The organism is Streptomyces sp. NPDC050439 (assembly GCF_040655335.1).
Lineage (GTDB): Bacteria > Actinomycetota > Actinomycetes > Streptomycetales > Streptomycetaceae > Streptomyces.
In genome coordinates this window covers 524,485-582,155 of the sequence record NZ_JBFAJT010000005.1, presented here as the reverse complement: position 1 = coordinate 582,155, position 57,671 = coordinate 524,485, and the positions used below count along the sequence as shown (strand labels likewise).

The following is a 57,671-nucleotide window of genomic DNA, read 5'->3' as shown; positions in this document are numbered from 1 at the left end:
AGCCCGAGCAGCAGGCTCTCTTCGGGTGGGCGGACGCCTCCGCGGCGCCGCCCGCCGCGCACGGGGCGTTCCGGGACAGTCCGCAGGCCCGGCGGATGCTCGACGTGCGGGAGGTCTACGCGGAGCGGGCGGCGCTCGAATCGCCGCGCGGCCAGCAGATCATGGCCCGGTTGCCGGACGTACGCGTCACGGAGGTGGCCGGGCACTGGCGCATCCCCGAACTCCACGGCAACGACGGCAACATCGGCCGGTGGGTCCGCATCAAGACCGAGACGCTCGTCCTCGGGGTCAAGCAGACACTCACCACGCGCTTCAACGGCAGGTCGGCCGACTGGATCGCGCCGGGCCCCTCCAACGGCTGCGCGATGGCCTGCGCCTACTGCTACGTCCCGCGCCGCAAGGGCTTCGCCAACCCCATCACGCTGTTCACCAACATCGAGGCGATCGTCGCCCACGTCCGGCGCCACGTGCGGGCCCAGGGGCCCAAGACGGAACCCAACCAGTGTGATCCGCGGGCCTGGGTCTACGACATCGGGGAGAACGGCGACTGCTCCGTCGACGCCCTGGTCTGCGACAACACCGCGGATCTCGTCGCCGCCTTCCGTGGCCTGCCGACGGCGAAGGCGTCCTTCGCGACGAAGTTCGTCAACCCCGACCTGCTCGCGTACGACCCGCAGGGGCGCACCCGGGTGCGCTTCTCCCTCATGCCCGCCGCCGACGCCCGTCTCCTGGACATCCGCACCAGCCCGATCGCCGAGCGGATCGCCGCCGCTGCCGACTTCCTCGACGCCGGTTACGAGGTGCACTTCAACCTCTCGCCGGTCGTGCTGCGTCCGGGCTGGCAGCGGGACTGGGCCGAGCTGCTCGACCACCTCGACGACGTCCTGCCCGCCCGCGTGAAGGAGCAGGCGGCGGCCGAGGTCATCATGCTGACGCACAATCAGGCGCTGCACGAGGTCAACCTGGGCTGGCACCCCCGCGCCGAGGACGTGCTGTGGCAGCCGGAGGCCCAGGAGACGAAACGCTCCCAGAACGGGGCCGTCAACGTCCGCTACAACCAGGAGATCAAGCGGAACTCCCTGGTGCGCATCCAGGAACTGCTGACCGAGCACGCTCCGTGGCTGCGGGTCAGGTACGCGTTCTGAGCGTGCGGCCCGCTTCGGGTCTCAGGCCGCGGTTGGTGCCAGGCCGACCAGCCTCGCGCTGTCCTCCCACAGGGCCCGCGCCACCTCGTCCTCACGGGCGAGCTCCGACACGTCCGGCCAGCTGAGCCGCCCCTTGCGGAGGGCGGCGAGCACGCGGCCGTCCGGCGGCTTCGCGGCACCGAGGACCAGGTCGGCCAGCGCGTTCCCCGCCGCCGTACGGGTGTTGAAGTGCGGGTTGAGCTTGCGCAGCGGCCACCCGAGGACCGGGGTGCCGAGGAGCGCCCAGGCCGCCCGCAGGGGCAGCGCGAGATCCTTGGCCAGGCCTGTCCCGAAGACCTGGCCCGGATCGAAGGCGAGCGCGGTGAGGCGGTGGTCCGGGAACCCCGACAGGGACCGGGCGGTGAGCACGGCGCACAGCTTGGACGCGGTGTACGCGTGCTCGCCCGCCTTGCGCGGCCGGGGGTCGCGTCCGGCGTCGAGCTCGGGGTGGGCGAGCAGCTCCGCGTCCGCGTGGCGCGGCGGCGTGAGACCGGCCCGGGTGGCGGGGTCGTACGTACCGCTCGTGGTCTGCACGACGAGCGCGCCCTCCCGCAGGACGGGCAGCAGCAGGCGCACCAGGAGGTAGTGCGCGAGGTGATTGACCGCGAACGTCGGCTCGAAGCCGTCCGCCGTTCTGCCGGTGACGTCGGGACGGATCACGCCCGCGTTCAGGACCAGGGCGTCGAGGGGAGCCCCGCCGAGGCGTTGGCGGACCGCCGCCGCGAAGGCGCGCACCGAGTCGAGCTCCGTCAGGTCGAGCGGGAGCGCTCCGTCACCGGCCGCCGGACGGCGCGCCCCCAGGATCAGCCGGGCCTCGCCCGGCTGCGTCAGTCGTCGCGCGGCGATCGCTCCGAAGCCCGAAGTGCCGCCGGTCATCACCATCGTTGACACGCTGCCCCCTCGGGAGCCGCCGATCCGGGACGGCTTCGAGCGTAGCGCCCGAAGCACGGATCGCCGCCTCCCGAGAATGCCGACGAAGGCGTCAGGCGTCAGGCGTCACCCCTTCTGTTCCACCCGCACCCAGTCGACCTCCGCTTTCACGCCGCCCGCCGCGATCCTGTCCACGCTGGACTGGGGCAGGCCCCAGTACGGCTGGGTGACCTTGTTCCAGCCGGCCGGGTAGGCGCCGCCGAGGGCGAGGTTGAGGATGACGTACTGGTCGTGGTCGAAGACCCACTCGCCGCGGGTGGACTCCAGCTTGTTGCGCGTCGTCTCCTGCACCAGGCGGTCGTCGACGTAGAAGCGCATGAGCGTCGGGGTCCACTCCACCGCGTACGTGTGCCACTGGTCGGCCCTGCCGCCGTTCGGATAGGTCTGGCGGGCGCCGACGTTGCCGTCCGCCGAGTAACCGGGGCCGTGCAGCGCGGAGCTCGTCCAGTCGCCGTAGCCGACGTTCTCCATGATGTCGGTCTCGCCGGAGGCCGGCCACGAGACGTCCGGGTCGTCCACGTCGCTGCCGAGCATCCAGAAGGCGGGCCAGAACCCGTCGCCGACCGGCAGCTTCATGCGCGCGCTGACCTTGCCGTACGTGAAGTCGAACTTGGTGTTGGTGTCGATGCGGCCCGACGTGAAGTCGTACGTGCCGCCGCCCGTGGTGGTGCAGTTGTCGCAGTAGTCGGCCTCAAGGACCAGACTGCCGTTCTCCGTGCGGATGTTGTCCGTGGAGTCGACGTACGCCTGCGACTCGCCGTTGACCGACCCCATCTCCTGACCGGTCCTGACGACACGCCACTTGGAGCGGTCCAGGCTCCCGGCGGTGAAGTCGTCGAAGAACGTCGTCCGGTACGCCCCCGACTGCTCGCCCGGCAGCGCCGGATACGCGGCGGACGCGCTCCCGCCGGTGCCCCACACCTCGAACTCGTAGAGCGAGTAACCGAATTGAGCGGTGGACGGGGCCGGGTTGTGGAAGGAACGGCGTTCCTTGCCGAGCATCCGTACATAGCGGCCGGTCGCCGGCTGCGAGAGCCGCACATTGTCGTGCAGCCCCACCGCGTCCCCGGGGGACTTGATGTTCGCCCGCCGCGACGCGACGTCCGCGGCGGAGGGGCGGTGGACCGTGCGCCAGGTCCGGTTGTCGTCGGAGACCTGGAGTTCGTAGTCGACCGCGTAGGCCGCCTCCCAGTACAGGTCCACGGTGTCGATGGTGGAGCGCGCCCCCAGGTCGACCGAGATCCAGCGGTCGGCGTTCCAGTCGCTGGACCAGCGGGTCTGATCCGCCTTGAGGTCCGCGGGCCGGCCGCCGTCGGTCGCGAAGGACGGGGCGTTGCCCGCGTGCTGGTAGCGGTTGGTGTAGGCGGGGTGGTTCAGGGCCAGGTTGGAGCGGGTCGTCGATGCCGGGGCGGGCTCACCGCCGTAGACCTTGAAGGCGTGCAGCGAGTAGCCCCAGGGTGTGGCGCGCTCGATGCCGCGCATCCGCACGTAGCGGCCCGTCACCTCCTGGGGGTAGGTGTGGGCGGTGACCGAGCCGCCCGTGCCCGCCGTCTCGGGGTAGAAGGGGGTCCAGTCGGAGCCGTTCCTCGACACCTCAAGGACGTACTTCTTGCCGTAGGCGGCCTCCCAGTCCAGGACGACGCGATCGACGCGGAGGGTGGTGCCGAGGTCAAGGCGTATCCACGCGTCGTCGGCGAACTGGCTCGACCAACGGGTCGAGGCGTCGCCGTCGAAGGCGGCGCCCGGCCCCGCGCTGCCCGCCTCGTTGCCGGAGGCCGTCGCGGAGGACGGGTTCGCGGTGTACGCCTCGGCGGCGCGGTCGGTGTCCCAGGCCGCTGCGGCGACCGCGCCGGGAGGGTCGGCCGGCGCGGCGGAGGCGAGGCCGGCCATCAGGGTCAGGACGCAGGCCGACGCCAGCGCGATGACCGGGGTGAGTCTCTTTCTTCCGGACGTGCGGGAGGTACGGGAGCGCATGCTGCTCTCCTTGCGGATGGGGGAGGACGGGCCTGGGACGTGGGGTGACCGGTGGATCAGGGGAAGGAGACCACCGTGGACGGCACCGTGTTGGAGCCCGACGTGGGAGCACCGATCGCGTTGATGACGTGCGCGTACTGGCCCTTGCCGCCGAGCGAGACGACGAGCAGGTGGTGGAACTTCACGCCCGGCTTGTTCGGCGCGGCGAAGCCGTGTTCCTGCACGATGGTCGGGTCGACGTTGTAGTAGCAGTAGCTGCCCAGACCCCAGCCCTCATGGGTGGTGACCGAGTCGGCGACCTTGTACGCGGCGAAGCCCCGCAGGCTGCCGTTCTGGATGGCGGCCTGGTTGGGGGCGTCGTACGCCTTCTCGTTCTGGTAGAAGATCGTGCGCCCGCGCTCGCCGTTCCACTGCACGTCGTACTTGTTGAAGTGCTCCACGAACAGGCCGGTCGCGAGCACGTCCGCGCCGTTGACGACCACGCCGTAGTCGGCCCGGTTGGTCTCCCAGCCGACGCCGTCGCCGTGGTCCGCGCGCCAGACCCAGGTGTGGTCGACGATGGTGTGGCGGCTGTTGACCACCATGCTGGTGGTGGCCTTGCCCGCGCCCGCGCCGCCGATGCGGATGAACACGTCCTGGACGGTGGTCGGGTTGCCGACGTGCGAGTTCTTCGCGCCCGCGGGGCCGATCTCGACGAGCGTCCTGGAGTTCTGCGGCCCGGCGTCGACCAGGAACCCGGCCAGCCGCACCCCGTCGACGTCGGCGGTCTTCACCGCGGTGACCCCGTTGTCCGGGATGAGGGTGGCGTAACCGATGCCGAGGACCACGGAGTTGGCCCGCTTGACCTCGATCGGCCGGTCGAGGTGGTAGATGCCGGGGGTGAGCAGGAGGTGCAGCCCCTGGGCGAGGGCTGCGTTGAGGGTGGCCGCGCTGTCGCCCGGCTTGGCGACGTAGAAGGCGGAGAGGGAGAGGGACTGGCCCTGCGGGGTGCCGTGGCCCCAGCTGGTGCCGCGGGCGTTGGTGCGCAGGGCGGGCAGGAAGACCTTGTACTCGGCGCCGTCGAGGTAGATGAAGGGCTTCTCCCGGGAGTACGGGGTGTTGTTCAGGGTGGTGTACGGCGGGTCGGGGAAGGAGTCGCCGGGCGCGCCCTCCACCCCGGAGAACACCATGTTCCACACCGCGTTCAGCCAGCCGCCGATCGAGCTGTCGCGGGTGTACCACTGCTGCTGGGAGTACGGCTGGACGGTGCCGTCGATGCGGCTGTCGGCGATGTAGCCGCCGCTGGCCCAGCCGTAGCCGTCGGGGGCGAGGTTCAGGTCGCCGCGGATGTGCATGCGGCGGAACGGGGCGGCCTGGGAGACCGCCCAGCGGTTGGCGCCGCTGACCGGGGAGAGGGAGAGGTTCTCCGCCGAACGCCAGAAGTTCTGCGTGGCGTTCCCGTTGAACCAGCCCGCGTCGACGGTGACGTCGCCGTTGAAGTGGGTGTCGTCGGGGGAGAGCCCCAGGCCCATGATCGAGGTGTAGAAGCCGATCTGGGCGTTGAGCCCGCTGTAGTTGCCGGGCTTGAACAGCAGGGCGTAGCGGTCGGTGCCGAACTGGGCGGACTCCTGCTTCCGGAATATCTCGTCCAGCTTGCCCTGGATGCCGCCGGTGGACGGGTCGAAGACGATGACGTTCGGGCCGAAGTCGGGGGCGAAGGCGTTCGCGGGCCGGGGGCGGCGGGCGGCGGGGGCCTGCGCCGGGGGTGCGTCGGGAGCGGCGACCGCGTGGGAGGCGAGCATCCCGGTGGCCGGGACCGCCAGAGCGGCGGCCAGGGCGGAGCGGCGGGAGAGGGTGGATCTCGCGGCGGGCACAGGCTGGTGCTCAGACATGGCAAATCCTTCTGTCGGCTGGGCGGTTCGGATTCCCTGGTTCGTTCAGAACCTGAACGGTGAGCGCTGAGAGAGCGCTCTCTCGCGTTGGATAGTTGTGTCTGGGACAAGGTGCGTCAAGGGGGTGCGCACGATGTCGCGTGGACTGGTCGGGAAGAAGTCAACTAGGTGCCTGTGTGGGCAAGTTGGCGTCAATCGCTCGTGCGTGAGGGATATGTCCGCTGACATGGCGTGCTCTCAACAGCCGTTGTGACGGGTCTCCTTGCCCCCGCATCAGGCAAGGAGACCCGAACGCCCGCCCACCCCGGTTGCTATAAAGACCCCGTGACAGCCGACGCCCCGCGCCCCGCCCGCCCCGTGACCCTGGAGGACGTGGCCCGGACGGCCGGCGTCTCGCGCGCCACCGTCTCCCGGGTCGTGAACGGAGCGCCCACCGTCGACCCGGTGCTGCGCCGCCAGGTGGAGGAGGCGGTCGAGGCCACCGGCTACGTCCCCAACCAGGCCGCCCGCTCCCTGGTGACCCAGCGGACCGACTCCATCGCCCTGGTCGTGTCGGAGCGGGAGCGCCGGCCGGTCGAGGCTCCCTTCGTCGGCCGGATGTTCACCGACCCCCACTTCGGCCGGGTGGTCGGCGGCCTTCTGGACGTGCTGCGCCCGGCCGGGGTCCAGATGGTCCTGATGCTGGTGGACGACGACACCTCGCGCCGGCAGTTCCTCTCGTACCTGCGCCAGGGCCATGTGGACGGGACGGTGCTCGTCTCCTCGCACGCCTCCGATCCGCTGCCACGGCTGCTCGCGGAGACCGGGCTGCCCGCCGTGCTCGCGGGGCGCCCGGCCCAGACGGTTCCGCTGCCGTACGTGGAGGTGGACCAGCGGGCGGGGGCGCGGATGGCCGTCGACCGCCTGGTGGCCGGGGGGCGCCGCGCGATCGGCAGCGTCGCGGGACCGCAGGACATGCCGGCCGCGCAGGAGCGCCTCCAGGGTTTCCGCGACGCGCTGGCGGCGCACGGCATCACCGAAGCACCTTGGGCGGAGGGCGACTTCACCCGGGTGGGCGGCGCCGAGGCCACGCGGCGACTCCTCGCCGAACGCCCGGACCTGGACGGCGTGTTCGTCGCCTCGGACCTCATGGCGCAGGGCGCGCTGCAGACTCTCCTGCGGGCGGGCAGACGGCTGCCGCAGGACGTGGCGGTGGTCGGCTTCGACGACAGCGAGGCCGCCGGCGCCTGTGAACCCGCCCTGACCACGGTCCGGCAGCCGGTGGAGGAGATGTCCGCCGAGATGGCCCGGCTGCTCCTGGCGCGGATCAAGCGCCCGGGGCGCGCGCCGCTGTCGATGGTGTTCCGTCCGGCGTTGGTTGAGCGGGCGTCGGCGTGAGTGGCGTCGGCGTGAGGGGTGACGGGCGCGTGGGGCGGGTTGGGACAGCAGCGCCACCAGTGTGACCGTGGTGTCGGAGTGGTCCGGGAGGGGCGAGTTGAGGTGCGCGCCGCTGTCGATGGTGTTCCGACCAGCGCTGGCCGAGCAGGTGACGGGGTGAGCGGCGTCGGTGTGACCGGTGACGGGTGTGCGGCCCGGGTCAGGACAGCAGGGCCACCAGTGTGACCGTGGTTCCGGATGGGCAGACCGTGATGTCGACGCGGTCCGCGAGGGCCTGGGCCAGCCACAGGCCCCTGCCGCTCTCGGCTTCGTCGCCGTCGGGAAGGGCCGCCGCCGTGCACGGTTCCGCCCTGGGCAGCCCCGGGCCGCTGTCCCCGACGACGCACCGCAGCCCTTCGGCCGTGTGCGCGAGATGGATGCGGCCCTTGCCGCCGCCGTGCACGACGGCGTTGCTGGCGACCTCGTGCACGGCGAGCACGAAGTCGCTGAGCCGGGGCTCGCAGAGCCCCGCGTCCTCGGCGCGGCGGTTGACCAGGAACCTCAGACGGGCCAAGTCGGCCATGGTGAAGGGGAGTTCCAGGAGGATCGTCCTGCCCGGTGTGGGGGCGAGGGTGGCGTCCAGGTGAACCCGGTGCGGGGCCGGGTCACCGCCGTTGTCGTCGTTGCCGATGCCGCGGTTGAGGATCACTTCGCGGATCACCCTTCGCCCAGGACCAGTTGAGGCACTTCGACGGCTCCGCAGAGCCGTATCACTCTGTCCTGCTCGGACCGTGAGCGGACCGCCAGAAGGTGGTCGCGGGGCAGCCCGCCCGCGAGCCGCACCAGCGTCGACGCGGCGTGTACGTCCATGAAGCACAGCTCGGAGAGATCGAGCAGACGCGGACGGTCCGGACCGCTCAGGGCGCGCGCGAGCGCCGAGTCGAACTCCTCGCGCGTGGCGAGGTCGACGTCTCCGGCGACCCGCAGTTCGGAGCCGATCCGGACGATGTCCAGGGCGCCGAGATGGCCCAGTATCTGCTTGGGGTGGGCGCGGTGGACCCGGTCCAGGAGGTCCTCGCCGAACTTGCGCCGGTCGTACTCGCAGATGGCGGTGAACCCGATGTCGGCGAAGAGCGGCGAGAGTCCGGTCTCGTACTCGACCAGGAGATCCTGGTCGACGCCCGGTTCGGTGGCCCAGCCCATGTCGCCGACCGCCCGGATCCCGCTGAAGCCGTCGTGGCGTGCCTTGTCGGTCAGCTCCACCCAGGTGGCGGCGCGCTCGACGGGGTCGAAGCCGGTGGCCGGGTCGTACCCGGGGACTTCGTTGACCACGACGAGGCGGCCGTCCATGAGCGCGGACCCCAGCGGAAAGCCGCCGGCGCTCAACTGCTCGGCCGCGACGGCGGGAGTGGTGGCACGGTCGGTGAAGAACACCACTTGCTCGCCGCGCGACAGGCCTATGTCGGCGTACGCGGCACGGAGTTCCCAGCGGGTTTCGTCGTCGTCGAACCCGAGGCATGCGTGATCCCCGGAATTCATACGGGTGACGGAGACCGTCCTGGTCACAGAACTGGCATCCATGGGGCAGAGCCTAGGGTCCGCGCCAGGCGGCGCGGCCGTCGTGATCACTGTTGACTGAAGTCGTTCCAAACGCTCGACAACTCGATAATTCATTGCGCGGCGCGTTTGCGGGAGACGATGATCCCCGCATGGTTTCGACTCCTCCCGACGGCCGCGCCGGTATCGACGCCGCCCTGGTGAAGCGTCTGGTCGCCGCGCAGTTCCCGCAGTGGCGCGACCTGCCCGTCAGGCCCGTGGAGGTCGACGGCTGGGACAACCGGACCTACCGCCTCGGTGACTCCCTCACGGCGCGGCTGCCCACGGCCGCCGGATACGTCCCCGCCGTGGCCAAGGAGAACGAGTGGCTGCCGCGGCTCGCGCCCTCCTTGCCCTTCGCCGTCCCGCCGATCATGGGGGCGGGCGTCCCGGGTGAGGGTTATCCCTTTCCGTGGTCGGTCCGCGGCTGGCTGGACGGGGAGACGGCCGCTCGCGGACGCATCGACGACATGCCTCAATTCGCCCTCGCTGTCGCGGAGTTCATCCTCGCCCTGCAGCGCTGTGACACCACCGGAGGGCCGCTCGCGGGCGAGCACAGCTGGTACCGAGGGGCGTCACCCGCTTACTACGACGAAGAGACCCGGCGGTGCCTCGCCGCCCTCGAAGGCCGTGTCGACACGGAGCGGGCGGCGGCCGTCTGGGACGCCGCCCTCGCCGCCGAGTGGCACGGGACGCCCGTGTGGTTCCACGGCGACATCTCCCAGGGCAACCTGCTGGTCGCCGACGGCAAACTGACCGCCGTCATCGACTTCGGCACCTCCGGCGTCGGGGACCCGGCCTGCGATCTGGTGATCACGTGGGGGATGCTCACGGGCGAGAGCCGGGAGGCGTTCCGGCGTGCCGTCGGGCAGGACGCGGGCACCTGGGCGCGGGCCCGGGGCTGGCTCCTGTGGAAGTGCCTGCTGACCCTGGCCCGGAACAACGGCACCGACCCGGAGCAGGCAGCCGTTGATCAGCGGCTGATCGCCGAGGTCCTGGCCGACCACGAGCTCCACGGCTGAACCGGGGCCGGCGGGGTTCGGCGACGCCTCACGTGGGCACGACGGTGACCTCCGTGGCCTTCACGCTGGTCCACACCCGCGTACCGTCGGTGAGGCCGAGTTCGGCGGCGGCCTGCGGGGTGATCTCGGCGACGAGGTCGGGAGCCTGGGGCGAGGTGATCAGGAGCCGGAGCCTGCTGCCGCTGGTGGTGATCTCACGGATGGTGCCGGGCCAGACGTTGCGCGGGCTGCCGGTGGGCCTGTCGCGGTGCACGGAGACCGCTTCCGGGGCGATGATCGCCAGGGCCTCGGTGCCCGGCGGCAGCGGGTCGGCGACCACCAGGGTCCCCCCGCCGGGCAGGGCGAGCCCCTCGGGCCCCGCGGTGCCGGGCCAGGCGTTGCGGCCCAGCATCCTGGCGACCCAGGGGGAGCGCGGATGCCGGGTCACCTCGGCGGGTGCCTCGTCCTGGAGGGCGAGCCCCTGGTCCAGTACGAGGACCCGGTCGGCGAGGGACACCGCCTCGACGGGATCATGCGTGACGATCAGGCAGACGCCGCCGAAGGAGTCGAGGTGCGTGCGCAGGGTGTGGCGCACATGGGCCCGGGTGGTCTGATCGAGGGCGGCGAGCGGTTCGTCAAGCAGGAGCAGCCGCGGCCGGGCTGCCAACGCCCTTGCCAGCGCCACCCGTTGGGCCTGACCGCCGGAGACCTGGGCCGGCCTGCGGTGCGCGAGGTGCCCGACGCCGAGCCGGTCGAGCCACTCCTGGGCGCGCCGCCGGGCCTCGGCTCGCGGGACACCCAGCGCACGCGGTCCGTACGCCGTGTTGGCGAGGGCGCTCATGTGCGGGAAGAGGGCGCCGTCCTGCGGGACCCAGGCGACGTGACGGCGGTGCGGCGGGAGCCCGGTGACGTCGGTGTCGCCGAGCCGGAGCTCGGCGTGGGCACGCGGGGTGAGGCCCAGGAGCGCGCGCAGCAGCGTGGTCTTGCCCGCGCCGTTGGGCCCGACGACGGCGATGGTGGTGCCCGGCTCGGCGTCCAGGGTGAGCCGGTTGAAGCCGGTGACCTCGGCGTGCAGGGACCAGCGATCCGGCGAGGGCGGGACGGACTCGACCGCGGGGGACCCTGGGAGTGCGGGCGCGGCCATCTCGTCCGGCAGCCGCACCGGACGGCCCTGACGCCGGTCGTCGCCGGGAGTGCCCATCCAGCGGCCGCGCAGCGCGACGAGCACCGCCATGGCGATGGCGAGCAGCAGCAGCGACACGGAGGTCGCGGCCTCCGGGGAGTCCTGGAGCAGCAAATACACCTGGAGCGGCAGGGTCTGGGTGGTGCCGGGGAGGTTGCCCGCGAAGGTGATGGTCGCGCCGAACTCGCCGAGGGCCCGCGCCCAGGTCAGGGCGGCTCCGGCGATGAGCCCGGGAGCGACCATGGGCAGCGTGACGGTGCGGAAGACCCGTACGGGAGAGGCGCCCAGGGACGCCGCGGTCTCCTCGTAACGGGGGCGGAGTCCACCGAGCGCGCCTTCCAGACTGATGACGAGGAACGGCATCGCCACGAACGTCGCGGCGATCACCGCGCCGGACGTGTGGAACGGCAGGGTGATCCCGAACGTGTCTTCCAGCCACGGCCCGAGCAGCCCGCGCCGCCCGAAGGCGAGCAGCAGGGCGACGCCGCCCACGGTGGGCGGAAGCACCATCGGGAGCAGCACGAGGGAACGTACGACCGCCTTGCCGGGAAAGTCGACGCGGGCGAGCAGCCAGGCAAGCGGCACCCCGAGCAGCAGGGAGAGCGCCAGCGCCCAGAAGGAGACCACGAGGGACAGTTGGAGTGCCTGCGTGGTCCCCTCGCCGGTCAGATGGGCCCCCAGCTCGCCCCATTCCGTACGGGCGAGGATGCCGAGCAGCGGCAGCATCAGGAACGCGACGGCGAGCAGCGCGGGGATCGCGAGGGCGATCGGGGTGCGGGGGCCGGCGGTGCGGCCGCGCAGGCGTTTCATCGTGGTCCCTGGGGTGCGCGCTGGGTGGTTCGCGAGGTGAGGGGGCGTCAGGGGCGGTCCGGGAGACGGCCGGAACGCCCCGACCGGGGAGGCGGCCGGCCCCCTCACCTCGGCGGGTGCGGCTCCATCCTGCCGGGCGGTGTCGTCTTCTCCCGGCAGGGTGGGGCCGCGGCTTTCCGGGCGGTGGCTACGGCTTCTCGAAGCCCGCGCCCCGCAGGATCTTCTGCGCGGCGGGCGTGGAGAGCCACTTCACGAACGCGGACGCCGCCTCCGCGTGCTCCGAGGTCTTCAGGGTGGCCGCGGGGTACTCGGCGATCGCGTTCTCGCCGTCGGGGATCTTGACCGCGTCGACCTTGTCGGCGGCGGTGGCCGCGTCGGTCTTGTAGACGAGCCCGGCGTCGGCCTCGCCCAACTCGACCTTGCTCAGGACCGCGCGGACGTTGGGCTCCTGCGAGACCGGCTTCACGTCGACGTCCTGGTCGTCCAGGATCTGCTTGCCGTAGCGGCCGACGGGCACCTCGGCTGCGGCGAGGACGACCTTCAGCTTGCTGTCGGAGAGGTCCTTCAGCTCGGCGACCTTCTTCGGGTTGCCCGCGCCGACCGCGATGACCAGGCGGTTCTTGGCGATGACGGACGGCTTGCCGGTGTCGGAGCCGAGCCCGTCCATGGTCTTGGTGTCGGCGGTGACCAGGGCGTCGGCCGGGGCGCCCTGCTTGACCTGGGCGGCCAGTTCCTGCGAACCGGCGAAGGAGAAGTTGACCTTCGTGCCCGGGTGCTCCTTCTCGTACGCGGCACCCGCGGTCTTGAAGACGTCGGTGAGCGAGGAGGCGGCGAGCACGGTGAGGTCGGCCTTCGGGGCGGCGGCGCCCGCGGGCTTCTTGCCGCTGTCGTCCTTGCTGTCTTCGCTGCCGCAGGCGGCGAGCGGGACGAGCAGGGCGGCGGTCAGCACGGCGGCCGCGGCGCGGCGCCGGACGGGGGTGAGAGCTGGGGACATGAGCGTGAACTCCTCAGAGCCGGGCCGGCGGCGCGGTCCGGCCCGTGGTGGCGGACCTGGCGTGCGGACCAGGGGTCAGGTGCGGTCGATGTGCACGCTGGTGGACTTCACGCGGGCGGTCGCCTGCATGCCGACCTCCAGACCGAGCTCCTCCACGGCCTCCCGGGTCAGGAGCGAGACGAGCCGGTGCGGACCTGCCTGGATCTCGACCTGGGCCGCGACGTCGCCGAGCTTCACGGCGGTGACGATGCCGGGGAAGGCGTTGCGGGCCGAGGTGTAGGGAACCTCTTCCTCGCCGCCTGCTCCCTGCGTCTGCCCCTGTGCGACCTCGACGGAGAACGCGGCGAGAGCACGGCCGTCGATGAGCCGACGGCCGCCTTCGTCCCGGTGGGTGGCGACCCGCCCGGCGTCCGCCCAGCGACGAGCGGTGTCGGGGCTGACGCCGAGCAGGCGTGCCGCCTGTCCGATGGTGTAGGACTGCATGCGCGACACGATAGGCCGCATTGCCTGGCATCTACAACACTTCTGGGCGTTCCTACATGGCAGATGCGGCCATGTTGGAGGAACGGTCAACGGGAGGGACGGTCGCCCGGAGGAACGGTCAAGAGGTCTCCCGCACCTGCGGCACCTGCTTGAGGGCGATGCCGAAGTGCGTGGCGTACGCGTCGAGCACGTCGGCGTCCGTGGCCAGTTCGGAGGTGCGGCGCTCCCCGGCCTCCGTAGTGGTGAGGGTGCGGCCGCTGAGGGTGATCCGTCCGGTCTCGGTGAGCATCGAGCAGACCAGCGACCGCGTGAAGTGGGACCGGGGCGAGGTGCGGTGCCACCAGGCGCCGGACGTGAAGTCGCCGAGGGCGCGCGGGCGCAGGTCGACCACGTACTGCGCCTTGCCGTCCCTGCTGACGTCCAGATCGCCCTCGGGGGTCTCGGTGATGCGGAAGACGCCGCCGGGGTCCTGCTGGTCGCCGCGCTCGCCGAAGGCCAGCGGGAAGTGGCTGTGGGTGCCGAAGCCGATGTCCGCGAGCAGCTCGTCGCCGTCGGAGGTGCGCACGCGCAGCGCGAGGTGGTCGTAGGGAATCCCGGGCCGCCCTTCGGCGTCGTACACCCGGGCCTGCAACAGGGTCACCTCGAAGCCGAGCGCGGTGAGCAGCGCGGCGAAGGCGCCGTTGAGTTCGTAGCAGAAGCCGCCGCGCCGGGCGCCGACGACCTTCGCGACCAGGGAGTCCTCGGTGAGGTCGATGTCCTCGCCGAGGTGGATGGAGAGGTTCTCGAAGGGGACGGCGCGCAGGTGCGCGAGGTGCAGGTCGTGCAGGGCCCGCGCGGTGGGAGCGGCGGGGCGCTCGGCGCCGATGCGGCGCAGGTAGGCATCCGTCGTATCAAAATCCATGGGCAGATTCTCGCGCGTCGCGCATCATGGGCGCCTGCCCTGGCCGCACAGCCGTCGCTTCGGCGCCGCGGCGCTCCGGGCGCCCCCTGCTTCCGTACCGAAGGAACCCATGCCGGCCGAACCCGTGCCCTTCCGGACCTCCGTCTCCGACGACGTACTGAACGACCTGCGCACGCGCCTCGCGCGCACCCTCTTCACGCAGCCCTCCGACTCCACGTACTGGGCGGCGGGCGTCGACCCCGGTTACCTGCGCGAGCTCGTCGCCCACTGGGCGGACGGCTTCGACTGGCGCGCCGCCGAGGCCCGGCTCAACGCCTTTCCCCAGTACGTCGCCGAAGTGGCCGGACGGCGCGTGCACTTCGTGCATCTGCGGGGCCGCCGCCCCGAGGGCGCCCCGGCGCCGCTGCCGCTGGTCCTGAGCCACGGCTGGCCGAGCAGCTTCGTGGAGATGCTGCGGGTCGCCGGGCGCCTGGCCGACCCTGGCGCGCACGGCGGTGACCCCGCCGACGCCTTCGACGTGGTGATCCCCTCGCTGCCCGGCTTCGTCCACTCCGAGCTGCCGCGCGAGCCGTTCACCCGCAGAGGCGTCGCCGAGATCTGGCACGAGCTGATGACCGAAACGCTGGGCTACGAACGCTTCGGGGCCTTCGGCGGGGACATCGGCGGCGGGGTCACGCAGTGGCTCGGCGCCCTCTACCCGCGGACCGTGGCGGGGGTGCACGTCACCTCCGCCGTGATCACGGAAGAGTTCGAAGCGGAGCCGCCGACTGCCGAGGAGCGGTCGTATCTCGACGCGCTGGCCGCGTACGACGTGGGGGACCAGGGCTACAGCGAGATCATGTGCACCCGTCCGGACACGATCGCCGCGGCCCTGATGGACTCACCGGCGGGGCTCGTCGCCTGGATCGCCGACAAGTACCGCGACTGGAGCGACTGCGGCGGCGATCTGGAGGCCCGCTGGGACAAGGACACCCTGCTCACCGTCGCGACCCTGTACTGGGCCACCGGCAGCATCGGCTCGTCCTTCCGCCAGTACTACGACTACCCGCGGAACAAGCCGGTGCCGCCCATCACCGTCCCCGGAGCCATCACCCTCAGCCATGAACCGGCGTTCGCGGACTACCCCAGGAGCCTCGCCGAGCGCGCCCTCACCGACCTGCGCCACTGGAGCACACCGAAGAGGGGCGGGCACTTCATGGCGCACGAGGAGCCGGAGCAGGTGGCCCGGGAGCTGCGGACCTTTTTCCGGCCGCTCAGGTGACTCAGGTGAGTTAGGTTAGGCTTAGCTAACTTGATGTTGTCGTGGGCTGGACGGCGTGTGCTCGACGATGTGCTCGACGTCCTGTGCTGGACCAGGAAGGCGGGGAACGATGCGGGTCCTCTTCGTGTGCGGATGAGTGTCACCACGGGGGTGTACGCGGCCGATGCGGCGCCCCGCAGGATCGCGGGCGCCGTGCCCCTCGTCGAGCGCGCAGCCGCCCGCGCCGCTGAGGCCGATGAAGCAGGGCGTACCGCCGTCCTGGAGGAGTTCTGGGCGGAGGTCGCGAGCCGTGGCACGCCCTTGGTCGAGGCGCTCGACGACGACCCGGACCACCGCGCCGTGACGTTCCTGTGGCGGGGCCACCGCGCCACCCGGCAGGTCCTGCTCATCGCCGAGGGCATCGCGGACCGCGCGGACCTCGCCGCGTCCCGGCTGAGCCCGCTGCCCGGCACGGACATCTGGCATCTCACCTACCGGCTGCGCGCCGACCACCGCGGCTCGTACCGCATGGCGGCCGACATCTCGCCCGGCGAACCGCCCGCATCCGCCGAGCTCCTCCAGCGACGGCTGCTCTCCCTGTCCGCGCACGCCGCGCCCGACCCGCTCAACCGCCGCGCGATGCCGGGGCGTTGGCCGGACCGCGACTTCTCCGTGTGCGAACTCCCGCGGGCGCCCGCCCTGCCCGGGGCCGGGCTGCGCGCCGGTGTGCCCCGCGGGAGCGTCGAGCGGCACCGGCTGCCCGCCGGCGTGCTCGGCACCGAGCGTGACGTGTGGGCTTACCTCCCGCCGGGCGGCCGCACGGCCGGGCTGACGGTGCTCGTGCTACACGACGGCGACATGTGGTTCGGGCGGCTCGCCTTCCAGGACACCCTGGACGCCCTCGTCGCCGACGGCACCGTGCCGCCGCTCGCGGTCCTCGCCCCGGATGCCGTCGACAGGGACACGCGCACCCGGGAACTGGGCGCGCACGACAGTCACGTGCGCTTCCTCGCCGACGAACTGCTGCCGTGGGCGGCCGGCCGCCTGCCCCTCACCACCGACCCCGCCCGCACGCTCGTCGCGGGCCAGGGCCTCGGCGGACTGACCTCCCTGTACGCGGGACTCCTGCGGCCGGAACGGTTCGGCAACGTCCTCGCCCAGTCCGCGCCCGTCTCGGGACTCGACGTCAGCGCCTCCCGGCCCGTCGGCGCCTCCCGACCCCTCACCGTGCGCCTGGACGTCGGCCTGCACGAGAAAGAAATTCTTGATCATCATCACGATCTGCACGAGACCCTGCGCTCGCGCGACTGCCGGGTGACCCTGAACGCGTACAACGGCGGTCATGACTGGGCCTGTTGGCGCGCCTGTCTGGCCGAAGGGCTTGTGGGACTCCTGGGACACTGACCCGTCGGCACTGGCACACTGGTTCGCCCGCTCCGTGTCGCTGTTGGGCTGAACGGGTGAGGTCGCGTAAGAATGAGCCAGTGCAGATATCGAGTGCGAGCCAGGACGGGGTGGAGCGTTGAACAGCCACGACGTCACCGATGAACAGTGGGAAGGGCTCGCCCAGGTCGTACCGCTGCGCAGCCGCAACGAATGGCCGTCCTGGCCCGGCCACCGTGCGATGCCCGACGCGGAGACCGAGGCGCGGCGGCGTTTTGTGGTGATGCGGGTGAACATCTTCGCGGACGCCCGCGAGGTCGCCGAGACCGTGATGGCGCAGATCCCCGTCCTCCTGGACCTGACCGGGGCCGAGACGGAAGTCGCCAAGCGCGTACTGGACTTCAGCAGCGGCGTGGTCCTCGGCCTCGGCTGCGGGATGCACCGGGTCGACAAGAACGTCTTCCTTCTGGCGCCGCCCGGCACCGAGGTGCAGGGGCTCGTCGCGGCGGCCCAGTCGTAGCGGAGGCCTTCGTAGCGGAGGCCTTCGTAACGGAGGCCTTCGTAACGGAGGCCTTCGTAGAGGACGCAGCTGTTCGACTCTTCCGCGGAATCCCTCATTCGTAGGAAGGTCACTTGGGCGGAACGGTTCACCGGAGCCGTTTCCGCCTAACGTCCGGACATGACTGTGCACCTCCCGGAGGCGGGCGCCGAGCCACCGTCGGGTCCGGACCGGAGCCGCGTCACCGAACTCCGTCTCTCGGCTTTCGCCTCGCACCGGGGCGCCGTGTTCCCGCTCGGACCGCTGACCCTCGTCGCGGGGCCGAGCGGAAGCGGCAAGACCACCGCGCTCGCCGCGTACGAGGCGCTGGCGAGGCTCGGTGCGGGCGAGGAACTCGTCGACGTCTTCGCCGATCCCGTGGCCTGCGTGCCCGACCGCGCACGGGGTGACGGGCAGCATCGGCGCGGTTTCCGCATCGGCTGCACGATCGACGGTCCCGTCGGGGCGGTGCGGCTCGATGTCGCCGTACAGGCCGAGCCCGAACTGCGCGTCGTGGGGGAGCGGCTGACCCGGGGCGGGCTCACCCTCCTGGAGACGGCGCTGCGCGATCCGGGGCGCCGGGCGGTGCAGGCCGCCTGGCACACGGCGGGCATGACGCCGGTGACGCGCGGTCCGCTGCCGGACGACCGGCTCGGCACGGCCCTGCTCCCGCTGCGGGTGGCGGGCAAGACCGAGGGGCAGCGCCTGGTGCTCGCCGCGGCCGAGCAGGTGGTGATCGCGCTGCGCTCGGTGTTCCCGTGCGCTCCCCGGCCCGGCCTCATGCGGCTGCCGGTGCCGCCCGGACTGATCGGCGCGGGGCGCCTGTTGAGCGGCTGCGACAACCTCGCCGAGGTCCTTCTTCGTACGAGGCAGGAATGCGGCCACCGTCACGCGCGGCTGGTGAGCGCGGTGCGGGCGGGGTGCGCGGGGCCGGTCGCGGACGTGCTCGCGGAGGTCGCCGACGACGGGTCGGTCCATGCGCTCATCGACCGGGGCGGTGGCATCAGATCGCCCGTCGGGCGGCTCGGGGACGGCGAGTTGCGGTACCTGGCGCTGGCCCTGGTGCTGCTCACCGGGCCCGGGGTCCTTGAGGTGGACCCGGTGGCCGAGGTGCCGTCGGCGTACCAGAGCCTCACCGTGCTCGCCGACGGACTCGACCACTTCCTCGACCAGCGGCAGAAGCGCGCACTCGCGGAACTGGCGGCGGGCACCTGCGAGCGCGGCCACATCCGCCTCGTCGGGACGGTGAGCGACGCGTCATGGGGCGCGCTGGTGGGCGGGGCCGCGATGGTAGACCTGGGGGCGTGACGGAACTTGATGTGGCGGGACTGCAGCGCAGGCTGGCGGACTTCGCGGCGAAGCGGGACTGGGAGCAGTACCACACGCCGAAGAACCTGGCCGCCGCGCTCAGCGTGGAGGCGTCCGAACTGGTCGAGATCTTCCAGTGGTTGACCCCGGACGAGTCGGCGCGGGTGATGGAGGACCCGAAGTCGGCGCACCGCGTGAAGGACGAGGTCGCCGACGTGCTGGCCTACCTGCTGCAGTTCTGCGAGGTGCTCGGCATCGACGCGCTGGCGGCGCTCGACGCGAAGATCGACCGGAACGAGCGGCGTTTTCCCGCGAGGTGAGTGCGCGGCCCGGTCCGGCCCCCGAAAGCCTGTGGCTCCTGCGTGGTCGCAACGCAGATCTATGGTGCGTAGATTTGTCACTCTCTGGAGTGGACGCATTGTCCACAGTCGATAACTTGTCCACAGATTTCCTGGTTGCTCTGGCTTTTCGTCCCGCTGGCACTCACTCTGGGTAGTGAGCAAGGGAGTTCGGGCGAACGTGCGGTGGGTGTGCGCGCGGGATGGGTGGGGGTGCGCATGGAGGCGATGCGGCTCATCGAGGCGAGCAGGCACGCACTGGCGCGGAGCCAGGAACCCTCGGACATCGTTGCCGAGGTGTGGCAGTCCCAGGCCCTCGCGCAGGCGATCGGCAGCCGGCTCGCGATCGCAGGGCCTCCGGAGTTACGGGGGGAGGCGCTCGGCCTGAGCGAGGTCGGCGGCAGAGGCTGCGGGGTCCTGGCCGCCCCGGGGCTGGGGACGGAGGGGATCCGGGCGGCGCGGCTCACGGGCCTCGGCCGGCCGCACGACGTGCTGCGGGGGCTCGACGAACTGCTCGGCGATGTGGGGATCGCGCTGGTCGGCGTGGCCATGGGCGCGGACGACGAGGGGGTGTACTGGCAGTGCATGGAAGCGATCGACGCCGCCGACGAGTCGAGGGACCGGGTACTCGAGATGCTGCGCAGGCTCGCGGTGCGCGAACAGAGCCTGCCCGAGCCGGACTCGGCGGCGGGGTCGCCATGATGCGGGGTCGTGCCGGGGGAGTGCCGGTGCCGTCAGAAGCGGCTGGGCTCGTCGTCCGCGGGGGGACGAGGGGCGGAAGGCGTGGTGCCGTCGGCCGTCGTGGACTGCTGCAGATCCGCGTCGAGCTGGGTCAGGTCCGCGTTGAGCGCGGCCATCAGCTCCTCCATCTGCTGGAGCAGGCCCTTGGGTGGGCCATGCTGCTCGGGCACGGACGGTTCGCGCGCGGCCTCCTGCTCGGGTACGGCTTCCTGGGACATGGCGGCCTCCTCGGCCCTCGCCCTCCAGGCTGCGGAGGGCAGCTGATGCAAGCGACGCACCGGCAGCTGCCGTCGGCGCGGGTGCCGGGCGGTCCGGCTCCGCCCGAGCCAACGATCATCTGCGGCGGCGGGTCACTGGGGCGGGGCCACACCGGATGCGGGGTTGACGGAATTTCACCCGGCCGGGGCGGCGCGCGACCGGGGGAGCCGGTGGAGTTGACGGAAGCGCGGCAGGGGTCGACTCCACCGGCACGGCCCGGCCGAGGGGCGGGCGCGGGCGCGGCGCGGTCAGGTCAGCTGCGACATGACCTGCGAGGAGATCAGCTCCAGGTGGTCGAGGTCGTCCAGGTCGAGGATCTGGAGGTACATGCGCTGCGAGCCGACGGCCTGGTAGGCGGCGATCCTCTCCACCACCTCGGCCGGGGAGCCCGCGAGCCCGTTCGCCCTCAGGTCCTCCACCTCGCGTCCGATCGCATCGGCACGGCGCTTCACCTCCGCGTCCGTCTTGCCGACGCAGGCCACCAGGGCGTTGGAGTAGGTGAGGTCGTCGGCGTTGCGGCCGATTTCCTCCGAGGCGGCGCGCACGCGCTTGAACTGCTGCTCGGTATCGGCGAGAGAGGCGAAGGGAATGTTGAACTCGGACGCGTAGCGGGCCGCGAGGGCGGGTGTCCGCTTGGCGCCGTGGCCGCCGATGAGGACGGGCACCTTGGGCTGCGCGGGCTTGGGGAGAGCGGGGGAATCGGAGAGTTGGTAGTAGGTGCCGTCAAAAGTGAAGCGCTCGCCGACCGGGGTCTCCCACAGGCCGGTGACAATGGCGAGTTGTTCCTCCAGGCGCCCGAACTTCTCCTTCGGGAAGGGAATTCCGTACGCGGAGTGCTCTGCCTCGTACCACCCCGAGCCGAGGCCGAGCTCGATGCGGCCGCCCGACATCTGGTCGACCTGCGCGACCTGGATCGCGAGGACGCCGGGCAGCCGGAAGGTGCCCGCGGTCATCAGGGTGCCGAGCCGGATGCGCCGGGTCTCACGGGCCAGTCCGGCGAGGGTGATCCAGGCGTCCGTGGGGCCGGGAAGGCCGTCGGAGGAGCCCATCACGAGGTAGTGGTCGGAGCGGAAGAAGGCGCTGTAGCCGAGGTCGTCGGTGGCCTTGGCGACGCGGAGGAGCGTCTCGTAGGTCGCACCCTGCTGCGGTTCGGTGAAGATTCGAAGGTCCATACAGCTATCTTGCCCGGACGCGCGATGCAGTCTCAGTCGCCCGCAGGCCGTGTTGCGGCTGGTCGCCCCGGCCGCCTGAAGAGCCCGGAGGCTAGGCTTCGGCACTGGTTGTCCGGGCGCGGGGCCCGGGGACGGTGGAGCGGTTGGGGTTGGGGTCGAGATGGTCGCTGGCAGAGTTGTCCGGTTCGACGGCGCGCGGGGGTACGGATTCATCGCCCCGGAGAACGGTGGGGAAGACGTGTTCCTGCACGCCAACGACCTGCTGATCCCGGAGCCCTTGGTGCACACGGGGGCGCGGGTCGAGTTCGAGATCGAGGAGGGTGAGCGCGGGCCCAAGGCATCGTCCGTCCGGCTCCCCACAGGGGCGCAGGCGCAGATGCCAGCGCCGTTCGCGGGCGGCAGGGCCCAGGTGCCGCCGTCCGTCCAGGCGTCGGCCGCCGGGTTCGACGACGGTGAGGAGCCGACCTGCGATGTGCTCAGCGTCGCGGAGTACTCGTTCGAGGTGACCGAGCTGCTCCTGGAGGCGGCTCCGTGGATGACCGGGGAGCAGATCAAGCAGCTCCGCGAGCATCTGGTGCAGCACGGCAGGAGCCATGGCTGGGCGGAGGGCTGACGGGTCACGAGGGGGGCGAAAACCCCTGAGTGAGTCAGTGGTGTTCGCTGTACGGTCTAGAGGCGCGCTGGAGCCGCAACCCGTAAGTTTCCGCAGTTCAGATTGCGTTTCGAGGCATACCCGTGTTCCTGACGATCAGTACCTCCGGTACCCCTGAGAGCCCCGCGACCGACCTCGGGTTCCTGCTGCACAAGCATCCCGACAAGGCCCAGCGGTTCTCCACGTCGTACGGCACCGCGCACGTCCTGTACCCCGAGGCGTCCGTGGAGCGTTGCACCGCCGCGCTGCTGCTCGAGGTGGACCCCGTGGCGCTGGTGCGGCGGGGCAAGGGGAAGGGGCGGGGCGGAGCCCCCGACGCGGCGCTCGCGCAGTATGTGAACGACCGGCCGTACGCCGCTTCCTCGCTGCTCGCCGTGGCGCTGAGCTCGGTGTTCTCCAGCGCCATGCGCGGGGTGTGCAACGCGAGGCCCGAGCGGGCGGCGCAGCCGTTGCCGCTGCACGTCGAGGTGCCCGCGCTGCCGGCGCGTGGCGGCGCGGACCTGGTGCGCAAGCTGTTCGAGCCGCTGGGCTGGACGGTCACGGTGACGCGCGTGCCGCTGGACGAGCAGTTCCCCGAGTGGGGCGACTCGCGGTACGTCCACCTCGTACTGGACGTGCCCGACGGGAAGTTGACCCTCGGGGAGGCGCTTCGGCACCTCTATGTCCTTCTGCCGGTGCTCGACGACGCCAAGCACTACTGGGTCTCGTCGGACGAGGTCGACAAACTGCTGCGTGCCGGTGAGGGCTGGCTCGCGGAGCACCCCGAGCAGAAGGTCATCACCAGCCGCTATCTGGCGCGGCGCTGGGCGCTGACCAGGGAGGCCATGCACCGGCTCGAACTGGTGCGGCTCGCCGACGCGGACGACACGGATGTCGACGACCTCGACAACGCGGTCGACGAGGAAAGCGACACAGAGGAAAAGGCCGTGCCGCTCGCCGTCTCGCGGCGCGAGGCGATACTGGCGGCGCTGGAGGCGGCCGGGGCCGGGCGGGTGCTCGATCTCGGGTGCGGGCAGGGCCAGTTGGTGCAGGCGCTGCTCAAGGACACCCGGTACACCGAGATAGTCGGTGTCGATGTGTCGATGCGGGCGCTGACCATCGCCTCGCGGCGGCTGAAGCTCGACCGCATGGGCGAGCGGCAGGCCGAGCGCGTCAAGCTCTTCCAGGGCTCGCTCGCGTACACCGACAAGCGGCTCAAGGGATATGACGCCGCCGTGCTCAGCGAGGTCATCGAGCACCTCGACGAGGAGCGGCTGCCCGCCCTGGAGTACGCGGTGTTCGGCTCCGCGCGGCCGCGCACCGTGCTCGTGACGACGCCGAACGTCGAGTACAACGTCCGCTGGGAGACGCTCCCCGCCGGGCATGTCCGGCACGGCGACCACCGGTTCGAGTGGACGCGCGAGGAGTTCCGGGGGTGGGCCGGGCAGGTCGCCGAACGGCATGGGTACGGCGTGCAGTTCGTGCCCGTCGGGGACGACGACCCCGAGGTGGGCCCGCCGACCCAGATGGCCGTCTTCACCCAGACCGACAAGACCGACAAGACCGACAAGAACGCGAAGGAGGTGCGGGCGGCATGACGAACGAAACCAGCGACAACAGCAGCAACACAAACAGCGTCGGCACCAGTACAGAAGCCGTGCACGCCGGGCGGGTGTTGCCTGTCACCGACCTCTCCCTCGTCGTCCTCGTCGGCGCCACCGGCTCCGGCAAGTCCACCTTCGGCCGCAAGCACTTCAAGCCCACCGAGGTGCTCTCCAGTGACTTCTGCCGCGGCCTCGTCGCCGACGACGAGAACGACCAGGGCGCGAGCGGCGACGCCTTCGACGTGCTGCACTACATCGCGGGCAAGCGCCTCGCCGCGGGCCGGCGCACCGTCGTCGACGCGACCAACGTGCAGAGCGAGAGCCGCAAGCAGCTGATCGAGCTCGCCAGGCAGTACGACGTCCTGCCCATCGCCATCGTCCTGGACGTGCCCGAGGAGGTCTGCGCCGCGCGCAACGCACAGCGCGCCGACCGGGCCGGCATGCCCCGCCGTGTCATCCAGCGCCACCAGCGCGAACTGCGGCGCTCGCTCAAGCACTTGGAGCGCGAAGGGTTCAGGAAGGTCCACGTCCTCAGGGGAGTGGAGGAGGTCGACCACGCCACCATCGTCACCGAGAAGCGCTACAACGACCTCTCGCACCTCACCGGCCCCTTCGACATCATCGGTGACATCCACGGCTGCTCCGCCGAGCTGGAGACCCTGCTCGGCAAGCTCGGTTACCTCGACGGCACGCACCCCGAAGGGCGTACGGCCGTGTTCGTGGGTGACCTCGTCGACCGCGGCCCGGACTCCCCGGGTGTGCTGCGCCGCGTGATGTCGATGGTCGGTGACGGCAGCGCCCTGTGCGTACCGGGCAACCACGAGAACAAGCTCGGCCGCTACCTCAAGGGCCGCAAGGTCCAGCACACCCACGGACTCGCCGAGACCGTCGAGCAGTTGGAGGCCGAGAGCGAGGAGTTCCGCGCGAGCGTGCGCGAGTTCGTGGACGGCCTCGTCTCGCACTACGTCCTGGACGGGGGCAAGCTCGTCGTCTGCCACGCCGGCCTGCCCGAGAAGTACCACGGGCGTACGTCGGGCCGGGTGCGCTCGCACGCGCTGTACGGGGACACGACCGGCGAGACCGACGAGTTCGGCCTGCCCGTGCGCTACCCGTGGGCGGAGGACTATCGCGGCAGCGCCGCCGTGGTCTACGGCCACACGCCCGTGCCGACCGCGACCTGGCTGAACAACACCATCTGCCTGGACACCGGCGCCGTCTTCGGCGGCAGCCTCACCGCGCTGCGCTGGCCTGAGCGCGAACTGGTCGACGTACCGGCGGAGCGCGTCTGGTACGAACCGGCCAGGCCGCTGCGCACCGAGGCCCCCGGCGGTCACGACGGACGGCCGCTCGACCTGAACGACGTGCACGGCCGCCGCGCCGTGGAGACCTGTCACGCCGGACGGGTCGCGGTGCGCGAGGAGAACGCGGCGGCGGCCCTGGAGGTCATGAGCCGGTTCGCCGTCGACCCGAGGCTCCTTCCGTACCTCCCGCCGACGATGGCGCCCACCGCGACATCGCAGCGTGAGGGCTATCTGGAGCACCCGGCCGAGGCCTTCGCGTCGTACGCCGCCGACGGGGTCGGCCGGGTCGTGTGCGAGGAGAAGCACATGGGCTCGCGTGCCGTGGCCCTGGTGTGCCGCGACGCGGACGTGGCCCGCGAGCGCTTCGGCGTGGACGGCCCGACCGGCTCGCTCTGCACCCGCACGGGCCGCCCCTTCCTGGACGACGCGAAGGTGACCGAGGAGATACTCGGCCGCCTGCGCACAGCCGTCACCGAGGCGGGCCTGTGGCAGGAACTGGACACTGACTGGCTGCTGCTCGACGCGGAGTTGATGCCGTGGTCGCTGAAGGCGTCCGGCCTGCTGCGCACGCAGTACGCGGCCGTGGGTGCCGCGGCCGGAGCCGTCTTCCCCGGCGCGATCGCCGCCCTGGAAGCGGCGGCGGCGCGTGGCGTGGAAATCGGCGGGCTTCTGGCCAAGCAGCGGGAACGAGCCGTGGACGCGGCCGCGTTCACGGATGCCTACCGCCGGTACTGCTGGCCGACCGAGGGACTGGAGGGCGTGCGTCTCGCGCCGTTCCAGATCCTGGCCGTCCAGGGCCGCAGCCTCGCCGCTCTCCCGCACGACGCTCAGCTCGGCCTGATCGACCGCATGGTGGAGCACGACGGCACCGGACTGCTCCAGACCACCCGGCGGCTCTATGTCGACACGGGCGACGAGGCATCGGTCCAGGCAGGCATCGACTGGTGGCTGGAGATGACCAGCCGCGGCGGCGAGGGCATGGTCGTCAAGCCGGTCGAGGCGCTGGTCAGGGACGCGAAGGGCAGGATCGTGCAGCCCGGCATCAAGTGCCGGGGACGCGAGTACCTCCGGATCATCTACGGCCCGGAGTACACCCGCCCCGACCACCTCGACAAGCTGCGGGGCCGTTTCCTGGGCCACAAGCGCTCGCTGGCGATCCGTGAGTACGCCCTCGGCCTTGAGGCCCTGGACCGCCTCGCGGCGGGCGAACCGCTGTGGCGCGTGCACGAGGCGGTGTTCGCGGTCCTGGCCCTTGAGTCGGAGCCGGTGGACCCGCGGCTCTAGCCGACAAGACCCGGGCTTCGGCCGACGAGACCCGGGGTTTGGTCAACGACGGGCGTCGGCCGTCCGGCAGGGGAAAGATGGACTCCATGGGATTCCATGTCGACTCCGAGGCCGGGCGGCTGCGCCGCGTGATCCTGCACCGCCCTGATCTGGAGCTCAAGCGGCTCACGCCGACCAACAAGGACGCGTTGCTCTTCGACGACGTCCTGTGGGTCCGCAGGGCCCGCCAGGAACATGACGGATTCGCCGACGTGCTGCGCGACCGCGGGGTGGCCGTCCACCTCTTCGGCGACCTGCTGACCGAGGCGATGGACGTGCCCGGGGCGCGCCTGCTCGTGCTCGACCGGGTCTTCGACGAGAAGGAGTACGGCCCGCTGGCGACGGATCATCTGCGGGCCGCGTTCGAGACGTTGCCGTCCGCCGAGCTCGCCGAGGCGCTGATCGGCGGGATGACGAAGCGGGAGTTCCTCGAGCGCCACCCCGAGCCGACGTCCGTGCGCTTCCACTGCATGGACCTGGACGACTTCCTGCTCGGTCCGCTGCCCAACCACCTCTTCACGCGCGACACCTCGGCGTGGATATACGACGGTGTCTCCATCAACGCGATGCGCTGGCCCGCGCGGCAGCGCGAGACCGTGCACTTCGAGGCGATCTACCAGCACCACCCGCTCTTCCGCGCGGAGGAATTCCACACGTGGTCACAGGGGCAGTCGGACTACCCCTCCACCATCGAGGGCGGCGACGTCCTGGTGATCGGCCGGGGCGCGGTCCTCATCGGCATGAGCGAACGCACCACGCCGCAGGCGGTCGAGATGCTCGCGCACAAGCTCTTCGCGGCGGGCTCGGCGCAGACGATCGTGGCCCTGGACATGCCGAAGAGACGCGCGTTCATGCATCTCGACACGGTGATGACGATGGTCGACAGCGACACCTTCACGCAGTACGCGGGCCTGGGCATGCTGCGCTCGTACACCATCGAGCCGGGCGTCGACGGGCGGGAGCTGAAGGTCACCGACCATCCGCCCGAGCACATGCACCGGGCGATCGCGGCGGCCCTCGGGCTGCCCGGCATCCGCGTCCTCACCGCCACGCAGGACGTGCACGCGGCCGAGCGGGAGCAGTGGGACGACGGCTGCAACGTGCTGGCGGTCGAGCCGGGCGTCGTCGTGGCGTACGAGAGGAACTCGACGACGAACACGCATCTGCGCAAGGAGGGCATCGAGGTCATCGAGATCAGGGGCAGTGAGCTGGGGCGCGGCCGGGGCGGTCCGCGGTGCATGAGCTGTCCGGTGCAGCGGGACGCCGTCGACTAGCCTGTATAGAAATGTGGAGCGTCGTATAGACTTCCAGTGTCCCCGTACGCGTAACCCTGGAGCGCCATCATGGCCATCGACCTCACCGGCCGCCACTTCCTCAAGGAGCTGGACTTCACCGCCGAGGAGTTCCGCGGCCTGATCGATCTTGCCGCCGAGCTGAAGGCGGCCAAGAAGGCGGGGACCGAGACGCAGCGGCTGCGCGGCAAGAACATCGCGCTGATCTTCGAGAAGTCCTCCACGCGGACGCGCTGCTCCTTCGAGATCGCCGCCGCCGACCAGGGCGCGTCGACGACGTACCTCGACCCGGCCGGGTCCCACATCGGCAGCAAGGAGTCCGTGAAGGACACCGCCCGGGTGCTCGGCCGGATGTTCGACGCCATCGAGTTCCGCGGCGACGCCCAGTCGACGGTCGAGGAGCTCGGCGCCCACGCGGGCGTGCCCGTCTACAACGGCCTGACCGACGACTGGCACCCCACCCAGATGCTCGCAGACATGCTCACGATGACCGAGCACTGCGCGAAGCCCCTCACCGAGATCGCCTTCGCCTACCTCGGTGACGCCCGCCTCAACATGGGCAACTCGTACCTGGTCACCGCGGCGCTCCTCGGCATGGACGTGCGCATCGTGGCGCCGAAGGCCTACTGGCCCGCCGACGAGATCGTCGCCCGGGCCCGTGAGCTCGCCGAGGGCAGCGGCGCGCGGATCACGCTCAGCGAGGACGTCACCGAGGGCGTCGCCGGCGCCGACTTCGTCGTGACCGATGTCTGGGTCTCCATGGGCGAGCCCAAGGAGGTGTGGGACGAGCGCATAGCGGCGCTCGCGCCGTACGCCGTGACCATGGACGTCCTGCGGGCCACGGGCAACGCCGACGTGAAGTTCATGCACTGCCTCCCGGCCTTCCACGACCTGGGCACGCAGGTCGGCCGCGAGATCCACGCCCGGCACAGACTAAGCTCTCTCGAGGTCACCGACGAGGTCTTCGAGTCGGCGCACTCCGTCGTCTTCGACGAGGCCGAGAACCGCCTGCACACCATCAAGGCAGTCCTCGTCGCCACGCTCGCCTGAAACCGGAAAGCTCACGGGCGGGGCCGGGGAACACCTTCCCCCGGCCCCGCTTCTTCGCGGCCCACCCCGCCGCTCGCACAGCACCACCTGAAATGAGAACCACCGCATGCGCTCGACCGGTCCGGCAGGACTCCGCATCAAGTCCCCCGAACTCCTCGTCGCCGAATCGGGCGCCGACCTGGAAGGCCACGGCCTCAAGCGCACGATGGGCCTGTTCCAGCTCGTGTGCTTCGGTGTCGGCGCGATCGTCGGCACCGGCATCTTCGTCGGTCTCTCCGACAGCGTCGCCGAGGCGGGCCCCGCGGTTGCCGTCTCGTACCTCCTGGCCGCCATCACCTGCATCTTCACCGCCTTCTCGTTCGCCGAGCTGGGCGGCGCGATCCCGGTCTCCGGCAGCTCGTACTCGTTCGCGTACGCCTCGCTCGGCGAGCGCACGGCGTTCCTCGTCGGGTGGTGCCTGCTCCTGGAGTACGGCGTCTCGGTGTCCGCCGTGGCGGTGGGCTGGAGCCAGTACCTGAACGAGCTGCTCGAAAGCCTCACCGGCTGGCACCTGCCCGACGCGCTGTCCGCCGGACCCGGCGAGGGCGGCGTCGTGAACCTGCCCGCCGTGGTCGTGATCCTGCTGGCCGCCGTGCTCCTCGTTCGCGGCATCCGGGAGAGCGCGCGGGCGACGGCCGCCATGGCCATGCTCAAGATCGGGATTCTGCTGCTGTTCCTCGCGATCGCGTTCACCGCGTTCAAGGCCGGCAACCTCACGCCCTTCGCGGGCGCCGGAGCCTCCGGCATCACCGCGGGCGCCTCGCTCGCCTTCTTCTCGTTCATCGGCTTCGACGCGATCACCACGGCGGGCGAAGAGGTCAAGAACCCCCGCCGGAACATCCCGATCGCCATCCTGATCTGCATCGGAGTCGCCACGCTGCTGTACGTGGCCGTGGCCCTCGGGGCCATCGGCGCGCTGGGCGCGGACGCGGTGGCCGACAAGCCCGCCGCGCTCTCGCTGGTCGTCAACCAGGTCACCGACTCGGCGGTCGGCGGCGGGATCATCGCCTTCGGCGCGGTCGTGGCCATCGCGTCCGTCGTCCTCGCCGTGATGTACGGGCAGACCCGCATCCTGATGTCGATGTCCCGCGACGGGCTCATCCCGCGTGTCTTCGAGCGGGTGTCGCCGAAGACGTCGACGCCGGTCGCCAACACCTGGATCGTCGCCGCGGTCTTCGCCGTCCCGGCCGCCTTCTCGTCGCTCGACGTGGTGGTCAACCTGACGACGATCGGCACGCTGGCGATCATGGTCGTGGTGAATGTCGCGGTGCTCGCGCTGCGCCGCTCGGCGCCGGAGCTGAAGCGCACCTTCCGGGTGCCGCTCTACCCGGTGAGCCCGGTCCTGGGCGTGGGCTTCTGCCTCTACCTGATCTGGGGGACGGGCTGGACGACGTGGGTGCAGTTCGCCGTGTTCCTGGTCGTGGGCTCCCTGGTGTACGCGCTGTACGGGCGCCGTCACTCCCGGCTCGGCAAGGCCGCGGAGGCCGAGCCGGCTACGCCGCGGGGAGCGTGAACCAGACCGCCTTGCCGGAGCTGGTCGGGCGGTGACCGCAGGACGAGCTGAGGGTGCGGATCAGGAGCAGGCCGCGTCCGTGCTCCTGCCAGGGGTCCGGCTCGCTCATCGGTGCGGGATCGCTGAGGTCGCCGGGCGGCTGCGGGTTCGAGTCGTGGACCTCGACCTGGCAGCCGGTCGGCAGGAGCTCGATGACGAGCTCTATCGGGTCGTGCCCCGAGGTGTGCTCCACCGCGTTGGCCACCAGCTCGGCCGTGAGCAGCTCGGCCGTGTCGCTGTCGGCGGGCGACTCGATCTCCAGGAGCGCGGTACGCACCAGCGCGCGGGCGATCGGTACCGCCGCGGTGGTGTGCGGCAGCGCGATGCGCCACGAGGTGGGAGCGGAGGGTTCGGGCAAGGCGTGTCCGTTCAGGGCAGCAGGCGATCCTGCTTTCAACCGTACGAATCTTAAGCGCTATGTCGACAGGGTCGACGGTCGGGCATTTCCGGGACGTCCGGCCCTGAGGTTCCTCATGTGAAAAGACGTGCATATCAAGATTTAAGTTCCCACCGGGGTCTGTGAGGCACGTCGTTTATCGCGTGCTCGTGACGACAGTCACGGATGGGTGATAACTTCGAGAGGCAACGAGAACTTCACGAGCTGGACCGCCGCCGCCCCTACCGAGGAGGCCGCACGTCGCCATGAGTCCCTTCACCGGCTCCGCCCCCCGCACCCCCGACTGGCAGCACCTGCGCTTCGAGGTCGACGACGGGGTCGCCACGGTCACCCTCGCCCGCCCCGACAAGCTGAACGCGCTCACCTTCGGGGCCTACGCCGACCTGCGCGATCTCCTGGCCGAGCTGTCCCGCGACAAGTCCGTGCGCGCCCTGGTGCTCGGCGGGGAGGGGCGCGGCTTCTGCTCGGGCGGTGACGTCGACGAGATCATCGGCGCGACCCTCGGCATGGACACCGCGCAGCTGCTCGACTTCAACCGCATGACGGGACAGGTCGTCCGTGCCATCCGCGAGTGCCCCTTCCCGGTGGTCACCGCCGTGCACGGGGTGGCGGCGGGCGCGGGCGCCGTGCTGGCCCTCGCGTCTGACTTCCGGGTGGCGGACCCCTCGGCGCGGTTCTCCTTCCTCTTCACGCGGGTCGGTCTGTCGGGCGGCGACATGGGGGCGGCGTACCTCCTGCCCCGCGTCGTCGGACTCGGCCACGCCACCCGCATCCTGATGCTGGGCGACCCGGTGCGCGCCCCCGAGGCCGAACGGATCGGCCTGATCAGCGAGTTGACGGACGAGGGCAAGGCCCCCGAGGCCGCCCAGGCCCTGGCCCGTCGCCTCGCCGACGGCCCCGCCCTGGCCTACGCGCAGACCAAGGCTCTGCTGACCTCCGAACTGGACATGCCCCTTGCCGCCGCCGTGGAGCTGGACGCGGCGACCCAGGCCCTCCTGATGACCGGCGAGGACTACAAGGAATTCCACGCGGCGTTCACGGAGAAGCGCCCGCCCAAGTGGCAGGGGCGCTGACGATGACAGCCACCGGCCAGCCAACGGCCCACCGGATCGCCGTCATCGGTGGTGGCCCCGGCGGGCTCTACGCCGCGGCGCTCCTCAAGCGTCTCGACCCGGAGCGCGAGATCACCGTCTGGGAGCGCAACGCCCCGGACGACACCTTCGGCTTCGGGGTCGTCCTATCGGACGAGACGCTCGGCGGCATCGAGCACGCCGACCCCGTCGTCTATGCCGCGCTCCAGGCGGAGTTCGTGCGCTGGGACGAGATCGACATCGTGCACCGGGGGAGCCGGCACACCTCGGGCGGGCACGGCTTCGCGGCGCTCGGGCGGCGCAGGCTGCTCGGCATCCTGCACGAGCGGTGCCGGGAGCTCGGCGTCGACCTGCGCTTTCGCGCCGAGGCGCCGCCCGCCGCCGAGCTCTCCGCCGCGTACGACCTGGTGATCGCGGCGGACGGCGTGCACAGCCTCACGCGCGAGGCGCACGCCGAAGCCTTCGGTCCGAGCGTCGAGACGCACCGCTGCCGCTACATCTGGCTGGCCGCCGACTTCGCCTTCGACGCCTTCCGCTTCGAGATCGCCGAGACCGAGCACGGCGTGATGCAGCTGCACGGCTATCCGTTCACCACGGCGGGCACCGGCGACTCCACCGGTCAGTCCACCGTCATCGTCGAGATGCGCGAAGAGGTGTGGGAGGCGGCCGGGTTCGCGGAGCTCGACGAGCGCGAGTCGACCGAACGCTGCGCCAAGATCTTCGCCGACGCGCTCGACGGCCGGTCCCTGCGCGGCAACAAGTCCACCTGGATCAACTTCCGCACGGTCGTCAACAAGCGCTGGTCCCACGGGAACACGGTGCTGCTCGGCGACGCCGCCCACACCGCCCACTTCTCCATCGGCTCCGGCACCAAGCTCGCCGTCGAGGACGCGCTCGCGCTGGTCGCCTGCCTCCAGGAGCAGCCCGGCATCCCCGAGGCCCTCGCCGCGTACGAGACGGAGCGCCGTCCCGTCGTCGAGTCCACGCAGCGCGCGGCCCGCGCGAGCCTGGAGTGGTTCGAGCGGCTCCCGGACTACCTCGGCCAGCCGCCGCGCCAGTTCGCCTTCAACCTGCTCACCCGCAGCCGCCGCGTCACCCACGACAACCTCCGGCTGCGCGACGCCCGCTTCACCGAGTCCGTCGAGCGCGAGTTCGGCTGCCCGGACGGCACGCCGCCGATGTTCACGCCCTTCCGCCTGCGCGACCTCACCCTGCGCAACCGCGTGGTCGTGTCCCCCATGGACATGTACTCCGCGGTGGACGGCGTCCCCGGCGACTTCCACCTCGTCCACCTGGGCGCACGGGCACTCGGCGGCGCGGGCCTGGTCATGACCGAGATGGTGTGCGTCAGCGAGCGCGGCCGCATCACGCCGGGCTGCGCCGGCCTCTACACCGACGGACAAGCCGAGGCCTGGCGCCGGATCACCGACTTCGTGCACGCGCAGGCGCCGGGCACCGCGATCGGCGTCCAGCTCGGCCACTCGGGACGCAAGGGCTCGACGAGACTGATGTGGGAGGGCATCGACGAACCCCTCGACGAGGGCAACTGGCCGCTGGTCGCGCCGTCACCCCTCCCGTACAAGGCGAACAGTCAGCGCCCGCACGAGCTGGACCGGACCGGGCTCACCGAGATCCGCGAGCAGTTCACCGACGCTGCCCGGCGGGCCGAGCGCGGCGGGTTCGACCTCCTCGAACTGCACTGCGCGCACGGCTACCTGCTCTCGGGCTTCCTCTCGCCGCTGACCAATCACCGGACGGACGAGTACGGCGGCTCCCTGACGAACCGGCTGCGCTTCCCCCTCGAAGTCTTCGACGCGATACGGGACGTGTGGCCCGCGTCCCGACCCATGACCGTCCGCGTCTCCGCGACCGACTGGGCCGACGGCGGCACCACGGCGGACGACGCCGTCGGGATCGCCCGCGCCTTCGCCGAGCACGGCGCCGACGCCATCGACGTCTCCACGGGCCAGGTCGTCTCCGACGAACGCCCCGCGTACGGCCGCTCCTACCAGACCCCGTTCGCCGACCGCATCCGCAACGAGACCGGCGTCCCCGTCCTCACCGTCGGCGCCATCTCCTCCTGGGACGACGTCAACTCGCTGATCCTGGCGGGCCGTACGGACCTGTGCGCGCTCGCACGCCCGCATCTGTACGACCCGCACTGGACCCTGCACGCGGCGGCCGAACAGGGGTACGCGGGACCGGGCGTCAGCTGGCCCGTGCAGTACGGCGCGGGCAGCCGCCGCCCGCAGACGGGCCGCACGGACGCACCCAAGCCCCGCCTCACGCTGGGGAGTTGACCCTCACGCCGGGGAGTCGACGAACCCCGCTCCCGCGTCCCGCAGCCGTCCGTCGAGTGCCGTGAACACCTCGGCGGAACGGTCGCCGGGCCACCCGTCCGGCAGGAGTTCCCCGGGCAGGCCCGGATCGGCGTACGGCAGCCGACGCCAGGAGTCCAGGGCGAGGAGATAGTCGCGGTACGCCTCGTCCGCCGGGGTGTCCGTGCGCCCCTGCCAGGCCCTGAGCACCGGTTCGTGCCGGTCGAGGAACGCCTCGTGTTCCTTGGCGATGGAGGACAGGTCCCACCAGCGGGCCACGGCCTCCGCCGTCGCCGCGAAACCGAGGTGCTCGCCCCGGAACAGGTCGACGTACGAGGCGAGTTGGAGGCGCTCCAGGGTGTGCCTGGTCTCTTCGTAGAGGTGCGCCGGGGCGATCCACACCCCCGGAGCGGCCGTCCCGAAGCCGAGTCCGGCGAGGCGCGAGCGCAGCACGTGCCGCTTCTGGCGCTCGGACTCCGGCACCGAGAAGACGGCGAGCACCCAGCCGGCGTCCTGCCGCGCGGCCGGGGGAGAGGCGTAGATGCGCCGGTCGCCGTCCTCCAGGAGCTGCCGCGCGTCCGGCGACAGGGCGTACCCCGCCGCGCCCGCCGCCGTCCGCGCGGGGACGAGGAGGCCGCGCCGCTTGAGCCGGGACACGGACGAGCGCACGGACGGGGCGTCCACGCCGACCGGGGCGAGGAGCCTGACCAGCTCGGCGACGGGCACCGGGCCGGGGGCCGCGCGCCCGTAGGCGCCGTAGAAGGTGACGATCAGGGACCGTGGAGTGTGCTGCTCGGACACGTGATCACTCTACGGTCCCGGGCTCCCGCAGCCGGAACCGTTGCAGCTTGCCTGTCGCGGTGCGTGGCAGCGCGTCCAGGTAGACGATCTCGCGCGGGCACTTGTACGGCACGAGCTCGCCCTTCACGAACTCGCGCAGCCGGTCCGGGTCCCGGTCGGCGCCCGCGCGCACGACGACGTAGGCGACGACCTTCTGTCCGCGCAGCTCGTCGGGGAGGCCCACGACGGCGGTCTCCAAGACGTCGGGGTGGCGCATGAGCGCCTCCTCGACCTCGGGGCCCGCGATGTTGTACCCGGCCGAGATGATCATGTCGTCCGCGCGGGCCACGTAGGTGAAGTAGCCGTCGGCGTCGCGGACGTAGGTGTCCCCGGTGACGTTCCAGCCGTGGCGTACGTACTGAAGCTGTCGCTCGTCGCCCAGATAGCGGCAGCCGACAGGGCCGCGCACGGCGAGCAGACCGGGCTCGCCGTCCGGCACCGGGGCACCCGAGTCGTCGACCACGCGCGCGTGCCAGCCCGGGACGGGGCGGCCCGTGGTGCCGGGGCGGATCGCCTCGTCGGCGGCGGAGATGAAGATGTGCAGGAGCTCCGTGGCGCCGATGCCGTTGATGATGCGGTGCCCGGTGCGCTCGTGCCAGGCCTGCCAGGTGGCGGCGGGCAGGTTCTCGCCCGCGGAGACGCACCGCCGCAGGGTGGAGACGTCCGGGGCGTCCGGCTTGCCCAGCTCGTCGAGCATCGCGCGGTAGGCGGTCGGCGCCGTGAACAGCACCGTCACGCCGTGCTCGGCTATCGCGGGCAGCAGCTGCCTGGGCCCCGACTGTTCCAGCAGCAGGGAGGAGGCGCCGACCCGCAGCGGGAAGATGACGAGGCCGCCGAGCCCGAAGGTGAATCCCAGCGGCGGGCTGCCCGCGAACACGTCGTCGGGGCCCGGCTTCAGCACATGGCGCGCGAAGGTGTCGGCGATGGCGAGCACGTCACGGTGAAAGTGCATGCAGCCCTTGGGGCGGCCGGTTGTGCCGGACGTGAAGGCGATGAGGGCGACGTCGTCGGCGGACGTGGCGACGGGTTCGTAGACCTCCGGCTGCCGGGCGGCACGCGCCGTCAGGTCGTCGTCCCCCTCCCCGCCGAAGGTGGTGACGCCGAGCCCGGGAATCCCGGCCTTGACCAGGTCGTCCACGGCGCGGGCGTCGCAGAGGGCGTGGCGGACCTCGGCGATCTCGCAGATCGTGGCCAGTTCGTTCGGGCGCTGCTGGGCCAGGACGGTGACCGCGACCGCGCCCGCCTTCATCACCGCGAGCCAGCAGGCCGCGAGCCAGGGGGTGGTGGGGCCGCGCAGCAGGACGCGCTGGCCGGGCCGTACGTCGAGCTCGCCGGTCAGGACGTGCGCGATCCGGTCGACGTGGCGCCGCAGCTCGTCGTACGTCCACACGTCGCCGGAGCCCGAGCGGAACGCGGGCCGGTCGCCGCCGAACCGCTCCACCGTGTGGTCCAGGAGTTCGGCGCCGCAGTTGAGGCGATCGGGGTAGTGCAGCTCGGGCCGGTCGTGGACGAACGCGGGCCACTGCTCCGGCGGCGGGAGATGATCCCGGGCGAAGGTGTCCACGTGGGCCGATGGGTGGAGTCGGAGTGCACTCTTGGCGTCCACAGTGGGTCGCCCCCTTGCCGTTCGGGCTTGTGGTGAGCTCGCGCAACGAGCGTATCGTGTTGGTGACGACAGTCAACGGTGCGCGATAGAGGAGGGGCCCGGCATGACGGCATTCTCGCTCAATCCGGAACAAACGGCCTGGTGTGCGGAGCTGCGTACCCTCGCGGAGGAGCGGTTGCGCCCGCTGGCGGAAAAGGGTGAGCCGGGGCGCGTGAACCGGCCGCTTGTGGAGGCGCTGGGGGAACTGGGACTCCTTGACCGGCTGTTCGCGGGGGAGGGGGCCGGTCCCGCATCCCGCGCGCCGCACGCCACATCGGGCGCCCTGGGGCTCTGCCTCCTGCGCGAGTCCCTCGCCTACGCCTGCACGGAGGCCGAGACCGCGCTCGCCCTGCAGGGGCTCGGCGCGCACCCCGTGGCCGCGTTCGGCTCCGCGCGTCAGCGCGAACAGTGGCTCGCGCCCGCCCGTGCGGGGCGTGCGATCGCCGCCTTCGCGCTCTCCGAGCCCGGGGCGGGCTCGGACGCCGCCGCGCTCGCGCTGAGCGCCGCACCGGACGGGCCGTCCGCCTGGCGGCTCACCGGCGAGAAGTGCTGGATCTCGAACGCCCCCGAAGCCGACTTCTACACCGTCTTCGCCCGTACGACCCCCGGCGCCGGCGCCCGTGGCGTCACCGCCTTCCTCGTGCCCGCCGACCGCGCGGGCCTCACCGGCACGCCCCTGGACATGCTCTCCCCGCACCCGATCGGCGCCCTCGCCTTCGACGGCGTGACCGTCACCGGCGAGGACGTGCTCGGCGAACCCGACCGCGGCTTCCGTGTCGCCATGACCACCCTCAACCGCTTCCGCCCCAGCGTCGGCGCCTTCGCGGTCGGCATGGCGGCCGCCGCTCTGGACGCGACGCTCGCGCACACCGCTGAACGCGACGCGTTCGGGGGCAAGTTGAAGGATCTCCAGGCGGTGGCCCACCAGGTCGCGGAGATGGCCACCCGGACCGAGGCGGCCCGCCTCATGGTGCACGCGGCAGCCGCCGCGTACGACCGCGGCGAACCGGACATCGCCCGACGCGCCGCGATGGCCAAGCTCCTTGCCACGGAGACGGCGCAGTACGTCGTGGACGCGGCGGTCCAACTGCACGGCGCGCGCGCCTTGCAGCGGGGGCACTTGCTGGAGCACCTCTACCGGGAGGTGCGGGCGCCGCGCATCTACGAAGGTGCCAGTGAGGTCCAACGAACCATCATCGCCAAGGAGTTATACGCAGCTCAGCAGTCCGCCGTTCACCCCACGTCCCGGCCCGCCACCCCCGAGGAGCCCACCGCATGAGCCTCGAACGCGTCAACCCCGCCGAACTCTCCCCGCCCACCGGCTTCTCGCACGCCGTCACCGTCACCGGCGGTCGCCTCGTCTTCCTCGCGGGCCAGACCGCGCTCGACGGAGACGGCAAGGTCACCGGCACCACCCTGCCCGAGCAGTTCGAGCGCGCGCTCACCAACCTCCTCACCGCCCTGCACCACGCGGGCGGCACCCCGGCCGACCTCGCCCGCGTCACCGTCTACGCCACGGACGTCGCGGACTACCGCGCCCAGGCGGCCCAACTGGGCGGCATCTGGCGGAGGTTGGCGGGCCGCGACTATCCCGCCATGGCGGTGATCGGCACGGTCCGCCTCTGGGACGAGGAGTGCCTGGTGGAACTGGACGGGGTGGCGGTCATCGACTGATCCGCATGGCGCGGGCCGGTGGGGGCTTGTCGCGCAGTTCCCCGCGCCCCTGAAGGGGCGCCCAGGCGTCTGCCGGGTGGGTGTGGTGATGCGCGTGCGGGCCGGTGGGGGCTTGTCGCGCAGTTCCCCGCGCCCCTGACGGGGCGCGTACCTGCTTCTCAGCTGCGCCCCGCGAACGACATCGTGGCGAACGCGGTCTTGTCCCGGGCCGTGGTGCCGGCCGTGATCCACCAGTGCGTCGGCTCTTCGCCGTACAGACCGAAGAGCGAGCTCTTGCCCCAGCCCAAAATCAGCTCCTCCTTGCCGTCGGCGTCGAAGTCGGCGGCGGCGTACGGGCGCGCCTGCAGCGACCGTGCCGGGGTCTTCTTGCCCTTCACCCGGGCGGGCCCTTCCCGGAGCACCTTCGTACGCCTTTCGCCGTCGATCAGGAGCGCGCCGTCGTCCGTGGAGACGAGGACACCGTCCTTGCCGTCGCCGTCCGGGTCCGCGGAGGTGTAATCACCGGGCCCGTAGTAGGAGTTCTCGCGGCTCTTCGGGATCTTGTACGTGATAGGGTCCCCGCCCTTGCCCGGGTAGACCGCGAGCGAGGCGACCACCTCCGGCCCCTCGACCGAGGCGTCCGGCTCGTTGTTGCGGCTTCCGTTGTCGCCGATGGCCACATCGCGGACGCCGTCACCGTCGTAGTCACCCCACGCCACCGCGTTCCCCACGCGGAGCTGGACGGAGGTGCGGGAGAGGCCGCTCCCGTCGCGCGCCGGGTAGAGGACCGCGCCCGTCTGCTCGCCGTCGTCGCCCTCGTGGACGAGGAGACCGGTCGCGCGCGGCTCGCCCGACGGCGCGATGTCGTCGGCGGCCAGCCAACTGCCCTTGCCGGGCCGCATTTCGGTGCGGGTTGGAGCGCCGGAGCGGGTGAACGGGCCGTACAGCAGGGTCACGGCCCCGTCTTGGCGGACCGCCGCGATGTCGTGGTGTCCGTCTCCGTCGAAGTCGCCGCGCACCGGCCGGGACAGACCCTCGTTCGGAGTGTCGGCCGGTATCTGGATGCGGGTCGCCTCCTTGGCCTTCGGTCCGGTCGGGCCTCCCCAGTCCACCGTCGGCAGCTGCTGTTCATCGGACTGTTCGGTGGAGACGAAGTCGGGATAGCCGTCACCGTCCAGATCGGCGGTGGTGACGCTGCCGGGGACGTAGTCGTACACGGCGTGGGTCGAGGGATCGAGCCCCTTCGCGGAGCCGAAGACGACGCCGGTCTGTCCGACCTTGTCCTTGCTGCGGGAGGGCACGGCGACGAGCAGGTCGCGGTGCCCGTCCCCGTTGATGTCGTCCGGGTCCTTGGAACCCTTGCCGTCGGAGGGCACCGGGCGGGAAGCCGTCGGGGTCGACACGGGATTGCCGCCGTCCCCGGACGGCGGCTTCTCGCCGTCACCGCCCTGTCCGCCGCACCCCGCCGTGAGCAGGGCCAGCGAGGCACAGCACGCGAACGCGACGAGGGCGCGGGTGCCGGGGGCGGGGGTGCGATCTCTCATGCACCCACCCCAACACCGCGCCCTCACACGTCTCCAGTGACCACCGGCGATCGTTGCCCAGTCGTAGCGGGAGACGCGGCCACCCGGACCGCTCTAGATGTCCCGGAACGTCTCGATCTGCGCGCCCACGGAGTTGAGCCGCTCGGCCAGCTCCTCGTAACCACGGTTGATCACGTACACGTTGCGCAGGACGGACGTGCCCTCGGCCGCCATCATCGCGAGCAGCACGACCACGGCGGGCCGCAGCGCGGGCGGGCACATCATCTCGGCGGCGCGCCAGCGGGTCGGGCCCTCCACCAACACCCGGTGCGGGTCCAGGAGTTGGAGGCGGCCACCGAGGCGGTTCAGGTCCGTGAGGTAGATCGCCCGGTTGTCGTAGACCCAGTCGTGGATCAGCGTCTTGCCCTGCGCCGCCGCCGCGATGGCCGCGAAAAAGGGGACGTTGTCGATGTTCAGGCCGGGGAACGGCATCGGGTGGATCTTGTCGATCGGCGCCTCCAGTTTGGAGGGCCGGACGGTGAGGTCGATCAGGCGCGTACGGCCGTTGTCGGCGAAGTACTCCGCCGTGCGGTCGTGGTCGAGCCCCATCTCCTCCAGGACCGCGAGCTCGATCTCCAGGAACTCGATCGGGACGCGCTTCACGGTCAGTTCGGACTCCGTGACGACCGCCGCGGCGAGCAGGCTCATCGCCTCGACCGGGTCCTCGGACGGCGAGTAGTCCACGTCGACGTCGATGTCCGGCACGCCGTGCACCGTGAGGGTCGTCGTGCCGATGCCCTCGACCTTGACGCCGAGCGCCTCCAGGAAGAAGCACAGGTCCTGGACCATGTAGTTCGACGAGGCGTTGCGGATGACGGTCGTGCAGTCGCTGCGCGCCGCGGCGAGCAGGGCGTTCTCGGTCACGGTGTCGCCGCGCTCGGTCAGCACGATCGGGCGGTCCGGGACGACGTCCCGGGCGACCTCCGCGTGGTAGAGCCCCTCGGTCGCGGCGATGTCGAGACCGAAGCGGCGCAGCGCGATCATGTGCGGCTCGATCGTGCGGGTGCCGAGGTCGCAACCGCCCGCGTACGGCAGCTTGAAGCGGTCCATGCGGTGCAGCAGCGGACCCAGGAACATGATGATCGAGCGGGTCCGGATCGCGGCCTCCGCGTCGATCGCGTCCATGTCGATCTTGGCCGGCGGCACGATCTCCAGGTCGACCCCGTCGTTGATCCAGCGGGTACGGACGCCGATCGAGCCGAGGACCTCCAGGAGGCGGTAGACCTCCTCGATGCGCGCCACGCGGCGCAGCACCGTGCGTCCCTTGTTGAGCAGGGAGGCACAGAGCAGCGCCACGCAGGCGTTCTTGCTCGTCTTGACGTCGATCGACCCGGAGAGCCGGCGGTTGCCGACCACGCGCAGATGCATGGGCCCCGCGTACCCGAGCGAAACGATTTCACTGTCGAGAGCCTCGCCGATACGGGCGATCATCTCAAGGCTGATGTTCTGGTTGCCCCGCTCGATGCGGTTCACGGCGCTCTGACTTGTGCTGAGCGCCTCGGCGAGCTGCGACTGCGTCCAGCCCCTGTGCTGACGGGCGTCGCGGATGAGCTTGCCGATACGTACGAGGTAATCGTCTGCCATGTTCCGCAGGTTATCTCAGATATGAGATGACGCACGCGCTGGGGTAGGCCATCCGGGAAACGACCGATTCGGTGCGGGAAACAACCGATTCGATACGGAAGTTCCCGTACGTCGTTCGCGTACGCCACATGCCCGTGCCAGGTCAGCCGCATCCGCACGAGGCGTGCCGCCCACCGTGCACCGCGGCCTGCGCCGTGAGCCTCGGACCGGCCGCCGCGCGCGTCACCCGGGCGGCGGCGGCGCGCCCGGCCGACGAGTCGGCGTCATGCACCACTGTGCCTCCGGTCAACGTCAGACGCACTTCGGAGGAGCTGATATCGGCCACCGGACACCGCGTCACATCGCGGTCGAGCAGCACCAGATCGGCCGACTTTCCCGTTTCCACCGACCCCGTCAGATGGTCCATACGGAGCTGTCGCGCCGTGCCGAGGGTGTGCATGAGCAGGGCGGACGAGCGGCTGAGGCCCTCCTTCTCGCGGTACAGGGCGCCCTCGCCCTCGGCCCCGAACCGGTCGACGGCGGTACGCACCTGGTTCCACACCTGGAGCGGATCGACGGGCCAGTCCGAGCCACCGGCGAGCCGCGCCCCGTGCCGCTCCAGGCTGCCCGCCGGGTACTGCCAACGGTGCCGCCCGGCACCGATGTAGGGCAGCAGGGCGTCCATGGTCCAGGTGTTGCGGGTGGCCCACTGGAGCTGCATGCAGGGGATGACGCCGAGGCGCGCGAAGCGGGGCAGGTCGGCGGGGTCGACGAGTTGGAGGTGAGCGGTGGTGTTGCGCAGGCCGCGCGCCCCGGTCGCGCGCAGGGCGTACGCGTACCCGTCGAGGGAGGTGCGCACGGCGCGGTCGCCGATGGCGTGCGCGTGCATCTGCCAGCCGTCCTCGTTGAAGGCGGCGGTGAGGCGGCCGTAGTCCGCCGCCGACACGTACAGGTCCCCGCGGTGGTCGGTGGGCCTGCCGTCCTTGTCGAGATAGGGCTTCAGGAGCGCCGCGGTCTGCGCCGGGTACTCGATGACCCCGTCGAGGAACACCTTGACGGTGCCGAAGCGAAGCCCCCGTACGCCGGCGAAGTCACCGCGCAGTCCGCGCGCGTACTCCAGGGCCGCCGTCGGGTCCTTGGCCAGGTCCGAGTCGATCCGCAGCGCGGGCACGACGCGCTGGGGCAGAGCGCCGCGTTCGGCGAGCGCCTGATAGACGCTCAGCTCGCCCTTGCCGACGACCGCTTCCATGAAGGTGGTGATCCCCGACGCGGCGGCCTCGGCGAAGATCTTCGCGGCGGCGGCCACGAGCTGCTCGCGATCCGGCTCGGGGATGTGCCGGGTCACCAAGGGCTGCGCGTCGTCCTTGAGCACACCGCTCGGCTTGCCGTCCGCGCCCTTGACGATCTTGCCGCCGGCCGGGTCGGGAGTGGTGGCGGTGATCTTCGCGATGTCCAGGCCGCGCTGGTTGACCCAGAGGTTGTGCCCGTCGCCGCCGATCAGGGCCACGGGCCGCCGGGTCGGCAGGGCGTCGAGCATCGAGTGGTGCGGCGCGGTTCCGTGCGGCAGCAAGCCCACCGGATTCCAGTCCTCCACGACGAGCCAGCCATCGGGTTCCTGGTCGCCCGAGTCCTTCAGGAACCCGGTGAGCGTCTTGCGCAGCTCCTCGACGGTCTGCTCTGCCCCCGCCAAGGACGGCTTCAGTGAACGGTCGGCGGCGCCCATCGGGTGGGCGTGCCCGTCGTGGATGCCGCTCATGAGGGTGCCGCCACGCCCGTCGACGACCTCGGTGTCCCGTCCGATGAACCGCTTGAGGGCGGCGTCGCGCCCGACGGCGAGGATCTTCCCGTCCCGGCCGACGGCGACGGCCTGAGCGGGTGCGTGCCCCCGAGTGCCGCTGAACACACGGGCGTTGTGCACCACGAGCGCGGCGGACCTGCGAGGCGATGCGGCGGCCTCCGGCACCCCGGCGAGGGCGACGATGCCGGTGGCGCCGGCGGCGGTGAGGAGGGTACGGCGAGGGATGTGCGCAGACGGCATCGGGGCTCCTCGGGGTGACCGGATGAGTGGGCGGGAAAGATCCGCCGCCGAGCGGCGGCACGGACGAACCGTCGACCCGCACCCGGCACACTCCGCGAGTAACGCGTTAACCAAAAGCCGCTTCCCACAACGGATTCCGTGGAGACACTGCCCCCCGGCACAGGGAATCCGTAGGATGACCGCCGTGCCAGGGCCCACCCTCACCGACATAGCCCGTGCGGCGGAGGTATCGACCGCGACGGTCTCGCACGCCCTGAACGGCACGGGCCGCCTCGGCGCCGCCACCCGCCGCAGGGTGCGGGAGACCGCCACCGCCCTCGGCTACGGAACCCGCCGCACCGCCCCACGCACACGGACGCTCGGCATCGCCGTGACCACGTTCCCCACCGCCTGGAACTACACGGAAGTCGCCTACTTCTCGCGCGCCGTCACCGCGGCCACCTCCGCCGCCCACGCGCGCGGCTACGCCCTCACCACGCTGCCCGCCGACCGTGCCGCCGACGGCACGTGGCACAGCCTCGCCGTCGACGGCATGCTGATCGTGGACAGCCCGCGCGGCGACCCGATGGTGCACGCGCTGCGCGCCCGCGGCATCCCGCTCGTCTTCGACGGCGCCCCCGGCGACCCGCGCCCCGGCGACCACTGGGTCGACAACGACCACGACGCCACCACCCGCGAGGTGCTCGACCACCTCGCCGCGGCCGGCGCCCGCCGCGTCGCCCTGCAGTCCGGCCACGGCGACGAGCACTACGCGCGCGCCGTGACGGCCGCCTACGCCGGATGGTGCGCGGAGCACGGCGCCGATCCGCTGGTCGTGCCCTTCGACGAGACGGACGGCCAGGGGCGCGCGTTCGACGCGCTGTTGCGCGGCCCGGACCGTGCCGACGCCGTCTACGCGGCGTACGACCCGGGCGGCCGTCAGCTCCTGGCCGCCGCGGCCCGCCTCGGACTGCGGGTCCCGGACGAGCTGCGGCTGGTGTGCGCGAGCGAGGACCCCGGGTATGCGGTGACACTCCCGCCCGTGACCACGGTGACCCTCGACCCGGAGCGGACGGCGCGCGCCGCGGTCGGCCTCCTCGTCGACCTGATCGAGGGCGCCGCCGGGCCGGCGCCCGGCCCCGTCGTCGTACCGGCGGGCCTCCTGGTGCGTGACTCCTCGCGCGCTCAGCCCGCGGCCGGATAGTCGGCGTACCCCTGTGCGCCGCCCTGGTAGTAGGTGGTGGGGTCACCGGCGGCCAGTTCGCGGCCCAGGGCGAACCGGCTCACCAGGTCGGGGTTGGCGACGAAGTGCGTTCCGAAGGCCACGGCGTCCGCGCCTCCCGCGCCGACGAGCGCGTTCGCGGAGTCCCCGTCGAAGCCGTTGTTCGCGATCAGCGGCCCGTCGAACCGCTTGCGGTAGCGCGCGAACGCCTCGGGGTCGGGGGTCTCCCCGGGCGCCGCGAGGTCGGGACCGCGCAGGTGGAGATAGGCCAGCGGGTGGTCGTTCAGCGCCGTCACCAGATCGTCGAAGTCACCGAGCAGCTCCTCGTCGACGACGAAGAGCTCGGTCGCCGCCATGTACGGCGAAAGGCGCACGCCCACCCGCCGCCCCTCCCACTCGGAGGCGACCGCGTCCACGACGTCCAGCAGCAGCTTGCGTCGTCCGGCGCGGTCACCGCCGTAGGCGTCGTCGCGATGGTTGAGGCGCGGGTTGAGGAACTGGGCGAAGAGGAACGCGCCGAGGGCGTTGATCTCGACGCCGTCGAATCCGGCACGCCGCGCGTTGGCCGCGGCCAGGCGGAACTCCTCCACGGTCTCCTCGATGTCGCCCGCGGTCATCGCGCGCGGCGTGAGCGTCTCCTTGAACCCGCCGGAGGTGAAGGTCTTGGCGCGCGGGTCGATCGCCGAAGGCCCCGCGGGCAGTTCACCGCCGAGGTGGTCGGGGTGCGAGGCGGCCCCGGTGTGCCAGAGCTGCTGCACGATACGGCCGCCGAGGGCGTGGACGACATCGGTGACCCGGCGCCATCCCGCGACCTGGGCCGCGCTGTGGACGCCGGGAACGTTGACGAACCCGACGGCGCGTTCGCTGACCCAGGTGCCCTCGGTGACGATGAGCCCGGCGCCGGCCCGCTGCCCGTAGTAGGCGGCGTGCAGTGCGGTGGGGACGAGGCCGGGGTTGTCGGCGCGGGCCCGGGTGAGCGGGGCCATCACCACGCGGTTGGGCAGCCGGAGCTCGCCCAGGTCCATGCCGTGCAGGAGCGGTTGGCCGAGGGCGGTGGGCAGGGTGGCGGTCATGGTTCTCCTTCGTGGCGTTACTGTCACGGCGGCTTGGGCGTCGGGGACACGAAGGTGACGGCGTACTACGGGGAAAGGTGACCGATGGACCGGCAGGAGATCCTCGCGGACCGCTTCGAGGCGCACCGCGGCCATCTGCGCGGGATCGCCTACCGCATGCTCGGCTCGCTCAGCGACGCCGATGACGCCGTGCAGGAGGCCTGGCTGCGACTCAGCCGCACCGAGGCCGACGCCGACGCCCCCGAGATCGAGAACCTCACCGGCTGGCTCCGTACGGTCGTCTCCCGCCTCTGTCTGGACATGCTCAGGTCGGCCGCCGCACGCCACGAGCAACCGGCGGGCGAGCACCTGCCCGACCGGATTCCGGAGCCCGGCGACGGCGGGGACCCGGAGGAGGAAGTGCTCCTCGCCGACTCGGTGGGCCGCGCGCTGCTCGTGGTCCTCGACACACTGGGGCCCGCCGAACGGGTCGCCTTCGTGCTGCACGACCTGTTCGCCGTGCCGTTCACGCAGATCGCCCCGATCGTGGAGCGCACCCCCGTCGCCGCCAAGAAGCTCGCGAGCCGCGCGCGCCACAAGGTGCAGGCCCCGCCCGAAGCCCTTGCCGCACCCGGGCTCGCGGGGGACCGGCGCGTCGTCGAGGCGTTCCTCGCGGCGGCCCGCAGCGGCGACCTGGAGGAGCTGCTCACCGTCCTGGCCCCCGACGTGGTGCGCACCGCCGACCTCACCGCGGTGCTGCGCGGCGCACGGGCCGTGGCCGAGGAGACCGTGCTTCTGCGGCGCAACGCCCGCTTCGCGGAGCTCGCGCTCGTCGACGGCTCGGTGGGCCTGGTCGTGGCTCCGTACGGACGGCTGGTCCTGGCCCTGCTGATCAGGGTCGACGACGACCGGATCGCCGCGTACGAGGTGGTCGCGGATCCGGTTCGGCTGCGTGCGCTGGAGTTCTCCGTGCTCCCTTCGGCATGCGGGCAGGCGGGCGCGCCTCGTCGTACGCGCGGGTGATGTACTAGAGTTATCTCGACATCGAGATATCTGCCGAGGCGCACCAGAAGCCGCCACTCGGTAAGGGTTACCTAACTAAGCCTTACCTTAGCGGATCGACGAGGAGTCGTGGCGGCAGGATGTGATTCAACGCGCACATATATGAAGGAGACTGTCGTGTCGGCGAACAGCTTCGACGCCCGCAGCACGCTGCGCGTGGGCGACGAGTCGTACGAGATCTTCAAGCTGGACAAGGTAGAGGGCTCAGCGCGCCTCCCTTACAGCCTGAAGGTGCTGCTGGAGAACCTGCTCCGCACCGAGGACGGCGCGAACATCACCGCCGACCACATCCGCGCGATCGGCGGCTGGGACTCCCAGGCCCAGCCCTCGCAGGAGATCCAGTTCACGCCGGCCCGCGTGATCATGCAGGACTTCACCGGCGTGCCCTGTGTCGTCGACCTCGCCACCATGCGTGAGGCCGTCAAGGAGCTCGGCGGCGACGCGGACAAGGTCAACCCGCTCTCCCCGGCCGAGCTGGTCATCGACCACTCCGTGATCGCCGACAAGTTCGGCACGCCGGACGCCTTCGGCCAGAACGTCGAGCTGGAGTACGGCCGCAACAAGGAGCGCTACCAGTTCCTGCGCTGGGGCCAGACCGCCTTCGACGACTTCAAGGTCGTCCCCCCGGGCACCGGCATCGTCCACCAGGTCAACATCGAGAAGCTGGCCCGTACGGTCATGGTCCGTAACGGCCAGGCCTACCCCGACACCCTGGTCGGCACCGACTCGCACACCACGATGGTCAACGGCCTCGGCGTGCTCGGCTGGGGCGTCGGCGGCATCGAGGCCGAGGCCGCGATGCTCGGCCAGCCGGTCTCCATGCTCATCCCGCGCGTCGTCGGCTTCAAGCTGACCGGTGAGCTGCCCGCCGGCACCACCGCCACCGACCTGGTCCTCACGATCACCGAGATGCTGCGCAAGCACGGCGTCGTCGGCAAGTTCGTCGAGTTCTACGGCGAGGGTGTGGCGGCCACGAGCCTCGCCAACCGCGCCACCATCGGCAACATGTCGCCGGAGTTCGGCTCCACCGCCGCGATCTTCCCGATCGACGACGAGACGCTGAAGTACCTGCGCCTGACCGGCCGCGACGAGCAGCAGGTCGCGCTCGTCGAGGCGTACGCCAAGGAGCAGGGCCTCTGGCTCGACCCGGCCGCCGAGCCCGACTTCTCCGAGAAGCTGGAGCTCGACCTCTCCACGGTCGTCCCCTCGATCGCCGGACCGAAGCGCCCGCAGGACCGCATCGTCCTCGCCAACGCCTCGCAGCAGTTCGCCCAGGACGTGCGCAACTACGTCACGGACGACGAGGAGGCCGGCAAGGAGTCCTTCCCGGCGTCGGACGCCCCGGCCACCAGCAACGGCGTCCCGTCGAAGCCGACCACGGTCACCGCCCCCGACGGCTCGACGTACGAGATCGACCACGGCGCCGTCACCGTCGCCGCGATCACCTCCTGCACCAACACCTCGAACCCGTACGTGATGGTCGCCGCCGCGCTCGTCGCGAAGAAGGCCGTCGAGAAGGGCCTGACCCGCAAGCCGTGGGTCAAGACCACCCTCGCCCCGGGCTCCAAGGTCGTCACCGACTACTTCGACAAGGCGGGGCTCACCCCCTACCTCGACAAGGTCGGCTTCAACCTCGTCGGCTACGGCTGCACCACCTGCATCGGCAACTCGGGCCCGCTGCCCGAGGAGGTCTCCAAGGCGGTCAACGACGCCGACCTGGCCGTGACGTCCGTCCTCTCCGGCAACCGGAACTTCGAGGGCCGCATCAACCCCGACGTCAAGATGAACTACCTGGCGTCGCCGCCGCTGGTCGTCGCGTACGCCATCGCGGGTTCGATGAAGGTGGACATCACCAGGGACGCGCTCGGCGCCGACCAGGACGGCAACCCCGTCTACCTGAAGGACATCTGGCCCTCCGAGGCCGAGGTGAACGACGTCGTCGCCAACTCCATCGGCGAGGACATGTTCAACAAGTCCTACCAGGACGTCTTCGCGGGCGACGCCCAGTGGCAGGCCCTCTCCATCCCGACCGGCAACACCTTCGAGTGGGACCCGCAGTCGACCTACGTCCGTAAGCCCCCTTACTTCGAGGGCATGACGATGGAGACCACCCCGGTCTCCGACATCACGGGCGCCCGCGTCCTGGCCAAGCTGGGCGACTCGGTCACCACCGACCACATCTCCCCGGCCGGTGCGATCAAGGCCGACACCCCGGCCGGCAAGTACCTCACGGAGCACGGCGTCGAGCGTCGCGACTTCAACTCCTACGGCTCGCGCCGAGGCAACCACGAGGTCATGATCCGCGGCACGTTCGCCAACATCCGCCTGCGCAACCAGATCGCGCCGGGCACCGAGGGCGGCTTCACGCGTGACTTCACGAAGGAGGACGGCCCCGTCTCCTTCATCTACGACGCCTCGCAGAACTACCAGGCGGCCGGCACCCCGCTCGCGATCCTCGCGGGCAAGGAGTACGGCTCCGGTTCGTCCCGTGACTGGGCCGCCAAGGGCACCGCGCTCCTCGGCGTCAAGGCCGTCATCGCCGAGTCGTACGAGCGCATCCACCGCTCGAACCTCATCGGCATGGGCGTCCTGCCGCTCCAGTTCCCGGAGGGTCAGTCCGCCGAGACCCTCGGCCTCACCGGCGAGGAGTCCTTCTCCTTCACCGGCGTGACCGAGCTGAACGAGGGCCGCACGCCGCGCACCGTCAAGGTCACCACCGACACGGGCGTGGAGTTCGACGCGGTCGTCCGCATCGACACCCCCGGCGAGGCGGACTACTACCGCAACGGCGGCATCATGCAGTACGTGCTGCGTTCGCTCATCCGGAAGTAGACACAGCCGGAAGCAGACACCGCCGCAACCAGGCGTTGCCGTAGGTCAGTTGGGCCCGCATCCCCCTCACCGGGGGGTGCGGGCCCTACCCTTTGTAGGGCAAGAGCGCGCGGCGGCGACGGGGGATTCTGTGGACGCTGGAGCAGTGGGCATCAAGGTGGCGTCCTCGGTCGTGGTGCCGTTACTGAAGCGGCTGTTGCTGCCGCCGCCCAAGGCGCCGGGAGCCGAGTACTCCGAACGGCCCGTACGCATCAAGGGGTTGCTGTCCTTCGCCGGGGACCATCCCTCGCTCAGCAAGGACGACATGCACCGGCTCGCCCAGGAGCTGGTGCGCCGCGCGGTGCGGTCGGCGGGGCCGCACGAGCGGCCGATCGCGGACGACGAGCACGACGCCGTCGGCCAGGCCCTGACCCGGACCCTCTTCGCCCTCGGCGAGCTCGACATGGACGACGTGGGGGTCTTCAAGCTCGGGCCCGAAGGGCTCGCCGCCGAACTGTCCCGCGAGGCCGGGACCGAGACGCGCAGGCTGCTCACCCGCGACGCGGCGCTCTTCCACGACGTGCTCCTGCGCACGGCCTGCGTGCACCTCGTGCGGTTCTTCACCCAGCGGCCCGGATTCGCGGCCCGCGCCCAGCTCGAGGAGTTCCACGAACTGCGCCGCCAGAGCGAGCAGCTGGAGGTCATCCTGCGCCGCGTCTCGGGCGACGACTGGACGACGGCGGACGCGCGCTTCGAGGAGAAATACGCCGACTACGTCATCAAGGAGCACGGCAACCTCACCCTCTACGGCGTCGATCTGCGCAAGACCGACCGCAAGGTGTGGCCCCTGGAGAGCGCCTACCTGAGCCTGCGGGCGGTCGCGACGGCCGCCGCGGACGACGAACCCGACCTGGACACCGAGGGAAGGGCGGCCGTGCTCGAAGAGAGCGTCGAGTCCGTCCTCGTCGGGCACCGGCGCGTACTGCTCCAGGGGGTCGCCGGCACCGGCAAGACGACGCTCGTCCAGTGGCTGGCCCTGACCACCGCGCGGCAGGACACCGTGCCGGGGCATCTGCCCCAGCTCCTGGGTCGCGTCCCGTTCGTCCTGCCGCTGCGCACCCTGGTCCGCGAAGGCACCGAACTGCCCCTGCCCGAGGACTTCCTGCGCCGGACGGGCTGCCCGCTCGTGGGCACCGAACCGGACGGCTGGACGGCGCGCCTCCTGCAGAACGGCCGCGGGCTCCTGCTCATCGACGGCCTCGACGAGATCCCCAAGGCCGACCGCGCGCGCACCCGGGAGTGGCTGCGCCGGCTCCTCGCCGCCTTCTCCGGCAACCTGTGGCTCGCCACCACCCGCCCCTCCGCGCTCGCCCCCGGCTGGCTGGAGCGCGAGGGTTTCCACGAGTTCACCCTGAACGCGCTGCGCCCCGACGACCTGCGACGCTTCATCCAGCGATGGCACACGGCGACCAAGGCCCGCGGAGGGACGGGCGAGAAACTGATCGAGTCCTTGCGCACCCGGCCGGAACTGAGCAGGCTCGCCACCAATCCCCTCATGTGCAGCCTGATGTGCGCCCTGCACGAGGAACGCCACGGCTTCCTGCCCGAGGGGCGGGCCGCCCTCTACAAGGCCGCCCTGTCCATGCTGCTCGAACGGCGCGACAAGGAACGCGGGCTGCGGCCCAGGATCGGCGACACGGACACCACGCTCAGCGAGGAGGCCGCCTCCGAACCCCTCAAGCGCTTCGCGTACTGGCTGATCCGCAACGAACGCACCCAGATCGAGCGCCCGGACGCCCTGGACCTGGTCCGCAGGCTCCAGCCCCAGGTGCCGAGCCTGGCGGACATGGGAGCGCCCGAGGACGCACTTCAGTACCTCATCGAGCGCACCGGCGTACTCCGTGAACCCGCTTCGGGCGCCGTCGACTTCATCCACCGCACCTTTCAGGATTATCTCGGGGCCAAAGCGGTGCTCGAAGAGCGGGACTTCGGCATCCTGGTGAAGAACGCCCATGCGGACGAGTGGGAGGACGTGGTGCAGATGGCCGTCGCGCACAGCGATCACAAGGGACGCGCCGATCTGCTCATCCGGCTCAGCGATCGCGCCCACCGCGAGAAGGACTCGACGGTCCAGGCCAGGCTGCGGCTGCTCGCCCTCGCCTCGCTCGAACAGGCCACCCGTCTCGACCCCGACGTGCGGCGGACCATCGAGACCGAGGCGGCGCGCATGGTCCCGCCGCGCAGCCTGCGCCAGGCCAGGGTCCTCGCGCGCACGGGGCCGCTGCTGCTCGGCCTGCTGCCCAGGGCGCGCGACCTGGACGGCGACGAAGAGCTCGCCACCGTCCACGCGATCTGCCAGATCGGCGGGGACGCCGCCATCCCGCGCCTGCGGGAGTTCCTCGACACCCGCCAGCCCGTCGTACGGGCCCAGCTCCTCGGCCACTGGGACCGGTTCGAGACCGGCGTGTACGCCGACGAAATCCTCCGGCCGCTCCTCACCGCGGACCCCTCGCAGCCCGTCACCGTACGGTCGAGTGCCGAGCTCGACGCCCTCGCGACGCTGCCCGGCTGCGAACGCGTCGGCATCCACGGTGACTTCGCCCCCGAGGCCGTACGCGCGGCGCTCGACCCGCGGCGCCTTCGCGAGCTCCGGCTGCGTGGCGCGCTCCAACTACAGGACGCCGGCCTGCTCGCGGACTTCCCCGCCCTGGAGAGCCTCACCCTCCAGGGCTGCCGCAACCTCAGGGAGCCCGCGCCGCTCACCCGGCTGCCCCAGCTGCACACCCTCGTCCTGGAGGACCTCCCGCAGTTCGAGCCGCTGTCCAAGCTCGCGGAATGCCCGCGGCTCAGCGCCCTGCACCTGGGGCTGCAGGTGCCCTGGCGCGGCCTCGACGACCTGGCCCGCCTCAACGACCTGCGCGTCCTCGCGCTGCCGATGGGCACGGTCGAGCTGACGCAGATCAGCAACTTCCAGGCACTTCAGGAGCTGCGCCTGCACGAAGCGGGCGAGCGTCTGCTGCCGGACGGCTGGGGCGCCCTGCTCGCCCGCCTGCCCGAGCTGCGCACGCTGACCCTCTCCCCGGAGCAGCTGAGCACGCTGCTCTTCGATCCCAGGGCGCAGGTCTCGCAGGTCACGCATCTCTACGTGTACGCCAAACCGGGTGCGCCCGTGTCGTTGCGGCGCATCGCCCGGCGGCTGCCGGGACTGGTGGAAATCCATCTCACCCAGGGCTCCGACATCGATCTCTCGCACCTGGCAGGACTGTCCGGGCTGCGGCGGGTCAGGCTCGCGTACCCGGGTGAGGTACGGGCGGCGGTGAATCTACCGGACCGGGTGGATCTGGAGATTTACCCGCAGCCCTGAACGAAAGGGGGGTAAGTTCCACTGTTCCGAGGGGAGTTGGAGCAACAGTCAGCGGCTGGTCACCGGGGGAGCGCTGAGCCTCGCCCCGGTGGTGGCCGAAGGCTCCCAGGGGGAAGCAGGAAGTCGTCGGATGGGCAAGCCGCAAACGCCACTGCTGTACGGTCGCGATCCACTGGTGGGCTCACTCATCCCGTCACTCACGGGTCTGGCGTACGACGAACGGGCGCGCAGGAAACGGGAGTTCGGGGACGATGTGCCCGTCGTGCTGCTCACCGGGCAGCACGGACTCGGCCGCAGTGCCGTCCTTGACGGCCTCGCGCGGCACTACCACAAGCGGCTCCCGCTGGCCCATGTGCGGGCCGTGGTGCCGGGGACTCCCGCCGCCGTGCCCGTCGTCCCCGCGCAGGACGGGGAGGTGCCTGCCGCGCCCGCCGCCGACTTCGTGCAGGTGCTTGAGCGGATCGCGTGCGCGCTGGCGCCCGGGACCGGCCTGTTCCCCGTCCTGCTGCCCGGCCTGTTCGCGGTCTCCGGCTGGTCCCTGGAGGACGCGGACGGGCGGGACGCCGTGTGCGCCCGGCACGCCCGGCTCCTGATCGCGTGCGGCCTCATCGCCGGGGGCGAGCGGGACGTGGCGCGGCAGTGGTCGGACCGGGTCGGGGCCTCCGTCGCCGAGGCGAAGAGCGCGGCCGACGTCGGCGTGGAGGTGGCGGACGACGACGGTTCGCTGCCGGTCACCGCGGCGATCCTGCGTGAACTCCATTCCCTGCGCGGGCTCGGCACGGCCCGGAGCTGGTACGGGCGGCGGCACACCCCACCGGACGACGCCACCGGGACGCCCGACGCCCTCCTGGAGATCGGCCGGCGCTTCCACGCGGGCGGCGACTACCGCGGCGACGTCGAGAAGACCCTCATGGCCGCCTTCCTCGAAGAAGTGGCCGCCGCGTACGGCCTGGTGCGGCACATGAACCGCGAACCCTGGCCACTCATCCTCATCGACGAGGCCCACGCCCCCGCCGGGCAGCGCTTCCTGAACCTGCTCCTCAAGCACCGCGCCAACGTGCAGCGGTCCCACCGCGACCGGATCACCGTCGTCGCCACCCGCCTCGGGGAACTGCCGCACGAGGACGCGCCGCAGGCGGTGCGCCGCGAACTGAGCGACCTGCTGCCCGCAGCGGGCGGCGCCGCCCGGCGCAAGCAGGCGGCCGCCATCTGGCAGCGCGCCGGACACGATCCGTCCGCCGGACTGCTCGTCGTGCCGCTCACCCCGCTGAGCAGGGACGACGTCCTGTCGATGCTCGACCGTGCGTCCGTACGGCTGCTCCACCCGCACCTGGCGTCGGCGCTGCACTCGCTGACCGGAGGGCACCCGGCGGCCAGCACCGTGCTGTGCGACGCCGTGGTGCACGCGGCCAGGCAGAACCGCGCGGTGGCCCCCAAGGATCTGCTCGACCTGCCCACCCCGCAGGGGCGTCCCGTCACCCAGGTGCTCCTGGAGGACCTGCTGCCCGACCGGCGCCAGCGTGACCGGCTCCTCGTGCTGTGCCTGGCACGGGACAACGCGACCGCGGAGGCACTCGCCGAGGACCTGCGTCTCGACGGGCCCGAGCAACTGCCCGCCAACGCGGCGGCGCAGTATCTGGTGGAGCGGCAGTGGCAGCAGTCCGTGCCCGTCGACGCGCCGCTGGTCGAGAGCCGGCTCCTGCAGTCGCTCCTCGTCCACGAGGCGCGCCGCACCTCGCCCCCCTCCGACGACCCGCACAGCTGGTACGAGATCCACCGCTTCCTGCATGTGCACCACGTGCAGCGCTCCGACACCGAGGACTCCGGGGAAGCGGACGCGCTGCGGCACAGCCTGGCCACCGGGAACGCGGCACAGGTGGTGGAGATGCTGGCGGACGAGTTCGGCGCGGAGGAGGCGGAGCAGAGCGTCCAGCACTGGCTGTTCTGCCTTCGGCACTGCGCCACCGCCCCGACACCGCCGGTCAGGCGAACCGGGACGGACGCGAACTCCCCCGAAGAACAAGGCGGTTGGACCGACCACCGGGTGGAGATCGCCCTCGGTGAGCACGCGGCCCGCTACACCCACCTCGACGAGGCGGGCCGCAGCATCAACCGCCTCCTGCACGCCCTGTGGTACCTGTCCGAGCCGTACGCCGACGCGGCGATCGACCCGGACGCCGAGACCCTGTGCCAGGCGGTGGGCGACGAACTCGGGTTCCTCTGCCGCCGCCACCCCACCTGGTACGCAGCCCTCGGCAGGGCCGCCCGCGACTGGCCGGTGGCCGCCCGCAAACGGCAGATCCTGCCCGTCCCCGCCAGTGAGGGGTCATGATGTTCAACCACCCGCCCAAGGAGTGGGGCCCCCTCGAATGGCTCGTGGCCGTGGTGGTGGTCGCCGCCCTCGTCGCCGGCCTGGTCACCTGGAGCGGCTCGCGCCCCGGTCCGTGCGGGGACGGCCTGGAGGAGATCGCCGGGGAGTGCATCGGGGTCACCGACCAGGCCTTCGACGCCGACGAGAGGACCGAGAGCCTCATGGAGGCCGTGGCCGACGAGAACGACCGCGTCGAGCAGGACTGGGAGAACCCGCCGGGCGACAGCGCCCGCATCCCCTACGTACGCATCGCCCTGATGATGCCCTTCACCTCCGATGCCTCCAGCGCGATGACCGGCGACATGATCCGGCGGGCCCTCGCGGGCGCCCACGCGGCGCAGCTCCAGGCGAACAGCGCCAGCGGGCCGCACTATCAGCTGCTCTTCGCCCCGGACGGCAAACACCTCAGTGAATGGGAGCCCGTCGTCGACCGTCTCGCCGAGATGACGCGGGACACCGAAGCCCCGCTGGTCGGGGTCACCGGCATCCCGAGCAGCACGACGGAGACCCGCGAGGCGGTCGCCGAGCTCACCGAACGCGGTATCCCCACGGTCGGCCCGGTCATCACCGCCGCCTCCATGAACTTCAGGTACTTCTTCAAGACGTCGCCCAACAACGATCAGTTCGTCACCGCCCTGTCCCACTACCTCGACCGCTACCCGCAGAAGAAGAAGGGCCTGCTCCTCTGGGACAGCCGCGAGGGCGACGTCTACTCCAAGAACCTGCGCCAGATCTTCGAGCGGCACTTCGGCAAGGACTACGACCTGAAGAACCACAACTCCCACTACATCGGTTCGTCCGGCAAGGACCAGGGGGTCCCGCAGCGCTTCGCCGACGCCGTGGCGAGGATCTGCCGCGACAAGGCGGACACGGTCTTCTTCGCGGGACGCGACCAGGATCTGCCCGCCTTCATCAACCGCCTTGCCAATGAGGGCGGTTGCACGCGCAGCGGCAAGCTGCGGATACTCAAGATCGGCATCGGCCTCGAACCGACGCTCACCTCCGCCGACATGGCACGCAGTCTGCGCAGGGCCAACGCGACGATCGTCGACGCCTCGGCCTTCGACCCCGACTGGGCGAACGACCCCGGTGGCGCGCCCTCGGGTTTCTCGCCGTTCCAGGCGCGCTTCAACACGATCGACAACGAACACAAGTTGGGGGACAAGGCCCTGGAGGACGGGTACGCGGCCATGTACTACGACGGCTTCGCTCTCCTCGTGTCCGCCGTCGACCGGACGTACGACGAGATCAGCGAGGACGGCAAGAAGACGCCCGCGCATCGGCTGCCCTCCACCAAGGACATGTACAGCACGCTCACCCAGTCGACCCTCAGCGGCGGCACCTGCACCGGCTGCCTCGTCGGGGCCGGTGGCACCTACGGATTCACCGGCCCGGGCGAGAACGATCAGTGGGCCGTCTGCAAGCCCGTGCCGATCATCGAGTTCCCCTCGGTGGCCCGCTCCGACGACAAGAAGAAGCTGCCGCTGTACCGGACGTACCGAGGGGACAAGGAGAAAAGCTGCCCGACGTGAACGGGCCTTGCGGCGCCGGGCCGACACTTACTCGGGGAAGCCGCCGTACGGCACCGTGATGAGCTCCATGGCGTGCTGCGACGGGTCCAGGAAGTACACGCCGCGGCCGCCGTCATTGGTGTTGATCTCACCCGGCAGCTTCTGCTGCGGATCGGCCCAGTGCTCGATGCCGCGCGCGCCGATCTTCTCGTACGCGGCCTCGAACTCCGACTCGGAGACCAGGAACGCGTAGTGCTGCGGGGTGATCTTGTCCGCGGGGACGGTGGCGAAGTCCAGCGTGACGGAGTTGCTCAGCTGCACCGCGATGAACGGTCCCCACTCCGCGGCGATCTCAAGGCCCAGCAGGTCCGCGAAGAACTCGGCGGACTCCCGGTTGTCCCGGGCGTGGATGATGGTGTGATTCAGTTCTACCGACAAGGAATGCCTCCAGAAGGCATCTCCCGACACCTCCATGCCTCACCCAGCCGGTGACCGACACGCGATGTCGCCGTGGATCTTAGGCACGGCGACATCGCGCTGTCGAGTGGTTACCCCTCTTCCCAGCCCACGCTGCCGACGCCCGTGCCGCCGAGGCAGCGCGCGCTCGACACGTCGGAGGCGCCCGGCTTCAGGGTCTTCCAGTCACCTCGGGCGTCCGGCCACTCCCCGCAGACGACCTTGACGCGGAAGGCGATCACGACACCGGTGTTGTTGGTGCAGTGGGCGTGACCCCAGTAGCCGTCGGTGTCCGTGGTGCACGTGAGGGCCATGACGGTCACCGCCGGTTCCCGCGGCGCCGCCGCCGCTCCCGGCATGACGGCGAACACCGGCAGCGTCGCTGCCACCATGGCCGCGAGCTTGAGCGTGAGCCCGGTGAGGCGAGGCTTGTTCATACGCGGAACTCCTTCTTGATCCGCGGCGCGGTGCACGGGAAGCGCACCGCCGTCCGCACACCTGTGATGCTTTCGGGCGGCCCTGTCATGCCGCTCACTCGACGGTCACTCGACACTCACTCCACGTGCTGGAATCATGACGCAACGTGACTGGGGTGAGGATCGCGGAGTTCGAGTACAGGCTTCTGGGGCCGCTCGAAGTGCTGTACGACGGCAGGCCCGTGG

Annotated in this window: 46 protein-coding genes (2 of these 46 only partly in view); 26 read left to right on the top strand and 20 right to left on the bottom strand. The window is 71.3% G+C overall.

Annotated features, from left to right (window positions below; all coding sequences use genetic code 11):
• On the top strand, positions 1 to 1,145 hold the 3' portion of the coding sequence (locus AB0I66_RS23680; RefSeq protein WP_363209911.1) for a spore photoproduct lyase family protein. It extends 43 nt beyond the left edge of the window; 1,145 of the gene's 1,188 nt are visible here — the last part of the coding sequence; the start codon falls outside the window, past its left edge; it ends in the stop codon at positions 1,143 to 1,145.
• Positions 1,146 to 1,166: 21 nt separating this feature from the next.
• Here AB0I66_RS23680 and AB0I66_RS23675 read toward each other — a convergent pair whose 3' ends face one another.
• The 3 genes from AB0I66_RS23675 to AB0I66_RS23665 form a co-directional block, all read right to left on the bottom strand.
• On the bottom strand, positions 1,167 to 2,066 hold the full coding sequence (locus tag AB0I66_RS23675) for an SDR family NAD(P)-dependent oxidoreductase (RefSeq protein ID WP_363210061.1): 900 nt from the start codon (positions 2,064 to 2,066) through the stop codon (positions 1,167 to 1,169).
• A gap of 114 nt (positions 2,067 to 2,180) precedes the next feature.
• Entirely contained in the window at positions 2,181 to 4,004 is a 1,824-nt protein-coding gene (locus AB0I66_RS23670) for a discoidin domain-containing protein (protein ID WP_363210060.1), read from the bottom strand.
• A 140-nt stretch (positions 4,005 to 4,144) separates the two neighbouring features.
• Positions 4,145 to 5,959, bottom strand: a complete 1,815-nt coding sequence (locus AB0I66_RS23665) for a coagulation factor 5/8 type domain-containing protein (RefSeq protein WP_363209910.1) — start codon at positions 5,957 to 5,959, stop codon at positions 4,145 to 4,147.
• A gap of 324 nt (positions 5,960 to 6,283) precedes the next feature.
• On the opposite strand from AB0I66_RS23665, the gene AB0I66_RS23660 reads away from it, so the two are divergent.
• The gene (locus AB0I66_RS23660) at positions 6,284 to 7,336 is read left to right on the top strand and encodes a LacI family DNA-binding transcriptional regulator (RefSeq protein WP_363209909.1); all 1,053 of its coding nucleotides are present in this window, start codon (positions 6,284 to 6,286) and stop codon (positions 7,334 to 7,336) included.
• 199 nt (positions 7,337 to 7,535) lie between these two features.
• Here AB0I66_RS23660 and AB0I66_RS23655 read toward each other — a convergent pair whose 3' ends face one another.
• On the bottom strand, positions 7,536 to 8,024 hold the full coding sequence (locus AB0I66_RS23655; RefSeq protein WP_363209908.1) for an ATP-binding protein: 489 nt from the start codon (positions 8,022 to 8,024) through the stop codon (positions 7,536 to 7,538).
• An 8-nt stretch (positions 8,025 to 8,032) separates the two neighbouring features.
• Entirely contained in the window at positions 8,033 to 8,896 is an 864-nt protein-coding gene (locus tag AB0I66_RS23650; RefSeq protein WP_363209907.1) for an MEDS domain-containing protein, read from the bottom strand.
• A gap of 128 nt (positions 8,897 to 9,024) precedes the next feature.
• Between AB0I66_RS23650 and AB0I66_RS23645 the strand changes: the two genes are divergently transcribed.
• Positions 9,025 to 9,933 (top strand): aminoglycoside phosphotransferase family protein, encoded by a 909-nt coding sequence (locus AB0I66_RS23645; RefSeq protein ID WP_363209906.1) that lies wholly within the window; start codon positions 9,025 to 9,027, stop codon positions 9,931 to 9,933.
• Between the two features lie 28 nt (positions 9,934 to 9,961).
• Here AB0I66_RS23645 and AB0I66_RS23640 read toward each other — a convergent pair whose 3' ends face one another.
• The 4 genes from AB0I66_RS23640 to AB0I66_RS23625 all read right to left on the bottom strand — a co-directional run bounded on the left by AB0I66_RS23640 (position 9,962) and on the right by AB0I66_RS23625 (position 14,283).
• Positions 9,962 to 11,905, bottom strand: a complete 1,944-nt coding sequence (locus AB0I66_RS23640; RefSeq protein WP_363209905.1) for an ABC transporter permease — start codon at positions 11,903 to 11,905, stop codon at positions 9,962 to 9,964.
• Between the two features lie 187 nt (positions 11,906 to 12,092).
• Positions 12,093 to 12,899 (bottom strand): molybdate ABC transporter substrate-binding protein, encoded by an 807-nt coding sequence (modA, locus tag AB0I66_RS23635; protein WP_363209904.1) that lies wholly within the window; start codon positions 12,897 to 12,899, stop codon positions 12,093 to 12,095.
• A gap of 75 nt (positions 12,900 to 12,974) precedes the next feature.
• Positions 12,975 to 13,382, bottom strand: a complete 408-nt coding sequence (locus AB0I66_RS23630) for a helix-turn-helix transcriptional regulator (RefSeq protein WP_363209903.1) — start codon at positions 13,380 to 13,382, stop codon at positions 12,975 to 12,977.
• A 118-nt stretch (positions 13,383 to 13,500) separates the two neighbouring features.
• Positions 13,501 to 14,283, bottom strand: a complete 783-nt coding sequence (locus tag AB0I66_RS23625; RefSeq protein WP_363209902.1) for an arylamine N-acetyltransferase — start codon at positions 14,281 to 14,283, stop codon at positions 13,501 to 13,503.
• 109 nt (positions 14,284 to 14,392) lie between these two features.
• Between AB0I66_RS23625 and AB0I66_RS23620 the strand changes: the two genes are divergently transcribed.
• The 6 genes from AB0I66_RS23620 to AB0I66_RS23595 all read left to right on the top strand — a co-directional run bounded on the left by AB0I66_RS23620 (position 14,393) and on the right by AB0I66_RS23595 (position 19,792).
• Entirely contained in the window at positions 14,393 to 15,544 is a 1,152-nt protein-coding gene (locus AB0I66_RS23620; protein ID WP_363209901.1) for an epoxide hydrolase family protein, read from the top strand.
• A 132-nt stretch (positions 15,545 to 15,676) separates the two neighbouring features.
• Positions 15,677 to 16,927, top strand: coding sequence for an alpha/beta hydrolase-fold protein (locus tag AB0I66_RS23615; RefSeq protein WP_363209900.1), 1,251 nt, complete (start codon positions 15,677 to 15,679; stop codon positions 16,925 to 16,927).
• A 118-nt stretch (positions 16,928 to 17,045) separates the two neighbouring features.
• Positions 17,046 to 17,426: a cell division protein SepF gene (locus tag AB0I66_RS23610; protein WP_160507707.1), complete on the top strand. Its 381-nt coding sequence runs from the start codon at positions 17,046 to 17,048 to the stop codon at positions 17,424 to 17,426.
• 159 nt (positions 17,427 to 17,585) lie between these two features.
• Positions 17,586 to 18,752 (top strand): ATP-binding protein, encoded by a 1,167-nt coding sequence (locus AB0I66_RS23605; RefSeq protein WP_363209899.1) that lies wholly within the window; start codon positions 17,586 to 17,588, stop codon positions 18,750 to 18,752.
• Positions 18,704 to 19,072, top strand: coding sequence for a nucleotide pyrophosphohydrolase (locus AB0I66_RS23600; RefSeq protein WP_363209898.1), 369 nt, complete (start codon positions 18,704 to 18,706; stop codon positions 19,070 to 19,072). Before AB0I66_RS23605 ends, AB0I66_RS23600 begins: the two co-directional genes overlap by 49 nt.
• A 237-nt stretch (positions 19,073 to 19,309) precedes the next feature.
• Complete coding sequence (locus AB0I66_RS23595) at positions 19,310 to 19,792, top strand: DUF6099 family protein (RefSeq protein ID WP_363209897.1); 483 nt, start codon at positions 19,310 to 19,312, stop codon at positions 19,790 to 19,792.
• A 32-nt stretch (positions 19,793 to 19,824) separates the two neighbouring features.
• Here the strand turns inward: AB0I66_RS23595 and AB0I66_RS23590 are convergent, their stop codons facing one another.
• Positions 19,825 to 20,049: a hypothetical protein gene (locus AB0I66_RS23590; protein ID WP_363209896.1), complete on the bottom strand. Its 225-nt coding sequence runs from the start codon at positions 20,047 to 20,049 to the stop codon at positions 19,825 to 19,827.
• A 288-nt stretch (positions 20,050 to 20,337) separates the two neighbouring features.
• Positions 20,338 to 21,261 (bottom strand): LLM class F420-dependent oxidoreductase, encoded by a 924-nt coding sequence (locus tag AB0I66_RS23585; RefSeq protein WP_363209895.1) that lies wholly within the window; start codon positions 21,259 to 21,261, stop codon positions 20,338 to 20,340.
• A 160-nt stretch (positions 21,262 to 21,421) separates the two neighbouring features.
• On the opposite strand from AB0I66_RS23585, the gene AB0I66_RS23580 reads away from it, so the two are divergent.
• The 6 genes from AB0I66_RS23580 (at position 21,422) to AB0I66_RS23555 (ending at position 30,014) form a co-directional block, all read left to right on the top strand.
• Positions 21,422 to 21,874: a cold shock domain-containing protein gene (locus AB0I66_RS23580; protein WP_363209894.1), complete on the top strand. Its 453-nt coding sequence runs from the start codon at positions 21,422 to 21,424 to the stop codon at positions 21,872 to 21,874.
• Between the two features lie 122 nt (positions 21,875 to 21,996).
• On the top strand, positions 21,997 to 23,490 hold the full coding sequence (locus tag AB0I66_RS23575) for a 3' terminal RNA ribose 2'-O-methyltransferase Hen1 (protein ID WP_363209893.1): 1,494 nt from the start codon (positions 21,997 to 21,999) through the stop codon (positions 23,488 to 23,490).
• A complete protein-coding gene (locus AB0I66_RS23570; RefSeq protein WP_363209892.1) occupies positions 23,487 to 26,081 on the top strand; it encodes a polynucleotide kinase-phosphatase in 2,595 nt (864 codons plus the stop codon). Before AB0I66_RS23575 ends, AB0I66_RS23570 begins: the two co-directional genes overlap by 4 nt.
• Positions 26,082 to 26,167: 86 nt before the next feature.
• Positions 26,168 to 27,394 (top strand): arginine deiminase, encoded by a 1,227-nt coding sequence (locus AB0I66_RS23565; protein ID WP_363209891.1) that lies wholly within the window; start codon positions 26,168 to 26,170, stop codon positions 27,392 to 27,394.
• A 69-nt stretch (positions 27,395 to 27,463) separates the two neighbouring features.
• On the top strand, positions 27,464 to 28,462 hold the full coding sequence (gene argF, locus AB0I66_RS23560; protein WP_363209890.1) for an ornithine carbamoyltransferase: 999 nt from the start codon (positions 27,464 to 27,466) through the stop codon (positions 28,460 to 28,462).
• Between the two features lie 106 nt (positions 28,463 to 28,568).
• Positions 28,569 to 30,014: an amino acid permease gene (locus AB0I66_RS23555; RefSeq protein WP_363209889.1), complete on the top strand. Its 1,446-nt coding sequence runs from the start codon at positions 28,569 to 28,571 to the stop codon at positions 30,012 to 30,014.
• Here AB0I66_RS23555 and AB0I66_RS23550 read toward each other — a convergent pair.
• Positions 29,995 to 30,411 carry an ATP-binding protein gene (locus AB0I66_RS23550; RefSeq protein WP_363209888.1) on the bottom strand — a complete coding sequence of 139 codons (417 nt, stop codon included), beginning with the start codon at positions 30,409 to 30,411 and terminating at the stop codon, positions 29,995 to 29,997. The two genes, AB0I66_RS23555 and AB0I66_RS23550, sit on opposite strands and share 20 nt — an antisense overlap.
• Before the next feature lie 284 nt (positions 30,412 to 30,695).
• Between AB0I66_RS23550 and AB0I66_RS23545 the strand changes: the two genes are divergently transcribed.
• A complete protein-coding gene (locus tag AB0I66_RS23545) occupies positions 30,696 to 31,523 on the top strand; it encodes an enoyl-CoA hydratase family protein (protein WP_363209887.1) in 828 nt (275 codons plus the stop codon).
• A gap of 2 nt (positions 31,524 to 31,525) precedes the next feature.
• Positions 31,526 to 33,841 (top strand): bifunctional salicylyl-CoA 5-hydroxylase/oxidoreductase, encoded by a 2,316-nt coding sequence (locus AB0I66_RS23540; RefSeq protein WP_363209886.1) that lies wholly within the window; start codon positions 31,526 to 31,528, stop codon positions 33,839 to 33,841.
• A gap of 3 nt (positions 33,842 to 33,844) precedes the next feature.
• Here the strand turns inward: AB0I66_RS23540 and AB0I66_RS23535 are convergent, their stop codons facing one another.
• Together AB0I66_RS23535 and AB0I66_RS23530 are read right to left on the bottom strand one after the other, a co-directional pair.
• Positions 33,845 to 34,660 carry a PaaX family transcriptional regulator C-terminal domain-containing protein gene (locus AB0I66_RS23535; RefSeq protein WP_363209885.1) on the bottom strand — a complete coding sequence of 272 codons (816 nt, stop codon included), beginning with the start codon at positions 34,658 to 34,660 and terminating at the stop codon, positions 33,845 to 33,847.
• Between the two features lie 4 nt (positions 34,661 to 34,664).
• Positions 34,665 to 36,305 (bottom strand): AMP-binding protein, encoded by a 1,641-nt coding sequence (locus AB0I66_RS23530; RefSeq protein ID WP_363209884.1) that lies wholly within the window; start codon positions 36,303 to 36,305, stop codon positions 34,665 to 34,667.
• A gap of 103 nt (positions 36,306 to 36,408) precedes the next feature.
• On the opposite strand from AB0I66_RS23530, the gene AB0I66_RS23525 reads away from it, so the two are divergent.
• Positions 36,409 to 37,623, top strand: a complete 1,215-nt coding sequence (locus tag AB0I66_RS23525; RefSeq protein WP_363209883.1) for an acyl-CoA dehydrogenase family protein — start codon at positions 36,409 to 36,411, stop codon at positions 37,621 to 37,623.
• Positions 37,620 to 38,018 (top strand): RidA family protein, encoded by a 399-nt coding sequence (locus tag AB0I66_RS23520; protein ID WP_363209882.1) that lies wholly within the window; start codon positions 37,620 to 37,622, stop codon positions 38,016 to 38,018. Before AB0I66_RS23525 ends, AB0I66_RS23520 begins: the two co-directional genes overlap by 4 nt.
• A gap of 158 nt (positions 38,019 to 38,176) precedes the next feature.
• Here the strand turns inward: AB0I66_RS23520 and AB0I66_RS23515 are convergent, their stop codons facing one another.
• The 3 genes from AB0I66_RS23515 to AB0I66_RS23505 form a co-directional block, all read right to left on the bottom strand.
• Positions 38,177 to 39,541 carry a VCBS repeat-containing protein gene (locus AB0I66_RS23515; protein WP_363209881.1) on the bottom strand — a complete coding sequence of 455 codons (1,365 nt, stop codon included), beginning with the start codon at positions 39,539 to 39,541 and terminating at the stop codon, positions 38,177 to 38,179.
• Positions 39,542 to 39,634: 93 nt separating this feature from the next.
• A complete protein-coding gene (locus AB0I66_RS23510; protein WP_363209880.1) occupies positions 39,635 to 41,164 on the bottom strand; it encodes a UDP-N-acetylglucosamine 1-carboxyvinyltransferase in 1,530 nt (509 codons plus the stop codon).
• Positions 41,165 to 41,306: 142 nt separating this feature from the next.
• Positions 41,307 to 43,181: an amidohydrolase gene (locus AB0I66_RS23505; protein ID WP_363209879.1), complete on the bottom strand. Its 1,875-nt coding sequence runs from the start codon at positions 43,179 to 43,181 to the stop codon at positions 41,307 to 41,309.
• A 175-nt stretch (positions 43,182 to 43,356) separates the two neighbouring features.
• On the opposite strand from AB0I66_RS23505, the gene AB0I66_RS23500 reads away from it, so the two are divergent.
• On the top strand, positions 43,357 to 44,364 hold the full coding sequence (locus AB0I66_RS23500; RefSeq protein ID WP_363209878.1) for a LacI family DNA-binding transcriptional regulator: 1,008 nt from the start codon (positions 43,357 to 43,359) through the stop codon (positions 44,362 to 44,364).
• Here AB0I66_RS23500 and AB0I66_RS23495 read toward each other — a convergent pair.
• A complete protein-coding gene (locus AB0I66_RS23495; RefSeq protein ID WP_363209877.1) occupies positions 44,346 to 45,455 on the bottom strand; it encodes an alkene reductase in 1,110 nt (369 codons plus the stop codon). The genes AB0I66_RS23500 and AB0I66_RS23495 overlap by 19 nt on opposite strands.
• An 84-nt stretch (positions 45,456 to 45,539) precedes the next feature.
• Between AB0I66_RS23495 and AB0I66_RS23490 the strand changes: the two genes are divergently transcribed.
• From AB0I66_RS23490 to AB0I66_RS23470, 5 genes are all read left to right on the top strand, one after another.
• Positions 45,540 to 46,457, top strand: coding sequence for a sigma-70 family RNA polymerase sigma factor (locus tag AB0I66_RS23490; protein ID WP_363209876.1), 918 nt, complete (start codon positions 45,540 to 45,542; stop codon positions 46,455 to 46,457).
• 156 nt (positions 46,458 to 46,613) lie between these two features.
• Complete coding sequence (gene acnA, locus AB0I66_RS23485) at positions 46,614 to 49,328, top strand: aconitate hydratase AcnA (protein WP_363209875.1); 2,715 nt, start codon at positions 46,614 to 46,616, stop codon at positions 49,326 to 49,328.
• 130 nt (positions 49,329 to 49,458) lie between these two features.
• The gene (locus AB0I66_RS23480) at positions 49,459 to 52,671 is read left to right on the top strand and encodes an NACHT domain-containing protein (protein WP_363209874.1); all 3,213 of its coding nucleotides are present in this window, start codon (positions 49,459 to 49,461) and stop codon (positions 52,669 to 52,671) included.
• Positions 52,672 to 52,801: 130 nt separating this feature from the next.
• On the top strand, positions 52,802 to 55,003 hold the full coding sequence (locus AB0I66_RS23475) for an ATP-binding protein (protein WP_363209873.1): 2,202 nt from the start codon (positions 52,802 to 52,804) through the stop codon (positions 55,001 to 55,003).
• On the top strand, positions 55,000 to 56,574 hold the full coding sequence (locus AB0I66_RS23470; protein ID WP_363209872.1) for an ABC transporter substrate-binding protein: 1,575 nt from the start codon (positions 55,000 to 55,002) through the stop codon (positions 56,572 to 56,574). Before AB0I66_RS23475 ends, AB0I66_RS23470 begins: the two co-directional genes overlap by 4 nt.
• 27 nt (positions 56,575 to 56,601) lie before the next feature.
• Here AB0I66_RS23470 and AB0I66_RS23465 read toward each other — a convergent pair whose 3' ends face one another.
• Both AB0I66_RS23465 and AB0I66_RS23460 read right to left on the bottom strand, forming a co-directional pair.
• Positions 56,602 to 56,991 (bottom strand): VOC family protein, encoded by a 390-nt coding sequence (locus tag AB0I66_RS23465; RefSeq protein ID WP_363209871.1) that lies wholly within the window; start codon positions 56,989 to 56,991, stop codon positions 56,602 to 56,604.
• Positions 56,992 to 57,101: 110 nt separating this feature from the next.
• Entirely contained in the window at positions 57,102 to 57,446 is a 345-nt protein-coding gene (locus AB0I66_RS23460; protein ID WP_363209870.1) for a hypothetical protein, read from the bottom strand.
• A gap of 146 nt (positions 57,447 to 57,592) precedes the next feature.
• On the opposite strand from AB0I66_RS23460, the gene AB0I66_RS23455 reads away from it, so the two are divergent.
• On the top strand, positions 57,593 to 57,671 hold the 5' portion of the coding sequence (locus tag AB0I66_RS23455) for a BTAD domain-containing putative transcriptional regulator (protein ID WP_363209869.1). It continues 2,801 nt past the right edge of the window; 79 of the gene's 2,880 nt are visible here — the first part of the coding sequence; its start codon is at positions 57,593 to 57,595; the stop codon falls past the right edge of the window.

Coding starts and splice junctions, on each gene's coding strand:
- AB0I66_RS23675 (WP_363210061.1), bottom strand. CDS start 2,066: ATGGTGATGACCGGCGGCACTTCGGGCTTCGGAGCGATCGCCGCGCGA.
- AB0I66_RS23670 (WP_363210060.1), bottom strand. CDS start 4,004: ATGGCCGGCCTCGCCTCCGCCGCGCCGGCCGACCCTCCCGGCGCGGTC.
- AB0I66_RS23665 (WP_363209910.1), bottom strand. CDS start 5,959: ATGTCTGAGCACCAGCCTGTGCCCGCCGCGAGATCCACCCTCTCCCGC.
- AB0I66_RS23650 (WP_363209907.1), bottom strand. CDS start 8,896: ATGGATGCCAGTTCTGTGACCAGGACGGTCTCCGTCACCCGTATGAAT.
- AB0I66_RS23645 (WP_363209906.1), top strand. CDS start 9,025: ATGGTTTCGACTCCTCCCGACGGCCGCGCCGGTATCGACGCCGCCCTG.
- AB0I66_RS23640 (WP_363209905.1), bottom strand. CDS start 11,905: ATGAAACGCCTGCGCGGCCGCACCGCCGGCCCCCGCACCCCGATCGCC.
- modA (WP_363209904.1), bottom strand. CDS start 12,899: ATGTCCCCAGCTCTCACCCCCGTCCGGCGCCGCGCCGCGGCCGCCGTG.
- AB0I66_RS23630 (WP_363209903.1), bottom strand. CDS start 13,382: ATGCAGTCCTACACCATCGGACAGGCGGCACGCCTGCTCGGCGTCAGC.
- AB0I66_RS23625 (WP_363209902.1), bottom strand. CDS start 14,283: ATGGATTTTGATACGACGGATGCCTACCTGCGCCGCATCGGCGCCGAG.
- AB0I66_RS23620 (WP_363209901.1), top strand. CDS start 14,393: ATGCCGGCCGAACCCGTGCCCTTCCGGACCTCCGTCTCCGACGACGTA.
- AB0I66_RS23615 (WP_363209900.1), top strand. CDS start 15,677: ATGAGTGTCACCACGGGGGTGTACGCGGCCGATGCGGCGCCCCGCAGG.
- AB0I66_RS23605 (WP_363209899.1), top strand. CDS start 17,586: ATGACTGTGCACCTCCCGGAGGCGGGCGCCGAGCCACCGTCGGGTCCG.
- AB0I66_RS23600 (WP_363209898.1), top strand. CDS start 18,704: ATGGGGCGCGCTGGTGGGCGGGGCCGCGATGGTAGACCTGGGGGCGTG.
- AB0I66_RS23595 (WP_363209897.1), top strand. CDS start 19,310: ATGGAGGCGATGCGGCTCATCGAGGCGAGCAGGCACGCACTGGCGCGG.
- AB0I66_RS23590 (WP_363209896.1), bottom strand. CDS start 20,049: ATGTCCCAGGAAGCCGTACCCGAGCAGGAGGCCGCGCGCGAACCGTCC.
- AB0I66_RS23585 (WP_363209895.1), bottom strand. CDS start 21,261: ATGGACCTTCGAATCTTCACCGAACCGCAGCAGGGTGCGACCTACGAG.
- AB0I66_RS23580 (WP_363209894.1), top strand. CDS start 21,422: ATGGTCGCTGGCAGAGTTGTCCGGTTCGACGGCGCGCGGGGGTACGGA.
- AB0I66_RS23570 (WP_363209892.1), top strand. CDS start 23,487: ATGACGAACGAAACCAGCGACAACAGCAGCAACACAAACAGCGTCGGC.
- AB0I66_RS23565 (WP_363209891.1), top strand. CDS start 26,168: ATGGGATTCCATGTCGACTCCGAGGCCGGGCGGCTGCGCCGCGTGATC.
- argF (WP_363209890.1), top strand. CDS start 27,464: ATGGCCATCGACCTCACCGGCCGCCACTTCCTCAAGGAGCTGGACTTC.
- AB0I66_RS23555 (WP_363209889.1), top strand. CDS start 28,569: ATGCGCTCGACCGGTCCGGCAGGACTCCGCATCAAGTCCCCCGAACTC.
- AB0I66_RS23545 (WP_363209887.1), top strand. CDS start 30,696: ATGAGTCCCTTCACCGGCTCCGCCCCCCGCACCCCCGACTGGCAGCAC.
- AB0I66_RS23540 (WP_363209886.1), top strand. CDS start 31,526: ATGACAGCCACCGGCCAGCCAACGGCCCACCGGATCGCCGTCATCGGT.
- AB0I66_RS23525 (WP_363209883.1), top strand. CDS start 36,409: ATGACGGCATTCTCGCTCAATCCGGAACAAACGGCCTGGTGTGCGGAG.
- AB0I66_RS23520 (WP_363209882.1), top strand. CDS start 37,620: ATGAGCCTCGAACGCGTCAACCCCGCCGAACTCTCCCCGCCCACCGGC.
- AB0I66_RS23515 (WP_363209881.1), bottom strand. CDS start 39,541: ATGAGAGATCGCACCCCCGCCCCCGGCACCCGCGCCCTCGTCGCGTTC.
- AB0I66_RS23510 (WP_363209880.1), bottom strand. CDS start 41,164: ATGGCAGACGATTACCTCGTACGTATCGGCAAGCTCATCCGCGACGCC.
- AB0I66_RS23505 (WP_363209879.1), bottom strand. CDS start 43,181: ATGCCGTCTGCGCACATCCCTCGCCGTACCCTCCTCACCGCCGCCGGC.
- AB0I66_RS23500 (WP_363209878.1), top strand. CDS start 43,357: ATGACCGCCGTGCCAGGGCCCACCCTCACCGACATAGCCCGTGCGGCG.
- AB0I66_RS23495 (WP_363209877.1), bottom strand. CDS start 45,455: ATGACCGCCACCCTGCCCACCGCCCTCGGCCAACCGCTCCTGCACGGC.
- AB0I66_RS23490 (WP_363209876.1), top strand. CDS start 45,540: ATGGACCGGCAGGAGATCCTCGCGGACCGCTTCGAGGCGCACCGCGGC.
- AB0I66_RS23475 (WP_363209873.1), top strand. CDS start 52,802: ATGGGCAAGCCGCAAACGCCACTGCTGTACGGTCGCGATCCACTGGTG.
- AB0I66_RS23470 (WP_363209872.1), top strand. CDS start 55,000: ATGATGTTCAACCACCCGCCCAAGGAGTGGGGCCCCCTCGAATGGCTC.
- AB0I66_RS23460 (WP_363209870.1), bottom strand. CDS start 57,446: ATGAACAAGCCTCGCCTCACCGGGCTCACGCTCAAGCTCGCGGCCATG.